Below are 57,671 nucleotides of genomic sequence, written 5' to 3'. Positions count from 1 at the left end.
GTGGGCGATGCGCGCCTTGCAGAAGGCCCGCAGTTCCTCCTCGTCGACGCCGTGGCCGGGGTGGAACTTGACCCAGGCCACCAGCTCCTCGCCGTACTTGTCGTCGGGGATGCCGATCACCTGGGCGTCGGCCACGGCGTGGTGGGTGTAGAGGAATTCCTCGATCTCGCGCGGGTAGATGTTCTCGCCGCCGCGGATGATCATGTCCTTGCTGCGCCCGACGATGCGCACGTTGCCCGCCTCGTCCATCACCGCCAGGTCGCCGGTGAGCATCCAGCGCGCCGGGCTGATGGCCTCGGCCGTGGCCTGGGGGTTGTTCCAGTAGCCGAGCATCACGCTGTAGCCGCGGGTGCACAGCTCGCCGATGGTGCCGCGCGGGACGATGCGGCCGTCGCCGTCGATGATCTTGCTCTCCAGCTGCGGCTGGGTGCGGCCAACGGTGGTCACGCGGATTTCCAGCTCGTCGTCCGGGCCGGTCTGCAGCGACACCGGGCTGGTCTCGGTCATGCCGTAGGCGATCTGCACCTCGGCCATGTGCATTTCATTGATGACCCGGCGCATCACCTCGATCGGGCAGGTGGCGCCGGCCATGATCCCGGTGCGCAGGCTGGACAGGTCGAATTCGGCGCGGCGCGGGTGGTCCAGCTCGGCGATGAACATGGTGGGCACGCCGTACAGCGCGGTGGCGCGTTCCTCGGCCACGGCAGCGAGGGTCGCTTCCGGCTCGAAGCTGGGCGCCGGGTAGATCATGGTGGCGCCGTGGGTCATGCAGCCGAGGTTGCCCATCACCATGCCGAAGCAGTGGTACAGCGGCACCGGGATCACCAGGCGGTCGTGCTCGGTGAGGCCGATGCTCTCTCCGACCATGTAGCCGTTGTTGAGGATGTTGTAGTGGCTGAGGGTGGCGCCCTTGGGGAAGCCGGTGGTGCCGGAGGTGTACTGGATGTTGATCGGCTCGTCGAACTGCAGCAGCGCCTGGCGCTGCGCCAGCTCCTCGGCGGATACCGAGGCGCCTATGCCTTCCAGCTGGTCCCAGCGGAGGAACCCGGCCGGGGCCTGGGCGGCCAGGCTGACCACCCCGCTCAGCTCCGGCAGGCGCGCGCTGTTCAGCTCGCCCGGGCGGCAGTCGCGCAGCTCCGGCAGCAGTTCGGCGAGCATGCCGTGGTAGTCGGAGGTCTTGAAGGCGTCGGCGCACACCAGCCAGCGGCAGCCGGACTGCTTCAGCGCGTACTCCAGCTCGTTGGCGCGGTAGGCCGGGTTGATGTTGACCAGCACGGCGCCGATCTTGGCGCTGGCGAACTGGGTGATGCACCACTGCGCGCAGTTCGGCGCCCAGATGCCCAGGCGGTCGCCCTGGCGCAGGCCCAGGGCGAGGAAGGCGCGGGCCGTGGCGTTCACCGCCTCGGCCAGCTGGGCCCAGGTGTAGCGCAGGTTCTGATGCCGCACCACCAGCGCCTCGCGGTCGGCGAAGCGGCTGGCGGTGTCGTCGAAGGCAGCGCCTATGGTCATGGCCAGCAGCGGCTTGTCCTGGCGGCCACGGGTATAGCTCGGGTGGTTCATGGCGTTCCCTTGTTGTGCTTGTTCTGGGACTGGGCTCACGACCGGGCCCACAGGCATGGGCATGACCGGCCGGTCGGCGGCTCGCGGAGCATCTTTACGTTAACGTAAAGGTAAACGCAAGCCCGCGATCCGCTTCGTTCTCTACAGCTTAGCCAGTCAAGCTTCATGCCACAGAAGTACAACACCTTGAGAATCAGACACTTGGAATAATCCGACAGCCGACACCCGGGCGCGGGATTCGCATTTCGCAACACTTGGCGAGACACTTTCTCATTCCCGCCGCTGCGCTTTCAAAGTGATACACGCACTTGTGCCTGCAAGCCTTTGAAATTCTTTCCCCTGGCCCGCTGCCAGGCTGATGCACGCTCACCGGTCATGGATTAGAATTCTGGGAAATTGCCTACATGGATGTAGCCCCTCCCACTTGTGCGAATCACATCCATGAACACTCGTCGTTCGATCCTGGGCCTTTTCTTCACCTGTACCTTTGCCCTCGCCCTGCCCTCCCTCGCCGCCAGCAAGGCGGAAGTCACTCCCAGCCAGCTGGTCCTGGCCTCCGGCAGCGCCCTGGTGGTGGACCTGAACTCCGACAAGGTCGTGTATTCCAGCAACCCCGACGTGGTCCGCCCGATCGCCTCGGTGACCAAGCTGATGACCGCCATGGTGGTGCTCGACGCCAAGCTGCCGCTGGACGAGCAGATCGACGTGGACATCTCCGAGACCGCCGAGATGAAGGGCGTGTTCTCCCGCGTGCACCTGGGCAGCCGCATCGACCGCCGGCAGATGCTGCTGCTGGCGCTGATGTCCTCGGAAAACCGCGCCGCCGCCAGCCTGGCCCACCACTACCCGGGCGGCAGCGTGGCCTTCGTCAAGGCGATGAACGCCAAGGCGAAATCCCTGGGCATGCTGCACACCCACTACGTGGAGCCCACCGGCCTGTCGATCGACAACACTTCCACCGCCCATGACCTGATCCGCCTGGTCAAGGCCGCCTACCAGTACCCGCTGATCCGCGAACTGAGCACCACCGCGACCAAGGATGCGCGCTTCAGCCACCCCAGCTACGCGCTGAGCTTCTTCAACACCAACCCGCTGGTGCGTGCCGGCAAGTGGGACATCCGCCTGACCAAGACCGGCTTCACCAACCAGGCCGGGCATTGCCTGGTGATGGTCACGGTGATGAACGGCCGCCCGGTGGCCCTGGCCCTGCTCGACGCCTTCGGCAAGCGCACCCACGTGGCCGACGCCGCGCGCATCCGCCGCTGGGTGGAAACCGGCAAGGCCTCGCCGGTGCCGGCGGTGGCGCTGCGTTACAAGCAGGCGAAGCAGACGCAGGGGATGCAGGCGGCGGAGTGATGGTGTTTACCGGGGGCTTGGGTGTTCGGGGTTGAGAGCGCCCTCTCCCTAACCCTCTCCCTGAAGGGAGAGGGGACCGTTCGGTGTGCTTGGATGCTCATGAGTCAGTCGGCAATCACTGAAGAGTGCAGGCACGGACTGGCTTGGCGTAGGAGCGAGCTTGCTCGCGAACGGGGTTTCCCGGCACTTCGGTGTCAAGACTGAGAGCGCCCTCTCCCTAACCCTCTCCCTGAAGGGAGAGGGGACCGTTCGGTGTGCTCGGGTATTTCGGAGTTCGCCGGCAACGCCGGAGGTTTCTGGCTGAAACCATTCCTTCTCTCGGTACGGACTAGCCCCCTCTCCCTTCAGGGAGAGGGCTGGGGAGAGGGTTACGGGCTCCCTCGCCACACCAGAGCCCAACCCATACTCCGCCCTTCCCTACTGACCCACCTCCCACATCCCGGTACAGTGCCCGCTCAAAGCCCCCCAAGCACCAGGCCGCCCATGCACGACAACTCCCCCCTCACGGACTACCAGAGCGTCCGCCAGTTGGCGATCCGCTCGCTGTTCGAGATCTTCGAGCAGTTCAGCGAGGGCACCGTGATCGTCGACCGCGACGCCAACATCGTCTGGATCAACCAGCGCTACGCCCAGCGCTTCGGCCTGGACGAGGCCGAGCAGGCCGTCGGCCGGCCGGTGGAGAGCGTGATACCCGGTAGCCTGATGCGCGAAGTGGTGCGCAGCGGCCGGCCGATGCTGCTGGACATCCTCGACATGCCGCGCGACCCGCTGGTGGTGATGCGCATGCCGATCCGCGACGACGCCGGGCAGGTCATCGGCGCCATCGGCTTTGCCCTGTTCGACGAGCTGCGCTCGCTGTCGCCGCTGCTCAGCCGCTACCAGCGCATGCGCCAGGAGCTGGCCTCCACCCGCTCGCTGCTGCAGGCGCGCCAGGCCAAATACAGCCTGGCGCACTTCATCGGCAACGGCGGCGCCAGCCTGGAGGTCAAGCGCCGCGCCCGCCGCGCCGCCACCAGCGAGGCGCCGGTGCTGCTGCTGGGCGAGACCGGCACCGGCAAGGAGTTGCTCGCCCACGCCATCCACAGCGCCTCGGCGCGGGCCGGCAAGGCCTTCGTCAGCATCAACGCCGCGGCCATTCCGGAAACCCTGCTGGAGGCGGAATTCTTCGGCACCGCGCCGGGCGCCTTCACCGGCGCCGACCGCAAGGGCCGCCCGGGCAAGCTGCAGATCGCCCAGGGCGGCACCCTGTTCCTCGACGAGATCGGCGACATGCCCCTGCCGCTGCAGAGCAAGCTGCTGCGCGTGCTGCAGGAGAAGGAATTCGAGCCGGTAGGCTCCAACGAAGTGCTGCGCAGCGACGTGCGGCTGATCGCGGCCACCTCCATCGACCTGGACAAGGCCGTGCGCGAGGGCCGCTTCCGCGCCGACCTGTACTACCGCATCAACGTGGTGCCCATCGGGATACCGCCGCTGCGCGAGCGCCTGGAGGACCTGCCGGCGCTGTGCGAGGCCATCCTCGACGACCTGCGCGAGGACAACCACGCCCTCTACGAGCTGGACGCCGACGCCCTCGCCCTGCTGCGCCGCCACGCCTGGCCGGGCAACGTGCGCGAACTGCGCAACCTGCTGGAGCGCACCGTGCTGCTCAACGACCGGGCGCAACTGGACGCCCAGGCCCTGCGCGCCGCCCTCGGCCCGCTGCAGGCGCCGCCGGCGCAGGCGGACGGCAACCGCGCCAGCCTGGCCGAGGGGCAGGACTTCTACGCCGCGCGCGAGGCCTTCGAACGCGAGCTGATCGGCAACGTGCTGGCCGAACAGGCCGGCAACGTCGAGGCGGCCGCGCGGCGCCTGGGGCTGGGCCGCTCGACGCTGTACAAGAAGATGGCCGCCCTGGGCCTTTCGTCCTGAAACAGAGACTTTTCTATATTCAGAGACAACCCGGATTCCACGCGCCTTCAGGTACATGGCAACCGTCTTTGTCCACGAATGGAGACAAAGCCCGGCGCACGCTTTCCGTAAACCAAAATAAATCCCTTTAAAATCAACTAGTTAAACATCTGGCACGGTTCTCGCTATCCGGCCCGAGCGGCCATCCGCCGCACGCCGACATAACAACAACCAACGCCGTCCGCGCACGAACGTTACCCACGGGGCCCACGGCCCGCCCCGGTTCGCCGCCGCGCCGCGCCAGGAGTACTAGCAAACATGAGCAGAACCCCGCTCAACCATGCCGTCGCCCTCGCCACCCTGGGCTCCACCCTCGGCATCGCGCTCCCCGTCCAGGCCGATTTCCTCGCCGACAGCAAGGCCAGCCTCGAACTGCGCAACTTCTACTTCAACCGTGATTTCCGCCAGGACGCCGCGCCCCAGTCGAAACAGGAGGAATGGGCGCAGGGCTTCCTGCTGCGCTACGAATCCGGCTTCACCGAGGGGACCATAGGCGTGGGCGTCGACGCCATCGGCCTGCTGGGCGTGAAGCTCGACTCCAGCCCCGACCGCGCCGGCTCCGGCCTGCTGCCGCGCGATCGCGAGAAGGTCCACGGCGCCCAGGACGACTACAGCGAGCTGGGCCTGACCGCCAAGCTGCGCGCCTCCCACAGCGTGCTCAAGGTCGGCACCCTGCTGCCCAAGCTGCCCAGCGTGCTGGCCAACGACTCGCGCCTGCTGCCGCAGACCTTCCAGGGCGCGCACCTGAATTCCGCCGAATTCGCCGGCCTGACCTTCGACGCCGGCCGCCTGCGCCAGGTCAGCCAGCGCGATTCCTCCGACAGCGAGGACATGACGCTCACCACCGGCAACGCCCGCGGCATCGTCGCCAGCGCCGACAGCGACCGCTTCGACTTCGCCGGCCTGAGCTACAAATGGACGCCGCAGCTGACCACCGGCTACAACTACGCCAGGCTCGACGGCCTGTACGACCAGCACATCGTCAACCTGCTGCACGTGCTGCCCATCGCCGAAGGCCAATCGCTGAAGACCGACCTGCGCTTCGCCCGCTCCAAGGACGACGGCCACAGCAACGTCGACAACCGCGCCTTCGGCGCCATGCTCACCTACAGCCTCGGCGGCCATGCCTTCGGCGCCGGCTACCAGGTCATGAACGGCGACACCGGCTTCGCCTACATCGGCGGCACCGACGCCTTCCTGGTCAACTTCGTGCAGATCGGCGACTTCGCCAACCGCGACGAGAAGTCCTGGCAGCTACGCTACGACTACGACTTCGCCGCTCTGGGCGTGCCCGGCCTGACCTTCATGACGCGCTACCTGTCCGGCGACGACATCGAGCTGGGCGCCGGCAAGCCGGAGGGCAAGGAGTGGGAGCGCAACACGGACATCGGCTACGTGGTGCAGAGCGGCCCGCTGAAGAACTTCGGCGTCAAATGGCGCAACGCTAGCGTGCGCTCCAGCCACTTCGGCAACGACCTGGACGAGAACCGGCTGATCCTCAGCTACGTGCTGCCGCTCTGGTAATCGCCGGCATTCGCGCCACCATCACAATAATCATGCGCGGCCACGGCGCCGCGCGGCTCCAGGAGAACTGCCCATGAGCGTGGTCATCGCCCTCGCCGCCCTCGTCCTGCTGATGCTGGCCGCCTACCGCGGCTACAGCGTCATCCTCTTCGCCCCCATCGCGGCGCTGCTCGCCGTGCTCCTCACCGACCCGTCGGCGGTGGCGCCGGCCTTCACCGGCGTGTTCATGGAGAAGATGGTCGGCTTCGTCAAACTGTACTTCCCGGTGTTCCTGCTCGGCGCCGTGTTCGGCAAGCTCATCGAGCTGTCGGGCTTCTCGCGCTCAATAGTCGCGGCGGCCATCCGCCTGCTCGGCACCCGCCAGGCCATGCTGGTGATAGTGCTGGTGTGCGCCCTGCTCACCTACGGCGGCGTGTCGCTGTTCGTGGTGGTGTTCGCGGTGTACCCCTTCGCCGCCGAGATGTTCCGCCAGAGCGACATCCCCAAGCGGCTGATCCCGGCGACCATCGCCCTGGGCGCCTTCAGCTTCACCATGGACGCCCTGCCCGGCACCCCGCAGATCCAGAACATCATCCCCACCGCCTTCTTCGGCACCAACGGCTGGGCCGCGCCCTGGCTGGGGCTGATCGGCAGCCTGTTCGTATTCTTCGTCGGCATGCTGTTCCTGCGCCGCCAGGCCAAACGTGCCCACGCCGCCGGCGAAGGCTATGGCCACGAGCTGCGCAACGAGCCGGAAACCGCCAGCGACATCGCCCTGCCCCACCCACTGCTGGCGCTGTCGCCGCTGGTGCTGGTGGGCGTGGCCAACCTGCTGTTCACCCACTGGATCCCGCAGCTCTACGGCAAGACCCACAGCCTGCAGCTGGCCGGCATGGCCGCGCCGGTGGCCAGCGACGTGAGCAAGCTCACTGGCATCTGGGCAGTGCAGGCGGCGCTGCTGCTGGGCATCCTGCTGGTGCTGGCCAGCAGCTACCGGGCGATCCGCAGCCGCCTCGCCGAGGGCAGCAAGACCGCGGTGTCCGGCGCCCTGCTGGCGGCCATGAACACCGCCTCGGAATACGGTTTCGGCGCGGTCATCGCCTCGCTGCCGGGCTTCCTGGTGCTGGCCGATGCGCTCAAGAGCATCCCCAACCCGCTGGTCAACGAGGCCATCACCGTCACCACCCTGGCCGGCATCACCGGCTCGGCCTCCGGCGGCATGAGCATCGCCCTGGCGGCCATGTCCGAGCAGTTCATCGCCGCCGCCCACGCCGCCAACATTCCCCTGGAGGTGCTGCACCGCGTCGCCGCCATGGCCAGCGGCGGAATGGACACGCTGCCGCACAACGGCGCGGTGATCACCCTGCTGGCGGTCACCGGCCTGACCCACCGCGAGGCCTACAAGGACATCTTCGCCATCACCCTGATCAAGACCCTGGCGGTCTTCGTGGTGATCGCTACCTTCTACGCAACCGGCATCGTTTGATGCCGAGTACCACCCGGCGGCCCGCTGAGGGCCGCCACAGGCAGGAGAAACGACCATGAACCTCAAAGGCAAGATCGCGCTGGTCACCGGCGCCACCAGCGGCATCGGCCTGGGCATCGCCCACAGCCTGGCCGCGGCCGGCGCCCAGGTGGTGATCAACGGCTTCGGCGATGTCGAGGGCGCCCTGACCGAGTTGGGCCGCCACGGCACGCGGATCGGCCACCACCCGGCGGACATGGCCGAGCCGGCGCAGATCGCCGAGATGATCGCCTACGTCGAGCGCGAGTTCGGCGCGCTGGACATCCTGGTCAACAACGCCGGCATCCAGCACGTGGACGCCGTGGAAGACTTCCCGGTGGAGCGCTGGAACGCGATCATCGCCATCAACCTCTCCGCGGTGTTCCACAGCACGCGCCTGGCGCTGCCGGGCATGCGCCGGCGCAACTGGGGGCGCATCGTCAACGTCGCCTCCACCCACGGCCTGGTGGCCTCCGCCGGCAAGAGCGCCTACGTCGCCGCCAAGCACGGGGTGATCGGCCTGACCAAGAGTGTCGCCCTGGAAACCGCCACCACGCCCATCACCTGCAACGCCATCTGCCCCGGCTGGGTGCTGACGCCGCTGGTGCAGAAGCAGATAGACGCGCGCATAGCCGAGGGCGCCAGCCCCGAGCAGGCGCGCCACGACCTGCTGGCGGAAAAGCAGCCGTCCCTGGAGTTCGTCACCCCCGAACAACTGGGCGAGCTGGCGCTGTTCCTCTGCAGCGAGGCCGCCGCCCAGGTGCGCGGCGCCGCCTGGAACATGGACGGCGGCTGGGTCGCCCAGTGAGCGTCCGCCCCCGCCGCCAGCCGGCGGGGGCCAGCGCCGGATCGTCGCTGGGCGGAAGACGTCGCAATCCCGTGCCACACTGACAGGACAAGCAGTGGATGGACGGACGCCCCTATGAAGCCCTTGTGGACCCCTTCCGCCGAACGCATCGCCGCCAGCCGGATGGACGCCTTTCGCCGGCAGGTCAACCAGCGCCATGGCCTGGCGCTAGCCGACTACCCCGCCCTGCACGCCTGGAGCATCGAGCACCGCGAGGCCTTCTGGCAGGCCATCGTCGACAGCTTCGACGTACGCTTCCACAACCCGCCGCGCACGGTGCTGGAGGAAGGCCCGCGGATGCCCGACGCGCGCTGGTTCCCCGGCGCCACCCTGAACTTCGCCGAACACCTGCTGCGCCGCCGCGACGAGGCCACGGCAGTGGTGGCCATAGGCGAAGACGGCAGCCGCGAAAGCCTCAGCCATGCCGAGCTGGCCGCCCAGGTCGCCGGCCTGCAACGCAGCCTGCGCGCTGCCGGGGTGGGCGTGGGCGACCGCGTGGCGGCCTTCATGCCCAATACCTGGCAGACCCTGGTGGGCATGCTCGCCGCCACCAGCCTGGGCGCCACCTGGTCGAGCTGCTCGCCGGACTTCGGCACCCAGGGGGTGATCGACCGCTTCGGCCAGATCGAGCCCAAGGTGCTGATCGCCTGCGCCGGCTACCGCTACGCCGGCAAGGTGCTGGACCTGACCGGCAAGCTCAACGAGATACTGGAAAAGCTGCCATCGCTGCAGCAACTGGTGGTGGTGCCCTACGCGCGGCCAGAGGCTCGCCCAACTGATTACAAGTCAGTTGCTCTAACTACCCTGTGGAACGACTTCTACCAGAGCGGCGGCGAACCCGAATTCACCCCGGTGCCCTTCGCCCATCCGCTGTACATCCTCTATTCCAGCGGCACCACCGGCGTGCCCAAGTGCATCGTCCACTCCACCGGCGGCGTGCTGCTGCAGCACCTCAAGGAGCACGCGCTGCACACCGACCTGCACTCCGGCGACGTGCTGTTCTACTACACCACCTGCGGCTGGATGATGTGGAACTGGCTGGTCTCGGGCCTGGCGGTGGGCGCCAGCCTGGTGCTCTACGACGGCTCGCCCTTCCACCCCGGCCCGGAACGGCTGATGGACCTGGTCGACGCCGAGGCCATCAAGGTCTTCGGCACCAGCGCCAAGTACATCGCCGCGCTGGAGAAGGCCGGCGTGCGCCCGGCGCAGACGCATAGCCTGGACAGCCTGCAGACGCTGCTCTCCACCGGCTCGCCGCTGGCCCACGAGAGCTTCGACTACGTCTACCGCGACATCAAGGCCGACCTGTGCCTGTCGTCCATCTCCGGCGGCACCGACATCGTCTCCTGCTTCGCCCTGGGCAACCCCACGGCGCCGGTGTGGCGCGGCGAGCTGCAATGCAAGGGCCTGGGCATGGCGGTGGAAGTCTGGGACGACGACGGCAGGCGCCTGCGCAGCGGCAAGGGCGAGCTGGTCTGCACCCGGCATTTCCCGTCGATCCCGGTGGGTTTCTGGAACGATCCGCAGGGCGAGAAATTCCACGACGCCTACTTCGCCACCTTCCCCGGCATCTGGGCCCACGGCGACTACGCCGAGGAAACCGCCCACGGCGGCCTGGTGATCCACGGCCGCTCCGACGCCGTGCTCAACCCCGGCGGCGTGCGCATCGGCACGGCGGAAATCTACCGCCAGGTGGAAAAGGTCGACGAGGTGCTGGAATCCATCGCCATCGGCCAGGACTGGCAAGGCGACGTGCGCGTGGTGCTGTTCGTGCGCCTGCGCGAAGGCGTGCAGCTGGACGAGTCGCTAGAGGAGAAAATCCGCCAGACCATCCGCGCCAACACCACCCCGCGCCACGTGCCGGCGAAGATCATCGCGGTGGCCGACATCCCCCGCACCCTCAGCGGCAAGATAGTCGAGCTGGCGGTACGCAACGTGGTGCACGGCAGGCCGGTGAAGAACACCGACGCCCTGGCCAACCCGCAGGCGCTGGAGTTGTATCGGGAGCTGGAGGAGTTGAAGTCCTGATGCGGGCAATCGACGGTGTTGGCCGGTAGCCGCTGGGGTTCGGGGTGATTCCGTTCCCTCACCCCAGCCCTCTCCCAGAGGGAGAGGGAGCCGTTCGGCGTGAACCTGTAGGAGCGGGCCCTGCCCGCGATTCGCGCGCAGGGCGCGCTCCTACATAGAACCACCGCGGTTGGCACCCCGTAGGATGGGTTGAGCGAAGCGATACCCATCACCATGGCAGCATGGGTTTCGCAAGCTCAACCCATCCTACGAAAGCACCTCGGTGCAGTCGGCAAGACAGGCGCATCAAGCGCGAAGGAAGGCCAGCACCTTGTCGCTGAAGGCCTCGCCGGCCTGGACGTTGGACAGGTGCGCGGCGTGGAATTCCACCAGCTCGGCGCCCTGGATGCGTTCCTGCATGAAGCGGCCGTGCTCGATGGTGGTCACCGGATCGCCGCTGCCGCAGACGACCAGGGTCGGCGCGCGGATGGCGCCCAGCTGTTCGCGGAAGTCGGCGTCGCGCACCGCGGCGCAGTTGGCTGCGTAGCCTTCCGGCGAGGTCTGCGCCAGCATGGCCACGATGGGCTCGACCTTGCCCGGCTGGGCCTCGGCGAAGTCGGCGGTGAACCAGCGCGAGATGGAGGCGTCGCGCAGGTCGCGCATGGCCTGGGCGCCACCGGAAAGCACGGTGTCGATGCGCGGGTTCCAGACTTCCGGGGTGCCGATCTTCGCGGCAGTGTTGCACAGCACCAGGCGCTCGATGCGCTCGGGGGCGTTGATCGCCAGCCACTGACCGATCAGGCCGCCCATGGACAGGCCGCAGAAGCTGGCCTTGGCGATGTTCAGCGCGTCCAGCAGGGCCAGCACGTCGCCACCGAGCTGTTCGATGCTGTAGGGGCCCTCGCTGACCAGCGAGGCGCCGTGGCCGCGGGTGTCGTAGCGCAGCACCTGGAAGTGCCGGGTGAAGGCCGGGATCTGCGCGTCCCACATGTGCAGGTCGGTGCCCAGGGAGTTGGACAGCACCAGCACCGGCGCGCCGGCCGGGCCTTCGAGGAGGTAGTTCAGTTCGCCGTCGGCGAGCTTGACGGTAGGCATCGGGGACTCCGTTGAATCAGGAACGACGCCCGCTCGGGGCGGGCGTCGGGGATTTTGCCAGGAAGATGGGTATCGCTGCGCTCCACCCATCCTACCGGGAGTGACGACCGTTCAGACGCGCTCGACAGCCAGCGCAACGCCCTGCCCCACGCCCACGCACATGGTGCACAGGCCGCGCTTGCCGCCGCTCTTCTCCAACTGGTGCACGGCGGTCAGGACCAGGCGGGCGCCGCTGGCGCCCAGCGGGTGGCCGAGGGCGATGGCGCCGCCGTTGGGGTTGACCCGCGCGTCGTCGTCGGCGATGCCTAGCTCGCGGGTGACCGCCAGGCCCTGGGCGGCGAAGGCTTCGTTCAGTTCGATGACGTCGAAGTCGCTCACCGCCAGGTTCAGACGCTCCAGCAGCTTGCGCACCGCCGGCACCGGGCCGATGCCCATCACCCGCGGGGCGACGCCGGCGCTGGCCATGCCCAGCACCTTGGCGCGGGGTTTCAGGCCATGTTTCTTCACCGCCTCGGCGGAAGCCAGGATCAGCGCCACCGAGCCGTCATTGACGCCCGAGGCGTTGCCGGCGGTGACGGTCTTGTCCGGGCCGTTGACCGGCTTGAGCTTGGCCAGGGCTTCGAGAGTGGTGTCCGGGCGCGGGTGCTCGTCGGTGTCGACGACGGTCTCGCCCTTGCGGCCCTTGATCACCACCGGGACGATTTCCTCGGCGAAGTAGCCGGCGGCCTGGGCGCGCCCGGCCAGTTGCTGGCTGCGCAGGGCGAAGGCGTCCTGGTCGGCGCGGCTGACCTTGTAGTCGTCGGCGACGTTGTCGGCAGTCTGCGGCATCGCATCGACGCCGTACTGGGCCTTCATCAGCGGGTTGATGAAGCGCCAGCCGATGGTGGTGTCCTCGATCTTCTGGCCGCGGCCGAAGGCGCTGTCCGCCTTGCCCATCACGTAGGGCGCGCGAGACATGGACTCCACGCCGCCGGCGATGGCCAGCTCGATCTCGCCGCTGGCGATGGCGCGGAAGGCTGTGCCCACCGCGTCCATGCCCGAGGCGCAGAGGCGGTTCAGGGTCACGCCGGGGATGCTCTCCGGCAGGCCGGCCAGCAGCAGAGCCATGCGCGCGACGTTGCGGTTGTCCTCGCCGGCCTGGTTGGCGCAGCCGAGGTAGACCTCGTCCAGCTGCGCCCAGTCGACCTGCGGGTTGCGCTCGACCAGGGCCTTGATCGGGGTGGCCGCCAGGTCGTCGGCGCGCACCACCGAGAGCGAGCCGCCGAAGCGGCCGATGGGCGTGCGCACGGCGTCGCAGATGTAGACCTCGCGGCTCATTCCTCACCCCCTTGCTGGCCGTGGGCGGCCGCGGTGCGGGCTTCCAGGGCGCGCAGGGCTTGCAGCTCGACCTCGGTGGGCGCCACGGTCTCGGCGACCTGCTCGGCGAAGCGGATGGCCCAGCCGGTGTTCTCGATCACCTGCTCGCGGCTCACGCCCGGGTGCAGCGAGGTGACGATGAATTCGTTGCTGCCGGCTTCCGGCTCCATGATGCACAGGTCGGTGATGATCGCCACCGGGCCCTTGCCGGGCAGGCCGAGCTGCTGGCGGTGGTCGCCGCCCTCGCCAAAGCCGACCGAGGTGATGAAGGCCAGCTTGTCGACGAAGGTGCGGTGCGACTGCTTGAGGATGATCAGCACTTCCTTGGCGGAACCGGCGATCTCCGGGGCGCCGCCGGCGCCGGGCAGGCGTACTTTCGGCTTGTTGTAGTCGCCGATGACGGTGGTGTTGATGTTGCCGAAGCGGTCGACCTGGGCCGCGCCGAGGAAGCCGACGTCGATGCGCCCGCCCTGCAGCCAGTAGCGGAAGATTTCGCCGGTGGGCACCACGGTGTCGGCGGTTTCGGCCAGTTCGCCGTCGCCGATGGACAGCGGCAGCACGCTGGGCTTGGCGCCGATGGGGCCGGATTCGTAGATCAGGACCACGTCCGGCGAGGAGGTCAGGCGCGCCAGGTTGGCGGCCTTGGACGGCAGGCCGATGCCGACGAAGCAGACCGCGCCGTTCTTCAGGCGGCGGGCGGCGGCCACGGTCATCATTTCATTGGTGCTGTAGGCGCTCATCATTTGCCCTCCGCGATTTTCTTCTGGAACTCGGCGAAATCCTTGGTGCCGCGGATGTAGGTGTCGATCCAGGCGGTGAAGGTCTCGCGGTCGCGGGCGATCGGGTCCCAGGCCTGGTAGAAGCGGTTGTCGCGCTCGTAGTAGCCGTGGGCGTAGGACGGGTGCGCGCCGCCGGGCACGTGGCAGACGGCGGACAGCGCCCAGGTCGGCAGCACGCAGGCGTTCATCGGCGCGTTGAGGTCGTCGACGATCTCTTCCACGGTGACGATGCAGCGCTTGGCGGCCAGGGCGGCTTCCTTCTGCACGCCGAGGATGCCCCACAACAGCACGTTGCCCTTGCGGTCGGCCTTCTGCGCGTGGATCACGGTGACGTCCGGGCGCACCGAGGGCACGGCGGCCAGCTGCTCGCCGGTGAACGGGCAGTTGATGAACTTGATGTTCGGGTTGACCTTCGGCAGGTCGGAGCCGGCGTAGGCGCGCAGCACGGCGAACGGCAGGCCCGAGGCGCCGGCGACGTAGGAGTTGGCCAGGTCGGCGTGGCTGTGCTCGTCGATTTCCAGCGGCTGCGGCCAGCCCTTCTCCACCGCGTCGCGCAGGCGGTGCAGCGAGCCCACGCCGGGGTTGCCGCCCCAGGAGAAGGTCAGCTTGCGGGCGCAGCCGGCGCCGATCAGCAGGTCGTAGACCAGGTCGGGAGTCATGCGCACCAGGTGCAGGTCTTTCTTGCCCTGGCGGATGAGTTCGTGGGAAGCGGCGGTGGGGATCAGGTGGGTGAAGCCTTCGAGGGCGACGGTATCGCCGTCGTTCACGAAACGCTCGACCGCTTCGCGCAGGGTCAGGAGTTCAGCCATTGTCGGTCTCGTCTTGGGGTCCAGGGCATCCGCGGATGCCGATGGGCAAGACAGTAGCGCCGGGGCCGGGGGCCAAACAATGCGATTATCGACTATCGGTGCGGTTATCGAACAATTCCAACCTACAGGCCCCTACCGCCCAAACCACGAAAATGACCAGGGACCCGCAGGAGAAACTGTCTTGCAGGCCGCGCCGAGGCGCTCTTCGTAGGATGGTGTTGAGCGAAGCGATACCCATCAGCGCAACCGCATGGGTTTCGCAAGCTCAACCCATCCTACGAAAAGCCATGATCGTTCGTGCGCTAGCGGGCCATGCCCGCGATCGCGCATGGCGCGCTCCTACGGTGGAGGCATATGCCTATCAGCGGTCCTGCTCGCAGTTGATCATCCAGGGCACCCCGAAGCGGTCGGTGAACATGGCGAAGGCGGCGGCCCAGAAGGTCTGCTGCAGTTCCATGGTGACCTGGCCGCCTTCGCTCAGGGCCTCGTAGATGCGCCGGGCTTCGGCCTTGCTGTCCACCTGCAGGGAGACGGACACGCCCTTGGTGCCCTCGTAGGGCATCGGCGGGCAGTTGTCCGAGCCCATCAGCACCTGGTCGCCCACCTCCAGGCGCACGTGCATCACGCGGTCGGCGGCGTCGGGTGGAATCTGCCCCATGTCCGGGGCGTCCTTGAAGCGCATGAGCATCGGCAGCTTGCCGCCGAGCACCTCGGCGTAGCGGGTGAAGGCTTGCTCGCAGTTGCCGTCGAAGATCAGGTAGGCCTGGATTTTCATCTGGAGTCTCCTGCCGGCTCAGTCCTTGCCGGCGATGCGGGCGCGCAGGCGTTCTTCCTGCTCGCGCAGTTCCTCGGTGAATTCGGCGCCGAAGTCCTCGGCCTCGAAGACCTGGCGGATCTCGATCTCCGACGGGCCGTCGAAGGGGCTGGGGCAGCGCTTGATCCAGTCGATGCATTCCTGCAGCGAATCGCACTGCAGCAGCCAGAAGCCGGCGATCAGCTCGCGGGTCTCGGCGAAGGGGCCGTCGACGACCGTGCGCGAGGCGCCGTCGAAACGCACCCGGGCGCCCTTCGAGCTGGGCTGCAGACCTTCGCCGGCGAGCATCACCCCGGCGGCGACCAGCTCCTCGTTGAACTTGCCCATGGCCGTCAGCAGCTCTTCCGAGGGCATGACGCCGGCCTCCGAATCCGCGGTGGCCTTGACTATCGCCATGAAGCGCATGGTGGTTCTCCTCTTCTCGTGAAGTCGAGTGGGCCCACTGCCCCGCTCTGCCTGGTAGTCGATGCGCGCGGGGCGCGATCGACAACAGCGCAGACCGTTCGTCGGCACCGCCCGGGCGGCGATGGCGGCAAACAGGAAGAACGATAGACAGGCCCGGCGACCGGGCAAGCCGGCGCGACGAACGCACCCGCCAGGCTGGACGCCCGCCGCCCGAGGCCCTAGATTGGCCGGTTCCCGAGAACCCCCGAGCAAGGAGCCCCAGCATGAGCCTGGAATCGGTCCGCGCCTTCTTCGCCGAGAAGGCCCCCGACATCGCCATCATCGAACTGGACACCAGCACCGCCACCGTCGCCCTGGCCGCCGAGGCCCACGGCGTGGAGCCGGGGCGCATCGCCAAGACGCTGTCGCTGCGGGTGGGCGAGCGCACCGTGCTGGTGGTCGCCCGCGGCGACGCCCGCCTGGACAACCGCAAGCTCAAGGAAGCCCTGGGCGGCAAGGCGAAGATGCTCGGCGCCGAGGAAGTGGTGGAACTCACCGGCCACCCGGTGGGCGGCGTCTGCCCCTTCGGCCTGGCCAGCCCGCTGCCGGTGTACTGCGACGTGTCGCTGCGTGCCTTCGACGAAGTGCTGCCGGCGGCCGGCGCCCTGCACAGCGCCGTGCGCATCGCCCCGGAACGCCTGGCGAGCCTGGTCGAGGCCGACTGGGTGGATGTTTGCCAGGAGCCGGTCTGAGCTCATGTGGGGGTTGAGGGGCGGGAGCATTCGAAGAGCACGAAGAGCGCCCTCTCCCGAGCCCTCGGCTGCGCGCCCCGCCCTGAAGGGAGAGGGGACCGTTGGGCAGACGCTGATGTTCTGGAGTCAGCCGGCTGGCACCGTAATTGCCGGCTGAAACCAGGCCTCCTCTCGGCACGGACCAGCCCCCTCTCCCTTCAGGGAGAGGGTTGGGGAGAGGGTACGGAGTCCACCGAAAGCACCGCAGCCGCCGGGAAACACAGTTCGCGAGCAAGCTCGCTCCTACGAAAATGCCGGCGTCGTCAGCGGTTACGCCTCAACGCTCCCGCAACGCTTCGGCGCGAGCCCGCAGGATGGGCTTGAGCAGGTAGCTGAGGATGCTCTTCTTACCGGTCATGATGTCCACGCTGGCGACCATCCCGGGGATGATCAGCAGCGGTTTCTCGTCGCTGCCCAGGTGGCTTTTGCGGGTGCGCAGCTTGATCAGGTAGAAGCTGTTGCCGTCCTCGTCGGTGACGGTGTCGGCGCCTATCTGTTCCAGTTCCGCCGGCAGGCCGCCGTAGATGGTGTAGTCGTAGGCGGTGAACTTGACCATGGCCTTCTGCCCGGGGTGCAGGAAGGCGATGTCCTGCGGGCGGATGCGCGCTTCCACCAGCAGGGTGTCGTCCAGCGGGACGATTTCCACCAGATCGCTGCCCGGCTGGATCACCCCGCCAATGGTGTTCACCAGCAACTGCTTGACGATGCCGCGCACCGGCGAGGTGACCAGGGTGCGATTGACGCGATCCTCCAGGGCCTTGCCGGTGGCTTCGGCCTTGCTCAGGTCGGTGCGCGCCTCGTTGAGTTCCTTGAGCGCGTCGCTGCGGAAGCGCGCGCGGGTCTCGGCGACCTTGCGCTCGACTTCCTTGATCGCCGCCTCGGCGCGGGGGATGGCCAGGCTGGTGGCGTCCAGCTGGCCGCGGTTCTCCACCTCGGCGCGCTTGAGGCGCAGCAGCTCCACCTGGGACATGGCGCCCTGCCCCACCAGCGGCGCGGACATGGCGATCTCCTGGCGCAGCAGCTCCAGGCTGTTGCGGTACTGCGCCTGCTTGGAGGCGAACTCGCGCAGCTCCTGCTGCTTCTGCACCAGCTGTTGCTCCAGGCCGGCGACCTCGTCCTTGAGCTGCTGCTGGCGGCTCTGGAACAGCGCCTCCTCGCTGCCGGTCTGGCCCGGGACCTTGGCGCGGACGTCGTCGGGGATGCGCAGCTCGCGGTCCTCCACCTCGGCGGAAAGGCGCTCCACGCGCAGGAACATGGCCAGGCGGTCGGCCTCGGTCTCGCCGACGTTGGACTGGAAGCGCGTCGGGTCCAGGCGCATCAGCGATTCGCCGGCCTGCACCACCTGGCCTTCGTGGACGAAGATCTGCGAAACGATGCCGCCCTCCAGGTTCTGGATCTTCTGCACCTTGGACGAGGGAATCGCCTTGCCTTCGCCGCGGGTCACCTCGTCGATCTCGGCGAAGTGCGCCCACAGGCCGAGGAACAGGGCGAAGCCGACCAGCGCCCAGATGGTCAGGCGCACCACCCGCGGGGCGTCCTCCACCAGGGCCTTGCTGACTTCCGGCAGCGGCTGCCCGGAAAGGTCTTCGCTGCCGCGGAAATAGCCGCGGATGGACTGGCCGAAGAGGCCGAACGGATTAAGCGACACTGATCTGCCCCTTCTTCAATGCGTCCAGCACCACGTCCTTCGGCCCGTCGGCGATGATCCGCCCGCGGTCGACGATCACCAGGCGCTCCACCAGGCTGAGCATGGAGGCGCGGTGGGTGACCAGCAGCAGCGTCTTGTCGGCGATGAGCGGCTGCAGGCGCTGCTTCAGGAGTTCTTCGCCGGCGTTGTCCATGGAGCTGGTCGGCTCGTCCAGCAGCAGGATCGGCGGGTCCAGCAGCAGCGCGCGGGCCAGGGCGACGTTCTGCCGCTGGCCGCCGGAGAGGTTCAGGCCGCGCTCGCCCACCTGCAGTTCGTAGCCCTGCGGGTGCAGCCGGGCGAACTCGTGCACCCCGGCCAGTTCGGCGGCGCGCAGCGCTGTCTCGTCGTCGACGTAGCGCGCGCCGGCCACCAGGTTGTCGCGCAGGCTGCCGCTGAACAGGTTGATGTCCTGGGGCAGGTAGCCGATGTTGTGGCGCAGGTCGCTGACGTCCAGCTGCCGCGTGTCGACGCCGTCCACCAAGAGGCTGCCGCTGTCGGCGCGGTGCAGGCCGACGATCAGCTTGGCCAGGGAGCTCTTGCCCGAGCCGCTGCGGCCGATGATGCCGACCTTCTCGCCAGGGCGGATCACCAGGTTGATGTCGTGCAGCGCCTCGACCTGCTGGTTGGGGTAGGCGAAGTTCAGCTGGCGCAGCTCGATGCCGCCGCGCAGTTGCTGGCGGCTCAGCGGGCGCTCGCTGCTGTTGCGCTCCTGTTCCAGGGCCATCATCTGGTCGGTGCTGTGCATGGTCAGGCGCGCCTGCTGGTAGCGCTGGATCAGCCCGGAAAGCTGGGTCAGCGGGCCGAGGGCGCGGCCGTTGAGCATGTAGCAGGCGATCAGGCCGCCCATGCTGAGATCGCCGGCGATGATCAGGTAGACGCCGCCGATGATCATCACCACCCCGGCCAGGGCCTGGATCAGCAGCGTCAGGTTCATCGCCAGGCTGGACAGCAGCTTGACGCGCAGCTCCAGGCGGCCGAGGGTGCCGATGGTCTGCTCCCACAGGTACTGGCGCTCGCTCTCGGCGTTGTTGACCTTGACCGCGTCGAGCCCGGCGAGGGTCTCGATCAGGCTCGACTGGCGCTCGGCGGCCAGGGCCATGGTGCGGTTCATGGTTTCCACCAGCGGCTTCTGCAGCAGCCAGCCGATGCCGGCGGCCAGCGGGAAAGCCAGCAGCGGAACGAACACCAGCGGCCCGCCGATGATGCCGATCACCAGCAGGATCAGCAGGGTGAACGGCAGGTCGATCAGGCTGGTCAGCGTCAGCGAGGCGAGGAAGTCGCGCAGCGTCTGGAACTCGTGGATGTTCTGGGCGAAGCTGCCGACCCGCGCCGGGCGCTGCTTCAGGTCCATGCCGACGATGCGCTCGAAGAGGGTCGCGCTGATGATCAGGTCGGTCTTCTTGCCGGCCAGGTCCAGGCACAGGCCACGCAGGGTCTTGAGCAGCAGGTCGAACAGGTAGGCGCCGCTGATGCCGACGGCCAGCACCCACAGGGTGGCGGCGGCCTGGTTGGGCACCACGCGGTCGTAGACGTTCATCACGAACAGCGGCGCGGCCAGGGCGATGAGGTTGATCAGCAGGCTGGCCGCCACCGCGTCGACATACAGCCAGCGCGAGCGCATGAGAGTGTCGCGGAACCAGCGCCGCGCGCGGGGGATCATCTCGCCGTGCTGCAGGTCATGCTGGTGCTGCGGCTGGGCGAAGAAGGCCTGGCCGGCGTAGTCCTCGGCCAGCAGCTCGCGGGCCACCCGCACTTCGCCGCCGTCGCTCTCGCTGAGCAGCAGGCGCGCCTCGCCGCCGGCCTCCCAGCCCAGCAGCACGGCGCAGCGGCCGTCGCGCAGCAGCAACATGGCCGGCAGCGCGATGGCCGGGATGCGCTCCAGCGGCCGCCGCAGCAGGCGCCCCTGGAGGCCGGCGCGGGCTGCCGCGCGCGGCAGCAGCTCGGCGGACAGACGCTGCCCGGGCAGCGGCAGGCCGCTGGTGAGCATGGCCCGGCTGGCCGGCTTGCGGTGCAGCGCGCAGAGGCTCAGCAGGCTGTCCAGCAGCGGGTCGTCCAGCAGGACGCGCGGATCACGACTCAAGGGGACTCGGCTGGTTTCCTGATCCACGCGGGGCTACTCCGGGAGGGTTGGGCGCACGGCCGGCTCAGTTGAGGCCGGGCAGCTGCACCTGGGGTTTGACGTCTTCGCTGGCGACGCTGGCCAGGGGCGCGACCACGCCCTGGCTCTTGAGCAGTTCGCCCAGGGTGGCCTTCACCCGGTACTGGGTGAACAGCTCGGTGTAGCGCAGGTCGACCAGGCGGCGCGAGGCGTTGAACAGTTCGTTCTCGCTGTCCAGCAGGTCCAGCAGGGTGCGTTCGCCGATGCTGAACTGCTTCTGGTAGGCCTCGCGCACGCGGCTGCTGTAGTCCACGTACTGGCGGGCGATGGGCAGCTGATCGCGGGCGTTGGCCAGGGCGTTCCAAGCCAGGCCGAGTTCCTCGTTGAGCTGGCGCAGGGCGTTGTTGCGCACGTCCAGGGCCTGGTTGGCCAGGTACGACTTGGACTGCAGCTCGGCCTTGTTGCTGCCGCCGGCGAACAGGTTGTAGCGCATGCGCAGCATGGCCTGCCAATCGTTGTTGTGGCCCGGGTCGCCGGAAAGGTTGTTGTCGGCATTGCGCGACAGCTCGGCGTCGAAGCGCGGGTAGAACGGCGCCTTGGCCGCTTCGTACTGCTTCTCGGCGGCGGCCACGTCGGACTCGGCCGAACGCAGGATCGGGCTGTTCTCCAGCAGCTGCCGGCGCGCGTCCTGCAGGTCTTGCGGCAGCAGGCCCGGCAGGCCGGCCGGCTCGCTCAGCTCCAGCGGCTCGGCGCCGACCACGCTCAGGTAGTTGGTGCGCGCATCGGCCAGGTTGGTCTGCTCGGTGAGCAGGTTGTTGCGCGCCTGGGCCAGGCGCGCCTCGGCCTGGTCCTGGTCGGCCAGGCGGCCGACGCCGCGGGCGCTGCGCAGGCTGATCTGGTCGTAGATGCGCTGGTGGCTCTTCAGGTTCTCCTCGGCCAGGCGGACCATCTCCTGGCGACGCAGCACGTCGGTATAGACCTGCGCCACTTCCAGCCCGGTGCGCTCGGCGGTGCCCAGCAGCGCATAGGCGCGGGAATTCACCGTGGCCTTCTGGCGGCCCACCTCGCTGGAGGTGGCGAAGCCGTCGAACACCATCTGCCGCAGGCTCAGCGCCGACTCGCCGCGGTTCATGGTCCGCCAGTGGTCGCCCTCGCCGCGGGTGGTGGGGTTGTCGGCGCCCTCGCGGCCATAGCCGGCGGTGAGGTCGACCGAAGGCAGGTAGCCGCCCTGGGCGGCGCGCAGCTGCTGGTCGGCGGCCAGGCGGCTGTTCACCCCGGCCTGGATCTCCGGGTGCACGTCCATGGCGCGCTGCATGGCTTCGTTCAGGGTGGTGGCATGGGCCGGGGCCGCGCAATAGAACGCGAGAGGCAACAGAGGCACGAAACGCAAACGCATGGTTTGAACATCCTTATCGCAGGGATATGGACAGCGATTCGTGTACCCAGGGGTGGCATCGGAGGACCGGCGAATGCGCTGCACGTGAGGAGGTCACTGGCGCCCGGAACCCCGTTGGAAATTTTTTCGCGGGGCTCTTTGACATCACAGTGACATCGTTTTGCCAATTGTTTAGGATGCCTCGAAAATGGTCAATAGATTGGCATAAACCTAATCGCGAAAACTCATTAAGCCAATTAGTTGACGCCAGTTTTACAGCTCCAATCGACAAGGGAATGCCACCTGGCGCGCCGCAATCACGGCCGCGACCCGGCCGGCACGCCAGCATCCGCCTCAGGGGAGAAGTGCAATGAGCAGCGTCGTCGCAGTGGTGAAAAGCGTCATCGGGCAAGTGCTGGCGGTATCCGCCGAGGGGCAGCGCAGGGTGCTGGTCGAGGGCGACCGCCTGTTCCTGGGCGACCTGGTGCAGACCGGCGACGCCGGCGCGGTGGCCCTGCAATTGCCTGACGGCCGCGTGCTCGACCTGGGCCGCGACAGCCAGCTGAGCGCCAGCGAACTGGCACCCCATGCGCCGGCCCAGCCCACCGTCACGGCCAGCGCCGAGGAACTGCAGAAAGCCATCGCCGCCGGCGCCGACCCGACCCAGACCCTCGCCCCCACCGCGGCCGGCCCGAGCGCCAGCGCCGGTGGCAGCGGCCCGGCCGGCGGCGGCCACAGCTTCGTGCTGCTGGAGGAAACCGGCGGCCACGTCGACCCGAGCATCGGCTACACCACCAGCGGCCCGGGCGCTGCCGGCCAGGGCGACGGCGAACGCCAGCAGGAGCAGGCGCCGAACCTCGCGCCCAGCTTCGTCGACGACCAGGGCAACGCCCTCGCCGGCTTGCAGCTGAGCACCGCCGAGGACACCCTGCTGCAAGGCGCCTTCCAGGCCCGCGACCCGAACGGCGACAGCCTCACCTACTCCCTCGCCCGGGGCCCGGCCAACGGCAGCCTGATCGTCAATGCCGACGGCACCTGGCAGTACCTGCCCAACCCCGACTACAACGGCGCTGACAGCTTCGTGGTGACGGTCACCGACAACCGCGGCGCGTCCAGCAGCCTGACCGTCGACATCGGTGTGAGCGCAGTCAACGACGCCCCGGTGGCCCGCGGCAGCTACGGCGCCACCCTGGTCGACACCGCGGCCAACGACAGCTTCGCCGACATCAAGGGCCAGCTGCAGGCCAGCGACGTCGACGGCGACCAGCTGACCTGGAGCGGCAGCGCCAAGGGCGCCTTCGGCCAGCTCACGGTCAACCCCGACGGCAGCTACATCTACGTGGTCGACGCCGCCGCGGTGAACGCCCTGCCGGCCGGCCAGCACCCGCAGGACAGCTTCACCGTCACCGTCCGCGATCCGTCCGGGGCCAGCGACACCCGGGTGATCGAGATCGACATCCAGGGCGCCAACGACACGCCGCAGGCCAGCAACGCCCAGGCCCAGGCCACCGAGGACGGGCAGCTCACCGGCCAGATCGCCGCCAGCGACCCCGACACCGGCAGCAGCCTGACCTTCAGCGTCGACGGCAAGGCCCCCGCCGGCTTCACCCTGCAGCCCGACGGCAGCTGGAGCTTCGACGGCAAGGACCCGGCCTATCAGCACCTGGGCGAAGGCCAGACCCAGGTGATCGTCGTCCCGGTGGTGGTGACCGACGACCAGGGCGCCAGCAGCACCAGCACCCTGACCATTACCGTCACCGGCACCAATGACGCGCCGGTCGCCCAGGCGGGCAGCGCGACTACCGCCGAGAACGATGTGCTGAATGGCCAGGTTCCGGCTGCTAGCGATGTCGACGGCAGCATCGTCGGCTACCAGCTGACCAACGATGTCGGCGCTGGTAACGGCACACTCACCTTCAACCCCGATGGCAGCTATCGCTTCGATCCGGGCCAGGACTTCGACAGCCTGCCGGCTGGTGTCAGCCGTGACGTCACCTTCACTTACCAGGCCAAGGATGACAGCGGTGCGCTGAGCGCTCCGCAGACCATCACCATTACCGTCACCGGCAGCAACGATGCACCAGCGGCCCAGGCTGCCACTGCCGCCGTCAACGAAGACAGTCAGATCAACGGCCAACTGCAGGCCAGCGACGCCGACCAGGGAGCGCAGCTGCAGTTCGGCTCCGACAGCCCCCTCCCCGCCGGCTTCACGCTGGATCAGGACGGCAAGTGGAGCTTCGACGCCAGCGATGCCGCCTATCAGCACCTGGCTGCCGGTCAGACGCAGATCATCAGCGTTCCGGTGGTCGTCACCGATGATCAGGGGGCTACCAGTGGCAGCACCCTGACCATCACGGTTACCGGTACCAACGATGCGCCGATAGCACAGGCATCCAGCGCCGCAGCCGACGAAGATCAGGTGAGCACCGGCCAACTGAGGGCCACCGACGCCGATGACGGCGCGGTCCTGACCTTCAGCGTCGACGGCAACGCACCGGCCGGCTTCACCCTGAAAGCCGACGGCAGCTGGACGTTCGATGGCAAGGACCCGGCGTACCAGCATCTGGCCAATGGCGAAACCCAGGTCATCAGCATTCCGGTAATCGTCACTGACGACCAGGGAGCCAATGCCACCAGCACTCTGACTCTGACCATCACTGGTACCAACGACGCACCGGTAGCCCAGGCGGACAGTGCCGCCGTCAACGAAGACAGCCAGATCAATGGCCAGTTGCAGGCCTCCGACGCAGACCAAGGGGCGCAGCTGCAGTTCGGCTCCGACAGCCCCCTCCCCGCCGGCTTCACGCTGGATCAGGACGGCAAGTGGACCTTCGACGCCAGCGATGCCGCCTATCAGCACCTGGCTGCGGGACAAACCCAGGTCATCAGCATCCCGGTGGTCGTCACCGATGACCAGGGGGCTACCAGTGGCAGCACCCTGACCATCACCGTCACCGGAACCAACGATGTCCCCGTCGCCCAAGCTGCCAGCGCAGCAGCCGACGAAGACCAGGTGAGTACAGGCCAACTGGTAGCCACTGACGCCGATGATGGCACCGTCCTGACCTTCAGCATCAACGGCAATACACCCGCCGGCCTCACCCTGAAAACCGATGGCAGCTGGACCTTCGATGGCAAGGACCCGGCCTATCAACATCTGGCGGATGGTGAGACGCAAGTAATCAACATCCCGGTCATCGTCACCGATGACCATGGAGCTACCAGCTCCAGCACCCTGACCATTACCGTCACCGGGACCAATGATGCGCCGATAGCGCAGGCATCCAGCGCAGCGGCCGACGAAGATCAGGTCAGCACCGGCCAACTGACGGCCAGCGACGCCGACGACGGCGCGGTCCTGACCTTCAGCATCGACGGCAATGCGCCCGCCGGCTTCACCCTGCAATCCAATGGCAGCTGGACCTTCGACGGCAAGGACCCGGCCTACCAACATCTGGCGGATGGCGAGACGCAAGTAATCAACATCCCGGTCATCGTCACTGATGACCATGGAGCTATCAGCTCCAGCACCCTGACCATTACCGTCACCGGGACCAATGACGCACCGGTCGCCCAGGCTGGCAGCGCCACGACCGAAGAAAACACCATCCTCAATGGCCAAGTCCCGGCCGCCAGCGACGTCGACGGCATCATTGCCGGTTACCAGTTGGCCAGTGGTGTCGGCACCGGCAACGGCACGCTGACCTTCGATCCCAATGGCGGCTATAGCTTCGATCCGGGCCACGACTTCGACAGCCTGCCGGCTGGTGTCAGTCGTGACATCACCTTTACCTACCAGGCCAAGGATGACAGCGGCGCACTGAGCGATCCGCAGACCATCACTATTACCGTGACCGGCACCAACGATGCGCCGGTGGCCCAGGCCGCCAATGCCGCCGTCAACGAAGACAGCCAGATCAATGGCCAGTTGCAGGCCACCGACGCAGACCAAGGCGCCCAACTGCAGTTCAGCTCGGACAGCCCCTTGCCCGCAGGCTTCACGCTGGATCAGGACGGCAAATGGACCTTCGACGCCAGCAACGCTGCCTACCAGCACCTGGCCGAGGGCGAAACCCAGATCATCAGCATTCCGGTGGTCGTCACCGATGACCAGGGCGCTACCAGTGGCAGCACTCTGACTATTACCGTCACTGGCACCAATGACGCGCCGGTCGCCCAGGCGGACAGCGCAACTACTGGCGAGAACGGCGTCCTGAATGGCCAGGTGCCGGCGGCCAGCGATGTCGACGGAAGCATCGTCGGCTACCAGCTGACCAACGATGTCGGCACTGGTAATGGCACGCTGACCTTCAACCCCAATGGCAGCTACACCTTCGATCCGGGCCACGACTTCGATAGCTTGCCGGCCGGTGTCAGCCGCGACGTCACCTTCACCTACCAGGCCAAGGACGACAGCGGCGCGCTGAGCGCCCCGCAGGCCATCACCATTACCGTCACCGGCACCAATGACGCGCCGGTAGCTCAGGCGGCCACTGCGGCGGTCAACGAGGACAGCCAGATCAATGGCCAGTTGCAGGCCACTGATGCCGACCAGGGGGCCCAACTGCAGTTCGGCTCGGATAGCCCCCTACCCGCCGGCTTCACCCTGGGCCAGGATGGCAAGTGGAGCTTCGATGCCAGCGATGCCGCCTACCAGCATCTGGCTGCCGGTCAGACGCAGGTCATCAGCATTCCGGTGGTCGTCACCGATGACCAGGGCGCTACCAGTGGCAGCACCCTGACCATCACCGTCACTGGCACCAATGACATCCCCGTCGCTCAGGCTGCCAGCGTGGCGGCCGACGAAGACCAGGTAAGCACCGGCCAGTTGGTGGCCACAGACGCCGATGACGGCGCGGTCCTGACCTTCAGCATCGACGGCAATGCACCGGCCGGTTTCACCCTGAAGACCGATGGCAGTTGGACCTTCGACGGCAAGGACTTGGCCTACCAGCATCTAGCGGATGGCGAGACGCAGGTCATCAGCATTCCGGTGATCGTCACTGACGACCAGGGCGCCACCAACACCAGCACTCTGACTATTACCCTCACCGGCACCAACGACGCGCCGGTCGCCCAAGCCGCCAGTGCCGCCGTCAACGAAGATAACCAGATCAGCGGCCAGTTGCAGGCCACTGATGCCGACCAGGGGGCCCAACTGCAGTTTGGCTCGGACAGCCCCCTACCCGCCGGCTTCACCCTGGGCCAGGATGGCAAGTGGAGCTTCGATGCCAGCGATGCCGCCTACCAGCACCTGGCGGCCGGTCAGACGCAGATCATCAGCGTTCCGGTGATCGTCACCGATGACCAAGGGGCTACCAGTGGGAGCACCCTGACTATCACCGTCACTGGCACCAATGACGTACCAGTGGCCCAGGCTGCGAGCGCTGCAGTCGATGAAGACCAGGTGAGCACCGGCCAGTTGGTGGCCACAGACACCGATGACGGCGCGGTCCTGACCTTCAGCATCGACGGCAATGCACCGGCCGGTTTCACCCTGAAGACCGATGGCAGTTGGACCTTCGACGGCAAGGACTCGGCCTACCAGCATCTGGCGGATGGCGAGACGCAGGTCATCAGCATTCCGGTGATCGTCACTGACGACCAGGGCGCCACCAACACCAGCACTCTGACTATTACCCTCACCGGCACCAACGACGCGCCGATCGCCCAGGCTGGCAGTGCTACGACCGAAGAGAACACCGTTCTCAATGGACAAGTCCCGGCCGCCAGCGATGTAGACGGCACCATCGCCGGCTACCAGCTGACCACCGATGTCGGCACCGGCAACGGCACGCTGACCTTCAACCCCAATGGCAGCTACACCTTCGATCCGGGTCACGACTTCGACAGCCTGCCGGCCGGTGTCAGTCGCGATGTCACCTTCACCTACCAGGCCAAGGACGACAGCGATGCGCTGAGCACCCCGCAAACCATCACCATCACGGTCACCGGTACCAATGACGCGCCGGTCGCTCAGGCTGGCAGCGCGACGACCGAAGAGAACACCACCCTCAATGGCCAGGTCCCAGCCGCGAGCGATGTCGACGGCACCATCGCCGACTACCAACTGACAACCGATGTCGGTATCGGCAACGGCACGCTGACCTTCAACCCCAATGGCAGCTACACCTTCGATCCGGGCCAGGATTTCGACAGCCTGCCGGCCGGTGTCAGCCGCGACGTCACCTTCACCTACCAGGCCAAGGATGACAGCGGCGCGCTGAGCGCCCCGCAGACCATCACCATCACCGTTACCGGCACCAACGACGCACCGGTCGCTCAGGCCGGCAGTGCGACTACCGGTGAAAACACCGTGCTCAACGGTCAGGTCCCGGTCGCCAGCGACGTCGACGGCACAATCACGGGCTACCAATTGGCCAGTGATGTCGGTACCGGCAACGGCACGCTCACCTTCCACGCAGATGGCAGCTATACCTTCGATCCGGGCCAGGACTTCGACAGCCTGCCGGCCGGTGTCAGCCGCGACGTCACCTTCACCTACCAGGCCAAGGATGACAGCGGCGCGCTGAGCGATCCGCAAACCATCACCATCACAGTTACCGGCACCAACGACGCCGCCGCCATCACCGGCGCCCAGGTGAGCATCAACGAGACCAACGCCCCGATCAGCACCGGCGGCCAACTCACCATCACCGACGTCGACAGCCCAGCCACCTTCGTCGAGCAGACCAACGTCGCCGGCCAGTACGGCCACTTCAGCCTGGCTGCCGACGGCACCTGGAGCTACACTGCCGATTCGGCCTACAACGAGCTGAGCGTCGGCCAGTCGCTGACCGACACCTTCACCGTTACCAGCGCCGATGGCACCACCTCCAGCGTCAGCGTGACCATCGACGGCACCAACGACGCCGCCGTCATCACCGGCGCCCAGGTGAGCATCAACGAGACCAACGCCCCGATCAGCACCGGCGGCCAACTGACCGTCACCGACGTCGACAGCCCGGCCACCTTCGTCGAGCAGACCAACGTCGCCGGCCAGTACGGCCACTTCAGCCTGGCTGCCGACGGCACCTGGAGCTACACCGCCGACTCGGCCTACAACGAGCTCAAGCTGAACGAAACCCTGACCGACACCTTCAATGTCCAGAGCGCGGACGGCACCCAGTCCAGCGTCACCGTCAACATCGTCGGCAGCAACGATGCACCGCTGGCCCAGGCCGCCAGCGCCAGCGCCGTGGAGGGCGGCAGCCTGCAGCCGGGCGTCGTCGCCGGCGCCACCGATGGTTCGGCGCTGACGCTGACCATCACCACCACCCAGCCGGGCGAAGCCATCAGCTTCAACTGGACCTTCACCACCCAGGACTACGCGCCCTACAACGACTTCGCCTTCGTGCAGGTCAACGGCCAGGTCGTCACCCTGCTGAGCAGCGTCGCCGCCGTGGGCAACTACGGCACCTCTGGCCCGCAGACCTTCAGCCACACCTTCGACCAGCCGGGCACCTACACCCTGGTGATCGGCGTGGCGGACAGCGGCGACAGCTCCGTCGACTCCACCCTGGTACTGAGCAACCTGCCGCCGCAAGCCAGCGTCGTCGGCTCGGTCGGCCAGGCGGTACAAGACGGCGCGGGTTGGACCCTCACCAGCAACGGCGCGAACAATCAGGCCCTGGTCGACCAGCTCAAGCCGGTCAGCGAGATCACCGGCCAGCTGCAGGCCAGCGACGTCGACCATGGCGCCCAGCTGAGCTACTCCGTCGACGGCGCCGCGCCGGCCGGCTTCACCCTGCACAGCGACGGCAGCTGGGTCTTCGATGCCAAGGACGCGGCCTACGACAGCCTGGCCGCGAACCAGGTGAAAGTGCTGCAGATCGGCTTCACGGTGACCGATGAACACGGCGCCACCGGCAGCAGCACCCTGACCCTGACCATCACCGGCACCAACGATGCGCCGGTGGCCAACGCCGACCAGGCGCTGACGCCGATCAACGTGGCGCTGCCGAGCATCGACGTGCTCGGCAACGACAGCGACGTCGACGGCGATGCGCTCAGCGTCACCAAGGCCGTGCTCGCCGACCCCAGCCAGGGCAGCGTCAGCATCAACCCCGACGGCACCCTGAACTTCGTGCCCGCCGAGAACGTCAGCGGCAGCGTGGTGATCCACTACGAGATCAGCGACAGCCACGGCGCCAGCGCCAGCAGCAGCCTGACCGTGCAGGTGGGCGGCAACACCCCGCCGCAGGGCGCCGATGGCAGCGCCAGCCTGGACGAGGACAGCAGCCACAGCTTCAGCGCCGCCGACTTCGCCTTCAACGACACCGATGCCGGCCAGCACCTGCAGGCCGTGCGCATCGACAGCCTGCCGGGCGCCGGCAGCCTGACCTTCGACGGCGTCGCCGTCGTCCCGGGCCAGGTGATCGCCGCCGCCGACCTCGGCAAGCTGACATTCACCCCCGCCGCCAACGACAATGGCGCTCCCTACGCCAGCTTCGGCTTCAGCGTGCAGGACAGCGCCGGCGCCTTCGACAGCGCTTCGCACACCTTCACCCTGGACGTCACCCCGGTGGACGATCCCTCGGTGCTGCTCCCGAACGTCGCGAGCATGGACGAGGACGACGGCAGCGCGACCGGCAACGTGCTGGACAACGACAGCGACGTGGACAACACGCTGAGCGTAAGCAGCTACAGCGTCGCCGGCTTCAGCGGCAACATCGCCGCCGGCACCGGCACCACCATCGTCGGCGTCGGCAGCATAGTGATCGATGCGAACGGCCACTACAGCTTCACCCCGGACGCCAACTACCACGGCGCCGTGCCGCAGATCACCTACACCACCAACACCGGCGCCAGCTCGACCCTGGACATCACCGTGAACTCGGCGAACGACCTGCCGGTGGCCGAGAACGCCAACAAGACCACCCTGGAAGACACGCCGGTTTCCGGCCAGGTCGTCGCCAGCGACGTCGATGGCGATGCCCTCACCTACACCCTGAAGCCAAGTAGCGGACCGGTGAACGGCACCCTGGTACTCGACTCCAGCAACGGCAAATACACCTACACCCCGGACCACGACTACAACGGCAACGACAGCTTCACCGTGGTGGTCGGCGATGGCCAGGGCGGCACCGTCGAGTCCGTCGTCAACATCACCGTCACGGCGGTGAACGATGAGCCGGTGACCGCCGACAACAGCAACACCACTGCCGAGGACACCGCCGTCTCCGGTCAGGTCGTCGCCAGCGACGTCGACAAGGACCCCCTCACCTACACCCTGAAACCGGGTAGCGAGCCACAGCACGGCACCCTGGTACTCGACTCCAGCAACGGCAAGTACACCTACACCCCGGACCACGACTACAACGGCAACGACAGCTTCACCGTGGTGGTCAGCGATGGCCAGGGCGGCACCGTCGAGTCCGTCGTCAGCATCACCGTCACGGCGGTGAACGATGCCCCCATCGCACACGATGACAGCGCCACGATCGATGAAGACCACAGCGTCACCATCGACGTGCTGGCCAACGACACCGACATCGACAGCAGCAGCCTGAGCGTCACCGGCGCCAGTGCCAGCCATGGCAGCGTGACCATCAACCAGGACGGCACCCTGACCTACACCCCGGACGCCAACTACGGCGGCAGCGACACCATCGTCTATACGATCAGCGACGGCGATGGCGGCACCAGCAGCGCCAGCGTGACCGTCGGCATCACCCCGGTGGCCGACGCACCGCTGCTCAGCCTCGACGCCTCCAGCGGTCATCCGGCGTCCACCGGCCTCACCGTGCAGACCTGGACCGGCCTGGCCCTGGGCAGCAACGGCAACGGCATAAACCCGGACACCCTGCAGAGCGTCATCGACGCCGCCGGCGCGCCGGCCAGCACGTCCTCCACCAACAGCGTGAGCAACGGCAGCGTCAGTGCAGGCACCGCCACCAAGGTCAGCGGCCTGATCTTCCTCGAGGCCGGCCACAGCTATACCTTCGCCGGCGTCGGCGACGACAGCATCCGCCTGGTGGTCGGCGGCACCAAGGTCGCCGAAGCCACCTGGAGCGGCTCCAGCGGCAAGTTCAGCGGCACCTTCACCCCCAGCGAGAGCGGCTACTACACCCTGGCGCTCTACCAGCACAACCAGAGCGGTCCGGGCAACTACAGCCTGACGCTTTCCGACAACGGCAGCCCGGCGCAGACCCTCGGCACTGGCAGCGCCCTGCTCTACCACGACGGCAGCGAGCTCACCGCCGCCGGCGAGCGCCTGGCGGACCTGGCCGGCAGCAACGGCCAGGGCTACTACCAGGTCTACGGGCTGAACGAAGGCCGCGAGGACAGCAGCATTCCGCTGTCGAAGGTCAACGCCGCGCTGGTCGATACCGACGGCTCGGAAACCCTCAAGGTCAGCATCGGTTCGATCCCGCTCGGCGCGGTCCTCAGCGACGGCACCCACAGCTTCACCGCCGGGGCCGGCAAGACCAGCGTCGACGTCACCGGCTGGGACCTGGGCAAACTCACCATCACCCCGCCGCAGGACTTCAACGGCAGCTTCCAGTTGCAGGTCAGAGCCACCGCCAGCGAAACGGCCAACGGCGACCAGGCCACCAGCAGCCAGACGCTGACGGTGCAGGTCCATCCGGTCAACGACGCCCCGGTATTCACCAGCGCCGCCAGCCAGAGCACCGTGGAAGACAGCGTGCTGCACGGCCAGCTCGGCGCCAGCGACATCGACGGCGACAACCTGACCTACGCCCTGAAGAACGGCGGCAACCCAGCCCATGGCAGCGTGGTGGTCAACGGCGACGGCAGCTATAGCTACACCCCGGCGGCCGACTACAACGGCCCGGACAGCTTCGTCGTCACAGTCAGCGACGGCCACGGCGGCGTGGCCGAGCAAGTGGTGTCGATCACCGTCACCCCGGACAACGACGTGCCGGTATTCACCAGCCCGGCCAGCCAGAGCATCGCGGAAGACGACGTGCTCCACGGCCAGCTCGCGGCCAGCGACGTCGACGGCGACGCCCTGACCTACGCCCTGAAGAACGGCAGCGCTCCGGCCCATGGCAGCGTGGTGGTCAACGGCGACGGCAGCTACAGCTACACCCCGCTGGCCAACTATAACGGCACCGACAGCTTCACCGTCACAGTCAGCGACGGCCAGGGTGGCCTGGCCGAGCAACTGGTGACGGTCACCGTCACCCCGGTCAACGATGCCCCCGTGGCCGCCAGCGACAGCAAGACCACCGGCGAGAACAGCGTGCTCAGCGACCAGGTGCCGGCTGCCAGCGACATCGACAGCCCGGTCAACCCCAATGGCTACGCCCTGGTCAGCGGCCCGGGCACCGGCAACGGTAACCTGACCTTCAACGCCAACGGCAGCTACGTATTCAACCCAGGCAGCGACTTCGACAGCCTGGCCCCGGGCGAAAGCCGCCAGGTCAGCTTCACCTACACCGCCAAGGACAGCGCCGGCGCCACCAGTGCCCCGGCCACCGTGACCATCACCGTGACCGGCGCCAACGACGCGCCCACCGGCAGCGACGGCACCATCACGCTGAATGAAGACAGCAGCCGCAACTTCAGCGCCCTCGACTTCGGCTTCAACGACGTCGACCACAACGACGCCCTCGGCGCGGTGCGCATCGACAGCCTGCCGGGCGCCGGCAGCCTGACCTTCAACGGCGTCGCCGTCACCCAGGGCCAGGTGATCGCCGCGGCCGACTTGGGCAAGCTGGCCTTCACCCCGGCGGCCAACGCCAACGGCAACAACTACGCCAGCTTCACCTTCTCGGTGAAGGACAGCAATGGTGCCTTCGACAGCACGCCGAACAAGCTCACCGTCAACGTCACCCCGGTCAACGACGACCCCGTGGCGGTCAACGACCACTACCTGGTCGGCGGCCTGCAGGGCAACTACTGGGGCTATCGGGAAAACACTGATGGCAACAACCTGACCAACCTGAGCATGGTCAGCGCGTTCATCGCCAAGACCGCGCCCGGCGCCACCTTCACCGCCACTGCGCTCAACTACGGCAACGGCGTGAGCACCGACCTGGGCGGCGACAAGCAGCTGCAGAAGTTCCTCGGCAGCGACGCCGCCTCGCTCAGCACCGACCCGGCCAACACCAGCGACGCCATCGTCCAGCTCACCGGGCTGGTCAACCTCGCCGCCGGCAACTACACGTTCAGGGTGACGGCGGACGACGGCTTCAGCATCCGCATCGACGGCGTGGAGGTGTTCAAGTACGACGCCAACCAGAGCCCTACGGCCCGCGTCTCGGACAGCTTCAACATCGCCCAGGGCGGCAACCACCAGATCGAGATCCTCTACTGGGACCAGGGCGGCAACGCCCAGCTGAAGGTCGAGCTGGCCCCCGCCGGCGGCAGCTACAGCGTGCTCGGCGGCAGCAGCCTCAGCCACCCCCTGGCCGAACTGGTGACCAACGAAGACACCGCCCTGACCATCGCCGCCAATACCCTGCTGGGCAACGACAGCGACATCGACGGCGACAGCCTGTCCATCCTCAGCGTGCAGGGCGCGGTCAACGGCACGGTGAAACTGGAGAACGGCAACGTCGTCTTCACCCCGGCCAAGGACGTCAACGGCACCGGCAGCTTCACCTACACCGTCAGCGACGGCCACGGCGGCACCTCCACCGCCACCGTGACCGTCGGCATCAATGCGGTGAACGATGCGCCGGTGGCCAAGCCCGACATCGCCTCGACCCAGGAAGACAAGCCCGTCACCCTCAACGTGTTGGCCAACGACAGCGACGTCGACGGCGACAGCCTGAGCGTCACCAGCGCCTCCGCCAGCAACGGCAGCGTGACGGTCAATGCCGACGGCACTCTGACCTACACGCCCAAGGCCAACTTCAGCGGCAGCGACAGCATCACCTACACCATCAGCGATGGCCACGGCGGCACCGCCAGCTCCACGGTGGCGCTCAGCGTCACGCCGGTGGCCGACGTGCCGCTGCTCAACAGCGGCAGCATCTTCGCGCTCAACCCCGGCGCCACCAGCATCACCACCAACCAAGCCATCACCCAGGCCAACCTGGAAACCGAGACCGGCCTGAGTTCCGGGGCGCTGGACGGCATCAATCCACCGGCCGGTACCACGACCAGCGACCAGGGCAACGTCGACGTCATCGACGGCTCGCTGACCAGTTCGGACTACACGCTCAAGGCCGGCACCCAGGTCAACTTCGCCTGGACCTTCACCAACGGCGAAAACTCCACCAGCGAGATCAACAACGGCTTCAACGACATAGTCGCGCTGGTGGTCACCGGCCCCGACGGCGTCCGCCAGCTGATCCAGGTAACCTCCTCCGAGCAGCGTGGCGCCAGCGTCAACGGTAGTGGCGTACAGAGCTACACCGCCAGCAGCAGCGGCAACTATCACTTCGACTGGCTGGTGCTCAACGGCGGCGACGCCAACAAGGACTCCAGCCTGAACCTCGACGCCCCCACCTTCACCCTGGGCGGCAAGACCTACGGTGCGCCGATAAACGTCGGCATCAACGCGGCCCTGAGCGATACCGACGGCTCGGAAAGCCTCTCGGTGAAGATCACCGGCATGCCCAACGACGCCACCTTCACCAGCGGCACCCACAACGCCGACGGCAGCTGGAGCTTCACCCAGGCGCAGCTGCACGACCTGCAACTGCTGCCGGCCAGCGGCTACAACGGCACCCTGACCCTTGGCGTCACCGCCATCGCCACCGAGTCCGACGGCAGCACGGCCAGCGCTACGCAAACGCTGAGCATCACGGTGGCCTCGACCAACAGCAGCGGCAACGACCTGCTGCACGGCTACGGCACCAACAGCAGCAATAGCACCACCGACACCCTCAATGGCGGCGACGGCCACGACATCCTCTACGGTGGCGCGGGCAACAGCATCCTCAATGGCGGTACCGGCAACGACAGCCTGTATGGCGGCCTGGGCAACGACACCCTCGACGGAGGCAAAGACAACGACCTGCTGGTCGGCGGCAAGGGCGACGACACCCTGACCGGCGGCGACGGCGCCGACACCTTCATCTGGCGCGCAGGCGACACCGGCAAGGACACCATCACCGACTTCAAGCCCACCGACGGCGACCGCATCGACCTGGTGGACCTGCTGCCGGATGCCGCGCACAACGACATCCTCAGCTACCTGAAGGTGGACACCGCGACCTCGACCCTGCAGATCAGCACCACCGGCCAGGTGAACAGCTCGCCCGACGTGACCATCAAGCTCACCGGCGTCGACCTCAAGACCTACGGCGCGACCTCGGCGGACATCGTCAAGTCGCTGGTGGCCGGCGCCGACCCGCTGGTGAAGACCGAGCACCACTGAGCCCGCCTGGCGGCGCCCCACCGGGCGCCGCCAGGTACCCCGAACACCTGATGGAGACGAGGCGATGCCTTACATCCAGCGTGACGCCGAAGGCCGGCTGATACGCGTCGAAAGCGCCACCTTCGCCGGCATGAGCGGCAGCCTGGCCGACGACGACGAGGAAGTGCACGCCTGGCGCGAGGCCGAATACAGCCTGCGCCAGCTGCAACGCAGCGACCTGGAGATGATCCGGGTGCTGGAGGACCTGATCTCGGTGCTGATGGCCAAGGGCGTGATCCGTATTACCGACCTGCCCGAGGCGGCGCGCTCCAAGCTGCTCAGCCGTACCCAGGCGCGTGAGGCGCTGGGAGGCCTGCATCGGTTGATCGACGAGGAGGAGGATGGGGGGTTGATCTGACATCGCGAACAGCGCTTGCGCCGGCCCGAAGGGGAATGACCCAGTGACCTTCATGTCGCCTGGTCTCCTGAGCGGGTTTCGCTCGGTCTTCTGAAGAAACGTTCCGATGCGTGCGGATATTTCTGCGTAGGTTCCAGGAAGCACGGCTTTTCGTAGGATGGCGTTGAGCGAAGCGATACCCATCAGCGCAACCGGGTTTCGCAAGCTCAACCCATCCTACGAAGAGCACCTCGGCACAAGACAGTTGCTCCTACGGCTCCAGGAAGCGCGGGCGTAGGAGCGCGCCCTGCGCGCGAATCGCGGACAGAGTCCGCTCCTACGGGGGGACGGAACAGCCGTCGCTAACCCCGCCCCCACGGCCGCGGCGCGCCGAACAGTTGCCCCTGCGCCCCCTCGATGCCCATCCCGCGCAGCACGCGGAATTCCGCTTCGGTCTCGACGCGTTCGGCGATCAGCGGCAGGTCGATGCTGTGCGCCGCGTGCTGCATGGCCTCGATGAACAGGCGCTTGTCGTTCTCCACGTCGATGGCGCGGATGTGGCTGCCGTCGATCTTCAGGTAGGCCAGGCCCAGGCGCGCCAGGTTGCCGATCATGCTGAAGCGCCCGCCGAAGTGCTGCAGCGCCAGGCCGTAGCCCAGCTCGCGCAGGCGGCGGGTGAGTGCCTCCAGCGCCGCCTGGTCGGGCAACTGGTCTTCTTCCAGCTCCAGCACCAGGCGGCCGCCGTACTGCGGGTGCTGGCGCAGGCGCTCGAAGGCGCGGGCCAGAGCGCGTTCGTCGCGCAGCAGCGCGCCCGAGAGGTTCAGCGCCAGCAGCTGGTCGTGGCCGGCCAGGTGTGCCAGGGTCAGGTCGAGCATCAGCAGGTCCAGCTGCGCCGACCAGCCGAAGCGCTCCAGCCAGGGCAGGAAGCGGCCCGCCGCGAGGCTGCCGCCCTGCCCGTCCGGCAGGCGCGAGAGCACCTTGTGGTGCAGCACCAGCTCGGTGTCCTCGCAGGCCACCACCGGCTGGAAGTACAGCTCGAAGCGCTTCTCGCGCAGCGCCCGCTCCAGCAGTTGGTGCCAGCTGTGGCGCGCGTCGGCCACCGGCGCCGCTTCGCTGTCCAGCCGTGCCCAGGCACTGTGCTGCTGGCACTCGGCCTGGGCCAGGGCCTGGTCGGCGCGCAGCATCAGGCTGGCCGGCGCCTCGCCGGGGTGAAACGGCACCAGGCCGAAGGCCGCCACCCGCGGCTGGTCGCTGGCGCCGGTGCTGGCCAGGCTGGCGAGCATGCCCTCCAGGCGCGTGGCCAGTTGCTCGGCTTCTTCCTCCAGCAGCCCGGGGGCCAGCAGGGCGAACTCGCCGCCCCGGGTGCGCGCCAGAGTGCTCCCGGCGCCCAGGCCCTGGCTGGCGCGCTGCAGTTGCTCGGCTACCGCCTTGAGCAAGGCGTCGGTGTGCTGGGCGCCCAGGCGCAGGTTGAGGCCGGCGAGGTCGAGCACCCGCAGCAACAGCAGGTAGCCGCTGCTGACCTGGTCCTCGGCGCTCAGCCGCGCCTGCAGCTGCAGGTCGAAGAAGCGCCGGTTGCCCAGGCCGGTCAGGCTGTCCTGGTAGGCCTCGTCGCGCAGCCGCTCGCTGCGTTCGGCCTGTTCCTGGAACAGCGCCTTGAGCTTCTCCACCATCTGGTTCATCGCCTGCACCACGCGGCGCAGTTCCGGGGTGCGCGGCAGCTCCGGCAGGCTGAGGAATTCGCGGCGGGCGATAGCGTGGGATTGCGCCACCATGTAGTCCAGCGGGCGCAGCTGGCGGCACAGCAGCCAGGCGCCGAGCAGCGCGCTGACCACCCCGCACAGCAGCAGCCAGCCGAGGCTGCCCAGGGCGCTCTGCCAGAGCCTGGCGATGGCGAACATCGGGTGGCTCACCACCTCCACCCGCGCCGCCTGGGTCCAGCCGCGGCTGACCACGGCGTCGCCGCCGGCGGACGGCAGGCCGATCAGCGAGACGAACCACTGCGGCGCGCCCGAGGCCACCGCGTCCGGCACGCCCTGGCGCTCCACCAGCACCTTGCCGGTGGCCAGGTCGACTACGCGGATGCGCTCGAAATAGCCGCTGTCGAAGATCGAGCTGACCATCAGCTCGACCATCGCCGGGTCGTCGATGTGCGGGGTGAGCGACAGGCCCAGCGCCGTCGCGGCGTCCTGGGCGTGGGAGCGCAACTGGTTGACGTACTGCTCGCGGGAGCTTTCCAGGCCGACCATGAAGCTGCCGCCGAAGGCCACCACCAGGAACAGGCAGATGGCGATCAGGAGTTGTTTGAACAGGGACATCTCGACTCCGCTACTCGCGCGAGGGGAACCCCTCGGCCTCCATTTTCCGCAACAGGTCCTGCCAGCGCGACAGCCGCTTGCTGTCGCCCACCTGCTTGCCTCCGCCGCCGTCGGCCAGCCACAGCCCCTCGCCGTTGAAGGCGTACACCGGCTGCAGGTCGTCGCGCTGCGAGGCCGGCAGGATGCTGCCGATCAGGTTGTCCAGCACCAGCGGCACCGCTTCGGGCCGCGGGTAGTAGGTCAGCACCATGTGCGCCTGGTTCAGGCGCAGCGCCTTGACGTAGGTGATGCGCAGTTTCTGCGCCGGCACCCCGAGGTGGCGCAGGCTGACGTACTTGGCGATGGCGAAGTCCTCGCAATCGCCGGCCCCCTTGAGCAGGGCCTCCACCGGCGTGGCCCAGTAGTCCACCTGGTGCCACAGGCCGAGGTCGTCGGTGAAACGCAGCTGGCGATTGAAGAAATCGTTGACCGCCCGCAGCTGCTCCTGCTCGTCGGCGCCCGCCTCGTCGGCCAGCACCCGCTGCCAGGCCTCGATGCGCGCGCGCCCTGCCCCCAGCGGGCCATACAGCGCCTCGGCGCGGCGGGCGATCAGGGTGAAATCCCAGTCCGCCTCCAGCCACCCGGGGAACCATGCAAAGGTAGCGGTCACGACCACGGTGGCCAGCCACGGCAACCTCCGCCGCGGGCCACCCATTCGCCCGTTCGACAACATCGTCACTTCCTGCCAGCGGACCATCCGGCGCCCCACGGGGGCCGGCGCCGCATGGTGCGGGCTGGCGCGGGAAAAGGCAATGGCAATATGAAATCATCGAAACAGTGCTGCAGGCTCCCCCGCCTGCCCGCAGCCGCGTGTCACAAAAGGAATACATCCGGGCCACGGCGGTTTCCCGAGGCGCAGTTGTGCAGTGGAAGAAGCGATCCAGAGCGCTTGGCGAATCATGACCATCAGGTCATGAAATACTTACCTGCGGCTTCATTCATCAAGTGCATATACCTCAGAAACTTCCTTAAGAAATTGATGTAACAAAACTGAGCAAATCCACGATTCCTGACTAGGCTAATGGCCAGGGAAAAGCTCGCGTTAGAAGTCCGGGCGTTGTTTTTCGATCGCTGATTTCTGATGTGGGAATTCGTATGGACATGTCGAAACCAAGCCGTCCGATCGCTGCGTTCCGGCCCCGTAGCCAGGCCCTGGCCCTGGAACCCAGGATTCTCTTCGACGGCGCCGCCGCTTCCGCGGCCGACCAGCAGCACCACGCCAGCGACCACGCCGACCAGACCGACGCCAGCCACACCCCCAGCACCCCGGACGCCGCCGCGGCCAAGGCCCCGGGCCAGCCGCGCACCCTGGTGGTGCTGGACAGCCGCGTGGAGAACCGCGAGCAACTGACCGCCAACCTCGCGGCCAACGTCACCACCCTGGTGGTGGATGCCGGCCAGGACGCCCTGGCGGCGATCAGCGCGGCGCTGGCGCAGCTGGGCAAGGTCGACTCGATCCAGATCTTCTCCCACGGCGCCTCCGGCCAGTTCACCCTGGGCAACCAGACCTTCACCGCGGCCAACCTCGACCAGTTCGGCAGCACCCTGAACAGCTGGCGCGGCGAACTCGATGCCGGCGCCGACATCCAGCTCTACGGTTGCGCCGTGGGCGCCGGCAGCGCCGGCCAGGCCCTGGTCGACCGCCTGGCGCAATGGACCGGTGCCGACGTCGGCGCCTCCAGCAACGCCACGGGCGCCAACGCTGCCGGTGGCGACTGGAACCTGGAAGTGCGCCACGGCGACATCGACAAGAGCATCGCCCTGTCCGCCAGCACCCTCGACCATTTCCAGGGCCTGCTGGCCGACGCCGCCCCGACGGTGAGCATCAGCATGCCCGACAGCGACGTGCTGATCGGCGGCCAGTTCACCTTCACCGTCGACCTGAGCAACACCTCCAGCCAGGTCGGCTACGCCCCCTACGTCGACCTGTTCCTGCCGGCCACCGGCAAGGACGGCGACGACGGCATCAGCTTCGTCAGCGCCACCTACCTGGGCCAGACGGTGAAGAGCTACATCATCACCTTCGACGCCAACGGCAACGCCACCCACCCGCTGGCCAAGGGCTCGGACGGCAACCCGCTGGTGATCACCGCCGCCAGCGTCGGCATGCGCCCGGGCGACCAGATGGTGGTGCTGCTGGTGCCCTACGCCAGCGTGTCCCAGGACCAGCCGACCATCTCCCTGCAGATCACCGCGAGCCTGAGCAACCTGGCCGACACCAGCCTCACCGGCGGCAACCCGGACCTGACCATCAGCGCCCGCGGCGGCTTCGAGTACGGCAACGACTCGCTGAACAACCCCACGGTCGACCCCAGCCTGGTGGAAGCCACGCTGCACCCGCTGCTGATCCACCCGACCCTGGTCGACCTCACCCAGAACCTCGACATGACCGAGGGCGAGACCGCCACCGGCCCCAACTTCACCCACAACCAGACGGTCACCGTCACCCCGGCCAGCGGCCAGACCCTGCACAACGTGGTGGTCACCCAGAACGTGCCGGGCGAAGTCCAGGTCACTGCCATCACCCCCGGCGCCGGCGGCACCCTGACCTCCATCACCCTGCGCAACGGCAGCGTGCTGACCGACCCGACGGCGATCGCCGCGGCCATCGCCAGCGACACCATCTTCATCACTTCCTATAGCATCACCTACGCGACCCTGAGCGCGCCGGCCACCTCCACCGTGACCTTCTACGTGCCCGAGGTAGGCGCCGACGGCACCGCTGTGCTCGACCCCACCACCGGCAACCCGGTCAACATCGACTTCGGCGCCCCCAGCGCCACCGGCCAGTGGACGCCGCTGGACCCGCGCGACCTGACGCCACCGGAAACCGACGTGGACTTCAGCGCCACCGGCGACGGCACAGGCGGCGAGTTCGTCGCCAAGTCCATCACCCTGCAGAAGCAGGCGGTGCTGCAGACCGACGTCGGCACCACCGGCCTGAGCCCGGGCGACACCCTGCGCTACGTGCTCAACGTGGCCCTGTCGGACTACTTCGCCTTCGGCGAGAACATCCTCCAGGAAGGCCAGTTCACCATTACCGACACCCTCGCCGACGGCCAGACGCTGACCGGCCCGCTGACCATGGCCCTCAGCCAGAACGGCAGCAGCGGCACCATCAACCTGCTCTATACCGCCACCGCCAACGCCGACGGCACCACCACCATCGTCATCGACATCGGCGAGTCGCTGCGCCAGGCCTCGGAGCTGCTCGGCGCGCTGTTCGGCGACCTGGCCTTCGACAACATCCAGACCGCCGCCACCACCGCGGTGATCAGCTACAACGCGTTCATCAACCAGGCCTACACCTCGACCTACCCGCAGAGCGAGATCAACGAAGGCGACAGCTTCGGCAACGACGCCACCGTCAACGCCACCGTGCTCGAGGATGTGGTCAACATCGGCGGCCTCCAGAGCGACGGCTCCAGCACCAGCAGCACCATCGCCACCAGCCAGGTGGACATCGACATCATCCAGGTCAACGGCGGCACCCCGCCGGCTTCCGGCGAACTGCGCCCGGGCGACCTGGTGACCTTCCAGCTGTCCTACGACCTGCTCACCGGCGACTACGAGAACTTCAAGCTCACCGCCTACCTGCCGCTGCCGCTGCTGGACGTCAGCGCCCTGGGCAACCTGGTCCAGGGCAACAGCGTCAACCAGTGGAACTTCGGCGCCGGCGACAGCGACCCGACGCGGGCGGTCACGGTGTCCGTCGGCCCCGGCAACTCCATCGTGTTCGACTTCGGCGACTACGAGATCAGCCAGACCGCCGGCGGGCGCATCGTCGTCACCTTCACCCTGCGCGTGGGCGACCAGCCCTTCGCCGACCAGCGCTCCCTGGACGTGCTGGCGCAATCCAGCCAGACCACCACCATCGACCAGACGCCGCTGATCTCCTCGGACGTCGAGGAAGTGGTGTCCATCGCCGAGCCGGTGCTGGACATCAGGCACGGCGTGGTCTCCAGCAGCAACGGCACGGTCACCGGCACCAGCGGCACCTGGACCGCGCCGGGCACCGGCGGCAAGCCCTTCAGCGGCAACGTCACCGACCTTGCGGCGATCAACGGCGACGTCAGCGGCATCGACGCCGGCGACACCCTGCGCCTGGCCACCGCCATCGAGAACAGCGGCGGCGGCGGCGCCTTCGACGTGGTCACCAGCATCACCCTGCCGCCGGACCTGGCCTTCGTCGGCGGCAGCCTGGCCGCGGCCAACCTGCAGATCTACCGCGGCGACGGCACCCTGCTGCAGCTGAACGTGGACTACAGCGTCTCCGGCAACACCATCACCTTCCTCGACGCCGGCGCCGTGGCCTCGCTGCTGCCGGGGCGCTCCGGCACCGCCGCCGACAACAGCGGGCAGAACATCGTCGTCATCACCTACGACGTCACCGTCAATACCGCGGTGGCCGCCAGCCGCACGCTGCAGAGCACGGCGAGCCTGTCCCACTACGCCAGCGTCGAGGGCGGCAGCGACTTCCTCCCCGGCGCCGACCTCACCGAGCTGGCCAACCAGCAGGTCGCCGCGCCGGTGATCAGCAAGGTCTTCGCCGGCGGCAGCCTGGACGACGGCGACTCCAGCGCCAGCCACACCACCGGCAGCAACCTGGTGGTCGGCGAGAGCATGCTCTACGACATAGTCGTGCGCCTGCCCGAAGGCAGCACCGGCAACCTCAGCATCGACGACCTGATCCCGCCGGGCATGCGCCTGGACACCAGCTTCAACGGCGGCCAGGGCTACCAGCTGATCCTCACCGCCGCGGGCAGCGGCGGCAGCCTGGCCCAGGACTTCGCCGGCAACGTGGTGATCAGCGGCATCGCCGGCGTCGGCGGCACCCTGGGCGCCGACGGCGTCGACGCGCGCTTCGGCTTCAGCGCCTTCGCCACCAGCGCGGACAACAACACCGGCAACAACACCTTCGTCATCCGCGTGCAACTGGTGGTCAGCAACGTCATCGGCAACCAGGCCAACAAGTCGCTGCAGAACAGCGCCAACCTGCACTACCAGGACCCCGACGGCGACACGGCCAACGGCGCCACGCCGCTGGAGCGCCAGGTCAACCTCAGCGGCGGCGCGCCCACCATCACGGTGCGCGAGCCCACCCTGCAGATCAGCCAGACGGTCGACACCGTCCCGGACTTCGTCGGCTTCGAGGAAGGCGACGTGGTGGACTTCACCATCACCATCCGCAACGGGAACGGCGCCAACGACTACGCGGCCTTCGACATCAGCCTGCTGGACACCCTGCCCAGCGAGCTGGACGACGTGGCCCTCACCGGCGTCATCTACTCTGGCGCCACCAACAACGGCGGCGTCGACTTCGTCATCCAGGGCGGCCAGCTGGTCACCGCCAGCGGCGCCAACATCGACATCGCCAAGGGCGGCAGCATCGTCCTGCACCTGCGCGGCACGGTGAACGCCAGCGCCGCCGGCCAGGCGGTGTTCAACAACGTCGCCCAGGTGCAGTGGACCAGCCTCGACGGCGCCAACGCCGGCGAACGCAGCGGCGCCGACGGCGTGCTCAACGGCGGCAGCCTGAACGACTACCGGCTCGACTCCATCCTGCCCTTCCCGGTCAGCAACGGCATCCGCATCTCCCGCGTTGGCGGCGTGCAGGACACCCCACCGGCCACCAACGACAGCGGCGCCACGGACACCTCCGGGCTCAGCGAGAACGTCGTGGTGGGCGAAGTGATCCGCTACCGCGTGGTGGTGCTGGTGCCCGCCGGCGACAACCCCAACTACCAGGTCCGCATCGAGCTGGCCGCCGGGCTGGAGCTGCTTCCCGCCGACCTGAACAACATCCTCATCGCCCTGGTGTCGAGCAACCTCAACGGCCTGTCCAGCGACCGCACCCTGGTCAGCAGCGGCAGCGTCTGGATGCAGGGCAACCAGGACAGCGCCGTGGCCCAGGCGATCAACGCCGACCTCAGCGGCGTCGTGCCCAGCGGCGTGTTCGACGGCAACGCCAGCAACCTGAGCATCGTCACCAACCCCGACGGCACCCAGACGGTGACCTTCAACCTGGGCAACCTGACCAACACCGAAACCAACGACAGCGACATCGAAGGCGTGGTGCTGGAATTCAACGTGCGCGTCACCAACGTGACCAGCAACCAGAGCAGCGCCACCCTCGGCGTGCAGGCCATCGAGCACGTGGGCCAGCCGGGCCAGGACGTCGACCGCGGCAAGAGCGATATCCTCTTCGAGCGCGTGGTGGAGCCCGGCTTCACCGGCCTGGACAAACAGGTCATCGACATCCAGCCGGGCGTCGGCACCACGACCACCACGGTGTCGGTGAGCTTCACCCAGAACGGCGAGATACCGGCCTACAACGTGCACCTGCAGGACCAGTTCCCCAACGGCAGCAACTACCAGGTGCAGAGCATCCTGATCAACGGCGCGGCGCTGAACCTGGCGAACCTGCCGGCCGGCATCAGCGTCAGCGCCAACGGCGCCATCTCCGTCGACTTCGACCGCCTGGCAGTAGGCGACAAGGTGCAGGTGATCTACACCGTCACCGTGCCCAACACCGTGGTCGCGGACGATGCGTCCAGCGCGGCGGTACTGACCTGGACCAGCCTGCCGACCAGCTTCGAGACCGGCGGCTGGGGCGGCTCGCTGCCCGGCGCCGCCGGCAGCAGCGACGGCGAGCGCACCGGCCAGGACGGCACGGCCGGGCTGAACAACTACGTGCTCAGCGAAGGCGCCGGCCTGGGCCTGGTGCAAGGCACCCTGTGGGACGACACCCAGTCGGCGGACAACAGCACCACGCCCGACGGCACCGGCTTCGCCGGGCTGACCGTGCAACTGACCTGGGCCGGCGCCGACGGCATCTTCGGCAATGGCGACGACCGTGTGTTCAGCACCCTCACCGACGCCAACGGCCATTACGAGTTCGCCCTGCTGCCGGCCGGCAACTACCTGATCGTGGTGCCGCAGAGCGTGCAGCTCAGCGCCAGCAACCGCTTCCACGTGCGCATCGACACCGACACCGGCACCAGCGCCAGCGGCCTGGGCAACGTCAGCATCGCCCTGGGCGAAGGCGCCAGCGGCAGCGCCGACGCCGGCTACGTGCACCTCAACGAAGCGCCGGTCAACACCATCGCCGGCCAGCACGGCCAGGAAGACACGGTGCTGCACCTGACCGGGCTGGCCGTGGCCGACTCCGACGCCGGCAGCGGCATCCTCAGCATCACCCTCAGCGTGCAGCACGGCGTGCTCTGGCAGAGCGCCACGGCGCCGGGGCCGAACGACACGCCGCCCGGCGGCGCCAGCAACACCCTGGTGCTCACCGGCACCCTGCAGCAGCTGAACGTCCTGCTGTCGCAGGTCTATTACAAGAGCAACCAGGACTTCAATACCTTCCGCGACCGCGAAACCCTGACCATGCTCACCAACGACCAGGGCAACTTCGGCGACGCGAACAACGACGGCATCCCCGGGCAGAACCCGCAGGACGCCCTGAGCGACACCGACCAGGTGCAGATCGTCATCGACCCGGTCAACGACGCGCCCATCGCCAACCCCGACACGGCCAGCGCCGTCGAGGCCGGCGGCACCAACAACGGCACCCCCGGCACCGACCCCAGTGGCAACGTGCTGAGCAACGACACCGACGTCGACATCGCCACCAACAACGATGTCCTGCGGGTGATCAGCGCCGGGGTGCAGGGCGACACCGAAACCGGGGTGCCGGAGAACAGCTTCCGCATCGTCGAGGGGGCCTATGGCGGGCTGGTCATTTCCAGCACCGGCGGCTTCATCTATATCGTCAGCAACGACAACCCGACCGTGCAGGCCCTGCGGCTCAACGGCAACACCCTGACGGAAGTCTTCACCTACACCATCACCGACCTGACCGGCGCCACCAGCACCTCGACCATCACCATCACCATCCACGGCGCCAACGACACCCCCGTGGGCGTCAACGACGGAGCCACCGCGGTGGAAGCCGGCGGGGTGAACAACGGCACCCCGGGCGTGAACCCCACCGGCAACTTGCTGGACAACGACACCGACGTCGACCAGAACGGCGAGACCATGGCCGTCACCGGCGTCCGCAACCTGCGCGAGTCGGCCTCCGGCGGCATCACCGACGTCGTCGACGGCACCCCGACGGTCATCACCGGCACCTACGGCACCCTGACCATCAGCGCCGACGGCAGCTACACCTACGTGGTGAACAACGACAACACCGCGGTGCAGCGCCTGGTGGTCGGCGACCAGTTGTTCGAGTACTTCACCTACCGCGTCACCGACGCCGGCGGCCTGAGCGACCTGGCCGAGCTGCGCATCACCATCAACGGCGCCTACGACAACCCGGTGGCCAGCGATGACCAGGCCTCGGCCCAGGCCGCCGCCACCAACGACCCCACGCTGGAAAGCAACCCCAGCGGCAACGTCATCCTCTTCCCCAGCCGCCCGGGGCCGGCCACCCAGCCCGGCGGCAACGGCGTGGACAGCGACGTCGACCGCATCGACCGGCCCAGCAGCAACCTGCACGTGACCGGCATCAGCTCGGCCACCGAGCTGTCCAACCCGGGCATGACCGGGGTGACCGCCGGCAGCACCTCCGGCAGCAACGGCACCGTGATCCAGGCCACCTATGCCGAGCAGAACGGTTCGCAGATCACCGACCCGGACTCCTTCGGCGCCCTGACCATCGGCGCCGACGGCTCCTTCACCTTCGACGTCAACAGCGACAACGCGAGCATCCAGGGCCTGGCCGCCGGGCAGACCATCCAGGTCATCTACACCTACGAGATCACCGACACCGAAGGCCTCACCGACCGCGCCCAGTTGGTCATCACCATCCGCGGGGTGAACGACCCGCCGGTGGCTCAGATAGTGGTGGCCACCGCCGTGGAAAAAGGCGGGGTGAACAACACAAGCCCGGGCAGCGACCCCAACGGCGACATCACCACCCTGGCCTTCGATCCGGACGGCGACCCCATCAGCGTCGCCACGGTGAACGGCACGCCCCTGGCCAGCAACGGCCCCACCGTCATCGTCGGCACCTACGGCACCCTGACCATCAACCTCGACGGCACCTACAGCTATGCGCTGGACAATACCAACCCGGACGTCGAGGCGCTGCGGCTGGACACCGACAGTCTGTTCGAGGGCTTCAACTACACCCTGACCGACGGAAAGGGCGGTTTCTCCGACCCGTCCTTCCTGCTGATCGTCATCCATGGCCAGAACGACAACCCGGTGGCGCGGGATGACAGCGCCGCCGCGGTGGAAGCCGGCGGCATCAACAACAACCAGCCGGGCGTCGACCCCATCGGCAACGTGCTGGTCAACGACACCGACGTCGACTCCCCCGGCAACGGCGAGACCACCACCGTCAGCGCCGTGCGCTCCGGCGCCGAGAGCGGCAGCGGCAGCTCCGGCAGCCTGGGCGTGGAACTGCGCGGCCAGTACGGCTGGCTGACGCTCAACGCCGACGGCAGCTACCGCTACCGCCTGGACAACAGCGACCCGCGGGTGCAGGCCCTGCGCAGCAGCGCCGACCAACTGGTCGACACCTTCACCTACACGGTGATCGACACTGCCCTGGCCACCGACCAGGCCACCCTCACCATCACCATCAGCGGCGCCAACGACACCCCGCTGGCGCAGAACGACAGCGCCACCGCCATCGAGGCCGGCGGCCTGAACAACGGCACGCCCGGCAGCAACCCCACCGGCAACGTACTCGGCAACGACAGCGACGTGGACGCCGGCGACGTGCTCAGCGTGGCCGGCTTCCGCCAGGGCCTCAACGCCGGCACCGTGGGCAGCGCCTTCATCGCCACCTACGGCACCCTGACGCTGAATGCCGACGGCAGCTTCAGCTACGTCCTGGACAACGCCAACCCGCTGGTACAGGCCCTGCGCACCGCCGGCGACACCCTGCAGGAAACCTTCACCTACACCCTGCGCGACCTGGCCGGCGCCACCACCACCGCCACCCTGACCATCACCATCCAGGGCCGCAACGACAACCCGCTGGCGGTCAACGACGGCGCCGAGGCCGTCGAGGCCGGCGGGGTGAACAACGGCACCCCGGGCGTGAACCCCAGCGGCAACGTGCTGACCAACGATACCGACGTGGACGCCGGCGACAGCAAGACGGTCGACGGCATCCGCACTGGCACCGAGGCCGCCGGCGGCAGCTTCACCACGGTCAGCGGCAGCCAGGTGATCACCGGCCAGTACGGCACCCTGACCATCGGCGCCAACGGCGCCTTCAGCTACGTGCTGAACAACCAGGACGCCCGGGTGCAGGCGCTGAAGACCGGCGAGACGCTGGTCGAGACCTTCAGCTACCGCATGCACGACACCGCCGGCGCCAGCGACATCGCCCAGCTCACCCTGACCATCCGCGGCGCCTACGACGCCCCGGTGGCCAACGACGACCTGGACCTGGCCCTGGCCGCCAAGCCGGACATCAGTGACGGCTTCGACCCCAGCGGCAACGTGCTGACCAACGACACCGACGTGGACGCCGGCGACAGCAAGAACGTCAGCGGCATCCGCAGCGGCCAGGAAAGCGCCGGCGGCACCCTGGTGGCGGTGAGCCCGGGCACCAGCAATGCCAACGGCACCATCATCGACGGCCTCTACGGGCAACTGATCATCGGCGCCGACGGCACCTACACCTACCACGTCGACAACGGCAACCCGATCGTCCAGCAACTGGGCCTGCTGGAAACCCTCAGCGACTACTTCACCTACGAAGTCCGCGACGGCGGCGGCCTGGTGGACCTGGCCCAGCTGCACATCGTGATATTCGGCCTCAACTCGCCGCCCGTGGCCAACCCCGACGGCGCCGACGCCACCGAGGCCGGCGGCCTGAACAACAACGTGCCGGGCGTCGACCCCGGCGGCAACGTGCTGGGCAACGACACCGACCTGGAAAACGACCCGCTGACCGTCACCGAGGTACGCACCGGTACCGACACCAGCACCCCGCCCAACGGCGTGGTCGGCACGCCGCTGCAGGGCCGTTACGGCACCCTGACGCTCAACGCCGACGGCAGCTGGAACTACCGGGTGGACAACGCCAACCCCGAGGTGCAGGCCCTGCGCACCGCGGGCCAGACGCTGTCCGACGTTTTCACCTACACCATCGCGGACACCTGGCTCTCCACCAGCAGCACCCAGCTGGTCATCGTCATCCACGGCGCCAACGACACGCCCATCGCCCACGACGACGCCGCCATCGCCGTGGAGGCCGGCGGGGTGAACAACGCCACTCCGGGCGTGAACCCCACCGGCAACGTGCTGGACAACGATACCGACGTCGACGGCGTGGCCAACGGCGAGACGCGCCAGGTGCTCACGGTGAGCAGCGAGACCGGCGCCGTGGCCAATGCCGGCAGCGTGCTGCAAGGCCGCTACGGCACCCTGATGCTCAACGCCGACGGCAGCTACCGCTACGAGGTGAACAACGCGGACCCGGTCGTGCAGGCCCTGCGCACCGCCGGCGAGACCCTGCGCGAAGTCTTCACCTACCGCATGCGCGACACCGCCGGCGCCACCTCCGATGCGCGCCTGACCGTGACCATCCAGGGCGCCGACGACAACCCGGTGGCGCGCAACGACAGCAACACCGCCAGCGACCAGGTGGTCGCGCCCCAGGCCAGCGGCAACGTGCTGCCCAACGACAGCGACGTCGACGGCGGCGACCGCCTGAGCGTGGTCGGCGTGCGCGTCGGCGCGGAAAACGCCAGCGGCGCGGCCGGCAGCGTCGGCCAGGTGCTGGCCGGGCGCTACGGCTTCCTCACCCTCAATGCCGACGGCAGCTACACCTACAGCATCGACCAGACCAACCCCGAGGTGCTCGCCGCCGCCGGCCTGGGCCGGGTGCTGCAGGACGTCTTCACCTACACCGTCGCCGACCTCGCCGGCGCCACCGACCAGGCCGAGCTGACCATCACCCTGGAGATCGCCTCGCCCTACATCCAGCCGCCGGCCGGCCCCTACTTCGGCCAGCGCCCCGGCGACGGCCAGCGCAATGCCCCCGGCCTGGGCCTGGAGCCGGCGATCTTCGTGCTGCCGGAAGTCGAGAGCATCGAGCAGCGCCTCATGCAATCCATGTGGCACGTCGACGGCAACCGCGCCGACCTGTTCCTCACCCCCGAGGTCGAGGCGGACTCGATCGGCGCGGGCCTGGGCCTGGTGCCCGGCCAGTACGTGGCCCAGGCGGTGGCCGAGAGCCGCGAAGCCAGCGAACGGGAAAGGGCCTGGATCGATGGCCGCCACGGCCGCGCCAACCTCAGCGCCGACGGCCTGCTCAGCGAGCCCTCGCTCTGGGCGCCGCGCGCCAGCGACCTGGTGCCGGCCGCCGAGAAGCCCGCGCAGACCGCCCGCGGCTTCCGCCAACAGCTGCGCGAAGCCGCGCAACGCAGGGGGAGCGCGAATTGAATCGGGATCGACAGAAAAAAACACGCATTGAACAAGGAATGCTTATGCCGGGACAACGCCTCAAGGCCTTGAGTGCCATCATCGCCGTCAGCACCGTGCTTGGCGCCTGCTCCTCGCTGATGGAGTCCAAACCCTACGACGAACAGCAGATGCGCCAGCGCGTCATCGACGACCAGGCGCGCATGTACCGCGAGCAGGAGCCGGTGAACGCGCCCATCACCTTCTACGAGGCCGCGGCGCGAGCCCTGAAATACAACCTCGACTACCGCCTGAAGCTGCTGGAAAGCGCCCTGGCCGCCGACCTGCGCGACGTCACCGCCCACGAGATGCTGCCGCGCCTGGTGGCCTCGGCCGGCTACGCCGGGCGCAACAACGACTCCGGCGGCACTTCCATCGGTATCCAGGACCGCCAGGTGTCCCTGCGCCCGTCCACCTCCGAGGAGCGCTACCGCGACATCGACAGCCTGGGCCTGTCCTGGAGCCTGCTGGACTTCGGCGTGGCCTACTACCGCACCCAGCAGAAGGCCGACCAGATCCACATGGCCGAGGAACGCCGCGAGCGCGTGGCGCAGAACGTCATGCAGGACGTGCGCAACGCCTACTGGCGGGCCCTGGGCGCCCAGCGCCTGCTGCCGGAGGTGGACAACCTGTTGATGCGCACCCACCGCGCCCTCACCGCCGCCCGCGAGGCCGAGAACCAGGGCCTGCTGCCGCGCCAGGACATCCTCGCCTACCAGCGCGCCCTGCTCGACTCGGTGTACATGCTCACCGTGCGCCGCCAGGACCTGGAGTTCGCCCGCGCCGAACTGGCCGCGCTGATGTCGCTGCCGCCGAACTCGAAGATGCTCCTGGCCGACACCAGCGAGCCGCCGCTGCCGCTGGTCACCAGCAACGTCGAGAGACTGGAGCAGCTGTCGCTGCAGCACCGCCCGGAAATCATGGAGGAGTGGTACCGCAAGCGCGTCGACGAGAACGACCTGAAGATCGCCAAGGCCCAGCTGTGGCCCAACGTCAGCGTCAACTACGGCTACCAGTACGACTCCAACAAGTACCTGTACAACAACCACTGGAACGAGACCGGCGTGCAGGTCTCCATCAACCTGCTGCGCCTGCTGCAGTACCCGGCGCTGAACACCGCCCAGCAGACCCAGGCCAAGACCGACGACATGCGCCGCACCGCGCTGTCCATGGCCATCCTCACCCAGGTCCGCGTCGGCCTGCTGCGCTACCAGCTGGCGCGCCAGGAAGTGGAGTTCGCCGACGACAGCCTGCGCGTCGACAAGAGCCTGCTGGACTACGCGCAGAAGGCCCGCAGCGCCGCCCTGGGCACCGAGCTGGAGCTGATCCGCGCCGAAGGCCGCTACCTGCTCTCGCGCTACCAGCGCGAGGCCGCCTACTCCGACGCCCAGGCCGCCTGGGGCCGGCTGTACAACTCGGTGGGTTTCGCCGTGCTGCCGGACAAGGTGGAAAACCACGACGTGAAGACCCTGGCCCGGGAAATCCAGCGCACCCTGGAACAGGAGAGCGGCAGCAACCTGCTGACCGCCAGCAGCGCGGGCGCCCCCAGCAGCAATCTTTCCGGCAACAACCTCTCCAGCAGCAACGAAGGAAGCGCCAATGCCGCACAGCCGTAAGTCCTGCCTGTCGTGCCTGCCGTTCCTGTTCCTCGCCCTGCTGCCGTCGGCCTTCGCCGCCGACGGCGACCCCACCCTCCCGCCGCCGGCCGCCGGCGACGAACCCAACGCCATCCGCGTGCTGCTGGTATCGGACCTGGAGACCACCCTGTCCAGCCAGATGAACGGCACCCTCGGCGAACTCAAGGCCAGCCTCGGCCAGAAGGTCGCCAAGGACGCCCCGCTGGCCCAGCTCCAGTGCGTCGAGGTGCAGGCCCGCGCCAAGGTCGCCGCCGCCGAGCTGGGCATGGCCCGGCAGAACCTGGCGGCCAAGCGCAACCTGCAGAAGCTCGACGCCGCCGGCGAACTGGAAGTGGCCATGGCCACCACCGAGGTGAGCAAGGCCGAGGGCGCCCTCACCCTGGCCCGCGCCCAGGCCGGCTACTGCCAGGTGCAGGCGCCCTTCGCCGGGCGCGTGGCCAAGGTCTACGTCAAGCCGTACCAGACCGTGCAGGCCGGCGCGCCGCTGTTCGACCTGGTCAGCGACGGCGCCCTCAAGGTGCGCCTGAACGTGCCCTCCACCCTGCTGCCGCAGCTCAAGCCCGGCATGCCGGTGGAAGTGGAAATCCACGAGACCGGCAAGCGCTACCCGGCCAAGGTCAGCGCCATCAACGCGCGGGTCGACGCCGTAGCCCAGACCGTCGAGCTGGAGGCCCGCCTGGATGCGGCCTATCCTGAACTGATCGCGGGCATGAGCGGTACCGCGCGCTTCCCCGACGCGCAAGAGTGAGCAGCCATGAGCGAGATGTTTCCGCCACCCCAGCTGCTGCTGAGCCTGGCCAACCTGCGCGACCGCGCCCTGGCCGCGGAGTCGCTGAACGCCCTGGCCTTCTCCATGGCCAACGACCTCTACGCCCTGCTGCGCTTCCACCAGGCGCTGGTGCTGGCCCAGCACGGCCAGCAGCTGGAGCTGCTGTGCATCTCCGGCCTTGCGCGCCCCACCGAGGACTCGCCCTACCTGGTCTGGCTGCGCCGCGCCGGGCGCTGGCTGAGCGGCCAGGTGGCGGACGCCGCGCCGCGCTGGCTGCCCCGCGAAACCCTGGAAGTGCCCGAGGACATCGCCGAAGGCTGGGCCGAATGGTGGCCCAGCGGGCTCTGGGTCATCCCCCTGCATGACCGCCACGGCCAGCGCCTGGGGCTGCTGGTGTTCCTCCTCGACGAAGCCCCGGCGCCCTCGGTGGAGCACCTGCTGCAGGGCGTGTTCCAGACCTGGGCGCACTGCTGGGCGGCCTTCGGCAAGCCGCGCTCGCTGCGCTTCTGGCGCCCCAGCCGGCGCCAATTGTTGCTGGGCGTGGCGGTGCTGGCGGTGATGCTGCTGGTGCCGGTGCGGCAGACCGCGCTGGCCCCGGCCGAGGTGGTGTCGCGCAACGCCCAGGTGATCAGCTCGCCGATCGACGGGGTGATCGCCCGCATGCTGGTGCGGCCGAACCAGAGCGTCGAGGTCGGCACGCCACTATTCGCCCTCGACGAAACCACCCTGCGCAGCCGCGCCGAAGTGCTGGCCAAGGAAGTCGCGGTGGCCGACGCCGAGCTGCTGGCCGCCAGCCAGCGCGCCTTCGACAACCCGCAGAGCAAGGGCGAGCTGGCGGTGCTCAACGGCACCGCGCGGCAACGCCGCGCCGAACTGGCCGCGGTGCAGGCGCAGCTGGCGCGCACCACGGTGCTCTCGCCGCGCGCCGGGGTGGCGGTGTACAGCGACCCCAACGACTGGCTGGGCAAACCGGTGGTCACCGGCGAGCGCATCCTCCAGGTCGCCGATCCCCGCCAGCCGGGCATGCGCATCCAGTTGCCGGTGGCCGATGCCATCGCCCTGGACAGCGGCGCGCCGGTCACCCTGTTCCTCACCGCCTACCCGCTCTCGCCGCTGCACGGGGAAATCCTCGAAACCAGCTACGAAGCGCGCCCGGGCGACGACGGCGTGGCCTCCTACCGCCTGCTGGCCAGCGTCGAGGGCGCCCCGGCCCACGCCCGCCTGGGCCTGCACGGCACCGCCAAACTCTACGGCGAGCGCGTGCCGCTGGGCTACTACCTGCTGCGCCGCCCCCTGGCCGCCGCCCGCGCCTGGACCGGCTGGTGATGGACGCCGCCGCCGAAGACCTGCCCACGCCGCCGCTGCGCGACGACCTCGACATCGCCGAGGCCGGCAGCAATGCCGACGGCGAGCCGGCCTGGGTGATCCACGACAACGTCACCAACCGCTTCTTCCGCATCGGCTGGCTGGAATTCGAATGCCTGCTGCGCTGGGAGCAGACGCCGCGGCGCATCGCCGAAGACATCGCCGAGCAGACCGCGCTCAAGCCCGACGTCGAGCAGGTGCTGGGCTTTCGCGCCTTCCTCGAACGCCACCAGCTGGTGCGCCCCGGCGCCCAGGCCCTGGAGCGCCTGCGCGAGGCCAGCGAGGGCAACCAGTTCCTGACCTGGAAATGGTGGCTGCACCACTACCTGTTCTTCCGCATCCCGCTGCTGCACCCGCAACGCCACCTGCGGCGCCTGGCCGGCGCCCTGGGCTGGCTGTTCCACCCCTTCATGGGCGTGCTGGTGGTGGGCCTGGGGCTGCTCGGCATCGTCCTGGTGGCGCACCAGTGGGACACCTTCCGCCACGACGTGGTGGAATCCTTCTCCACCGAGGGCCTGCTCAGCTTCGCCCTGGCCCTGGTGGTGGCCAAGACCCTCCACGAACTGGGCCACGCCCTGGTGGCCACGCGCCTGGGGCTGAAGGTGGCGCACATGGGCATCGCCTTCGTGGTGATGTGGCCGATGCTCTACACCGACACCGGCGAGAGCTGGAAGCTGCGCAGTTCGAAACAACGCCTGGCCATCGCCAGCGCCGGCATCCTCACCGAGCTGGGTCTGGCCGGGCTGGCCACCCTGGGCTGGGCGCTGAGCGACCCGGGCCCGCTGCGCAACGCCCTGCTGTACCTGGCCACCACCAGCTGGGCGCTGTCCCTGGCGCTGAACGCCAGCCCCTTCATGCGCTTCGACGGCTACTTCATTCTCTCCGACCTGCTCGACTTCCCCAACCTGCACGAGCGCGCCACGGCCCTGGCCAAGGTCACCCTGCGGCGCAACCTGCTGGGGCTCGACGAAGCCTGGCCGGAAGCCTTCCCGGCACGCCAGCGGCGCCTGCTGGTGGCCTTCGCCATGGTCACCTGGGTGTACCGCCTGGTGCTGTTCCTGGGCATCGCGGTGACCGTCTACCTGTTCTTCTTCAAACTGCTCGGGATCTTTCTCTTCGCCGTGGAAATCTCCTGGTTCATCGTGCAGCCGATCTGGCGCGAACTGAAACACTGGTGGCAGCACCGCGGCGAAGTGCGCCGCGGCCGCCGCCATCTCTTCCTCCTCCTGCTGGCGGCCGCCCTGCTGCTGGTCGCGGTGCCCTGGCGCAGCCAGATCCACGCCGTGGGCCTGGCCCGCGCCGAGCACCAGGTGCGCCTCTACGCGCCCTTCCCGGCGCTGTTGCAGCAAGTGCGCAAGGCCGGCCCGGTGCAGGCCGGGCAGACCCTGGTGGTGCTCGACCAGCCGGACATCACCATCCGCCTGGCCGGCAACGAAGCCAGCATGCAAGGCTACCGCGCCCGCCTGGCCGGCCTGCTGGCCGACCCCGGCGGCCTGGCCGAGGAAGCCGCCACCCGCCAGCGCTACGGCGTGCAATTCCAGGAAGCCCGCGCCGCCCGCTCGGAAATCGCCCGGCTGAACCTGCAGGCGCCCTTCGCCGGCCAGTGGCTGGACCTGAACCCGGACTGGCGCGGCGGCCAGTGGATAGGCACCCGCGAACCCCTGGGCGTGCTGATCGACCCACGCAGCTGGCAGGTGGACGCCTACGTCGGCCCCGACGAAATCCAGCGCCTGGGCGAAGGCAGCGCGGTGCGCTTCTACCCCGAGGGCGTGCCCCGGGCGATCACCGGCAAGGTCCTGCAGATAGGCACCACGCGCATCGGCCAACTGGGCCAACCGGCCCTCGCCTCCCGCCACGGCGGCCCCCTGGCGGTGCAACCCCACGGCGACCAACTGGTGCCCAGCAGCCCGCTGTTCCACGTGCTGGTGCAACTGGACGAAGCCCCACCGAACCTCCACGAAACCCGCGGCCACCTGCAGATCGAAGGCCAGCGCCGCAGCCTGCTGGCGGATGGGTTGATGCACCTGGCGGCGGTGTTCATGCGCGAGAGTGGGTTCTAGCGCTCCCGCGATTTCGCGCGCAGGGCGCGCTCCTGCATGGGAGCTGCGCCGAGGCGCTCTTCGTAGGATGGGTTGAGCCTTGGCGAAACCCATGCGGTCGTGATGATGGGTATCGCTTCGCTCAACACCATCCTACGAAAAGCCGTGCTTCCTGGAACGTAAGCGGGCCCTACCCGCGACTTCGCGCGCAGGGCGCGCTCCTACATTGGAATGGCGAGGGTTGGGCGGCGTAGGCGCAACTGTCCTGCCCCGCGCCGAGATGCGGCGGATAACCGCGAACGGTTATGCGCCCTACGAACTTGCCGGTTGACGCTGAACTATCCGACCGCTCCGAACGGCTCCCTCTCCCGCTTGCGGGAGAGGGCTGGGGAGAGGGCGCTCTCACCCCCCCACAACAAATTGCAACGCCTTCCCCCCCATAACACCCACCCCCTTCGGTTACCCTCCCCGGCTCCCACGAAAAA

Annotated in this window: 26 protein-coding genes (1 of these 26 running past the window's edge); 14 read left to right on the top strand and 12 right to left on the bottom strand. The window is 68.2% G+C overall.

The genetic code is table 11. The features are described 5' to 3' along the window. On the bottom strand, window positions 1-1,560 hold the 5' portion of the coding sequence (locus RN02_RS17610) for an AMP-binding protein (RefSeq protein ID WP_009622229.1). The gene continues 111 nt to the left of window position 1, outside the view; 1,560 of the gene's 1,671 nt are visible here — the first part of the coding sequence; it begins with the start codon at window positions 1,558-1,560; the stop codon falls past the left edge of the window. A gap of 441 nt (window positions 1,561-2,001) precedes the next feature. On the opposite strand from RN02_RS17610, the gene pbpG reads away from it, so the two are divergent. The 6 genes from pbpG (at window position 2,002) to RN02_RS17580 (ending at window position 10,745) form a co-directional block, all read left to right on the top strand. Continuing rightward, on the top strand, window positions 2,002-2,916 hold the full coding sequence (gene pbpG, locus RN02_RS17605; RefSeq protein ID WP_052267760.1) for a D-alanyl-D-alanine endopeptidase: 915 nt from the start codon (window positions 2,002-2,004) through the stop codon (window positions 2,914-2,916). Window positions 2,917-3,399: 483 nt separating this feature from the next. Continuing rightward, entirely contained in the window at window positions 3,400-4,824 is a 1,425-nt protein-coding gene (locus RN02_RS17600) for a sigma-54 interaction domain-containing protein (RefSeq protein ID WP_043315519.1), read from the top strand. Between the two features lie 297 nt (window positions 4,825-5,121). After that, on the top strand, window positions 5,122-6,387 hold the full coding sequence (locus RN02_RS17595; RefSeq protein ID WP_043315518.1) for an OprD family porin: 1,266 nt from the start codon (window positions 5,122-5,124) through the stop codon (window positions 6,385-6,387). Window positions 6,388-6,460: 73 nt separating this feature from the next. After that, window positions 6,461-7,852, top strand: coding sequence for a GntP family permease (locus RN02_RS17590; protein ID WP_043315516.1), 1,392 nt, complete (start codon window positions 6,461-6,463; stop codon window positions 7,850-7,852). Between the two features lie 55 nt (window positions 7,853-7,907). Further along, window positions 7,908-8,678 carry a 3-hydroxybutyrate dehydrogenase gene (locus tag RN02_RS17585; protein WP_009622234.1) on the top strand — a complete coding sequence of 257 codons (771 nt, stop codon included), beginning with the start codon at window positions 7,908-7,910 and terminating at the stop codon, window positions 8,676-8,678. Window positions 8,679-8,792: 114 nt separating this feature from the next. Beyond that, a complete protein-coding gene (locus tag RN02_RS17580) occupies window positions 8,793-10,745 on the top strand; it encodes an acetoacetate--CoA ligase (protein WP_043272648.1) in 1,953 nt (650 codons plus the stop codon). Window positions 10,746-11,030: 285 nt separating this feature from the next. Here the strand turns inward: RN02_RS17580 and pcaD are convergent, their stop codons facing one another. The 6 genes from pcaD to RN02_RS17550 all read right to left on the bottom strand — a co-directional run bounded on the left by pcaD (window position 11,031) and on the right by RN02_RS17550 (window position 15,982). Next, window positions 11,031-11,819, bottom strand: coding sequence for a 3-oxoadipate enol-lactonase (gene pcaD, locus RN02_RS17575; RefSeq protein ID WP_043315513.1), 789 nt, complete (start codon window positions 11,817-11,819; stop codon window positions 11,031-11,033). Window positions 11,820-11,930: 111 nt separating this feature from the next. Next, window positions 11,931-13,136 carry a 3-oxoadipyl-CoA thiolase gene (pcaF, locus tag RN02_RS17570; protein WP_043315511.1) on the bottom strand — a complete coding sequence of 402 codons (1,206 nt, stop codon included), beginning with the start codon at window positions 13,134-13,136 and terminating at the stop codon, window positions 11,931-11,933. Beyond that, window positions 13,133-13,915, bottom strand: coding sequence for a CoA-transferase subunit beta (locus RN02_RS17565; RefSeq protein WP_043315509.1), 783 nt, complete (start codon window positions 13,913-13,915; stop codon window positions 13,133-13,135). The genes pcaF and RN02_RS17565 overlap by 4 nt, the downstream gene beginning before the upstream one ends. Further along, window positions 13,915-14,763, bottom strand: a complete 849-nt coding sequence (locus RN02_RS17560) for a CoA transferase subunit A (RefSeq protein WP_009622241.1) — start codon at window positions 14,761-14,763, stop codon at window positions 13,915-13,917. The genes RN02_RS17565 and RN02_RS17560 overlap by 1 nt, the downstream gene beginning before the upstream one ends. 361 nt (window positions 14,764-15,124) lie before the next feature. Beyond that, window positions 15,125-15,538, bottom strand: coding sequence for a VOC family protein (locus RN02_RS17555; protein ID WP_043315507.1), 414 nt, complete (start codon window positions 15,536-15,538; stop codon window positions 15,125-15,127). An 18-nt stretch (window positions 15,539-15,556) separates the two neighbouring features. Further along, entirely contained in the window at window positions 15,557-15,982 is a 426-nt protein-coding gene (locus tag RN02_RS17550) for a YciI family protein (RefSeq protein WP_009622245.1), read from the bottom strand. Window positions 15,983-16,245: 263 nt separating this feature from the next. On the opposite strand from RN02_RS17550, the gene RN02_RS17545 reads away from it, so the two are divergent. Then, window positions 16,246-16,713 (top strand): YbaK/EbsC family protein, encoded by a 468-nt coding sequence (locus RN02_RS17545; protein ID WP_009622248.1) that lies wholly within the window; start codon window positions 16,246-16,248, stop codon window positions 16,711-16,713. A gap of 316 nt (window positions 16,714-17,029) precedes the next feature. Here the strand turns inward: RN02_RS17545 and RN02_RS17540 are convergent, their stop codons facing one another. Genes RN02_RS17540 through RN02_RS17530 form a run of 3 tightly spaced genes read right to left on the bottom strand, consistent with a single transcriptional unit; the run spans window position 17,030 to window position 21,933 of the window. Continuing rightward, window positions 17,030-18,400, bottom strand: coding sequence for an HlyD family type I secretion periplasmic adaptor subunit (locus RN02_RS17540; protein ID WP_043315505.1), 1,371 nt, complete (start codon window positions 18,398-18,400; stop codon window positions 17,030-17,032). Next, on the bottom strand, window positions 18,390-20,546 hold the full coding sequence (locus RN02_RS17535; protein ID WP_043315502.1) for a type I secretion system permease/ATPase: 2,157 nt from the start codon (window positions 20,544-20,546) through the stop codon (window positions 18,390-18,392). Before RN02_RS17535 ends, RN02_RS17540 begins: the two co-directional genes overlap by 11 nt. A gap of 37 nt (window positions 20,547-20,583) precedes the next feature. Next, entirely contained in the window at window positions 20,584-21,933 is a 1,350-nt protein-coding gene (locus RN02_RS17530) for a TolC family outer membrane protein (protein WP_043315500.1), read from the bottom strand. Between the two features lie 349 nt (window positions 21,934-22,282). Here RN02_RS17530 and RN02_RS33300 point away from each other — a divergent pair, with 349 nt between their 5' ends. Together RN02_RS33300 and RN02_RS17520 are read left to right on the top strand one after the other, a co-directional pair. Further along, window positions 22,283-36,211 carry a retention module-containing protein gene (locus tag RN02_RS33300; protein WP_043315498.1) on the top strand — a complete coding sequence of 4,643 codons (13,929 nt, stop codon included), beginning with the start codon at window positions 22,283-22,285 and terminating at the stop codon, window positions 36,209-36,211. Between the two features lie 64 nt (window positions 36,212-36,275). After that, the gene (locus RN02_RS17520) at window positions 36,276-36,608 is read left to right on the top strand and encodes a hypothetical protein (protein WP_043315496.1); all 333 of its coding nucleotides are present in this window, start codon (window positions 36,276-36,278) and stop codon (window positions 36,606-36,608) included. A 341-nt stretch (window positions 36,609-36,949) separates the two neighbouring features. On the opposite strand, the gene lapD is transcribed toward RN02_RS17520, so the two are convergent. Further along, window positions 36,950-38,902: a cyclic di-GMP receptor LapD gene (gene lapD / locus RN02_RS17515; RefSeq protein WP_043315495.1), complete on the bottom strand. Its 1,953-nt coding sequence runs from the start codon at window positions 38,900-38,902 to the stop codon at window positions 36,950-36,952. A 10-nt stretch (window positions 38,903-38,912) separates the two neighbouring features. Next, window positions 38,913-39,614, bottom strand: coding sequence for a cysteine protease LapG (gene lapG / locus RN02_RS17510; protein ID WP_009622279.1), 702 nt, complete (start codon window positions 39,612-39,614; stop codon window positions 38,913-38,915). Between the two features lie 422 nt (window positions 39,615-40,036). On the opposite strand from lapG, the gene RN02_RS17505 reads away from it, so the two are divergent. The 5 genes from RN02_RS17505 to RN02_RS17485 are packed head-to-tail and all read left to right on the top strand — an operon-like array spanning window position 40,037 to window position 57,207. After that, window positions 40,037-51,358 carry a VCBS domain-containing protein gene (locus RN02_RS17505; RefSeq protein ID WP_043315491.1) on the top strand — a complete coding sequence of 3,774 codons (11,322 nt, stop codon included), beginning with the start codon at window positions 40,037-40,039 and terminating at the stop codon, window positions 51,356-51,358. Between the two features lie 44 nt (window positions 51,359-51,402). Further along, window positions 51,403-52,992 (top strand): TolC family protein, encoded by a 1,590-nt coding sequence (locus RN02_RS17500; RefSeq protein ID WP_043271616.1) that lies wholly within the window; start codon window positions 51,403-51,405, stop codon window positions 52,990-52,992. Then, a complete protein-coding gene (locus tag RN02_RS17495; RefSeq protein WP_043315488.1) occupies window positions 52,976-53,761 on the top strand; it encodes an efflux RND transporter periplasmic adaptor subunit in 786 nt (261 codons plus the stop codon). Before RN02_RS17500 ends, RN02_RS17495 begins: the two co-directional genes overlap by 17 nt. Before the next feature lie 6 nt (window positions 53,762-53,767). Then, window positions 53,768-55,108, top strand: a complete 1,341-nt coding sequence (locus RN02_RS17490; protein ID WP_043271620.1) for an efflux RND transporter periplasmic adaptor subunit — start codon at window positions 53,768-53,770, stop codon at window positions 55,106-55,108. Further along, window positions 55,108-57,207 carry a site-2 protease family protein gene (locus RN02_RS17485; protein WP_177331065.1) on the top strand — a complete coding sequence of 700 codons (2,100 nt, stop codon included), beginning with the start codon at window positions 55,108-55,110 and terminating at the stop codon, window positions 57,205-57,207. Before RN02_RS17490 ends, RN02_RS17485 begins: the two co-directional genes overlap by 1 nt. The last annotated feature ends 464 nt before the right edge of the window (window positions 57,208-57,671 follow it).

It is taken from the genome of Pseudomonas sp. PI1 (assembly GCF_000812405.1).
In the GTDB taxonomy this organism is placed as follows: domain Bacteria; phylum Pseudomonadota; class Gammaproteobacteria; order Pseudomonadales; family Pseudomonadaceae; genus Pseudomonas; species Pseudomonas citronellolis.
The sequence above is the reverse complement of the archived record's forward strand: the minus strand, read 5'-3'. Positions and strand labels throughout refer to the sequence as shown.

What these genes read in the sequence shown, in the direction of transcription:
- pbpG (WP_052267760.1), top strand. Translation starts at nt 2,002, where the DNA reads ATGAACACTCGTCGTTCGATCCTGGGCCTTTTCTTCACCTGTACCTTT.
- RN02_RS17600 (WP_043315519.1), top strand. Translation starts at nt 3,400, where the DNA reads ATGCACGACAACTCCCCCCTCACGGACTACCAGAGCGTCCGCCAGTTG.
- RN02_RS17595 (WP_043315518.1), top strand. Translation starts at nt 5,122, where the DNA reads ATGAGCAGAACCCCGCTCAACCATGCCGTCGCCCTCGCCACCCTGGGC.
- RN02_RS17590 (WP_043315516.1), top strand. Translation starts at nt 6,461, where the DNA reads ATGAGCGTGGTCATCGCCCTCGCCGCCCTCGTCCTGCTGATGCTGGCC.
- RN02_RS17585 (WP_009622234.1), top strand. Translation starts at nt 7,908, where the DNA reads ATGAACCTCAAAGGCAAGATCGCGCTGGTCACCGGCGCCACCAGCGGC.
- RN02_RS17580 (WP_043272648.1), top strand. Translation starts at nt 8,793, where the DNA reads ATGAAGCCCTTGTGGACCCCTTCCGCCGAACGCATCGCCGCCAGCCGG.
- pcaD (WP_043315513.1), bottom strand. Translation starts at nt 11,819, where the DNA reads ATGCCTACCGTCAAGCTCGCCGACGGCGAACTGAACTACCTCCTCGAA.
- pcaF (WP_043315511.1), bottom strand. Translation starts at nt 13,136, where the DNA reads ATGAGCCGCGAGGTCTACATCTGCGACGCCGTGCGCACGCCCATCGGC.
- RN02_RS17565 (WP_043315509.1), bottom strand. Translation starts at nt 13,915, where the DNA reads ATGAGCGCCTACAGCACCAATGAAATGATGACCGTGGCCGCCGCCCGC.
- RN02_RS17560 (WP_009622241.1), bottom strand. Translation starts at nt 14,763, where the DNA reads ATGGCTGAACTCCTGACCCTGCGCGAAGCGGTCGAGCGTTTCGTGAAC.
- RN02_RS17555 (WP_043315507.1), bottom strand. Translation starts at nt 15,538, where the DNA reads ATGAAAATCCAGGCCTACCTGATCTTCGACGGCAACTGCGAGCAAGCC.
- RN02_RS17550 (WP_009622245.1), bottom strand. Translation starts at nt 15,982, where the DNA reads ATGCGCTTCATGGCGATAGTCAAGGCCACCGCGGATTCGGAGGCCGGC.
- RN02_RS17545 (WP_009622248.1), top strand. Translation starts at nt 16,246, where the DNA reads ATGAGCCTGGAATCGGTCCGCGCCTTCTTCGCCGAGAAGGCCCCCGAC.
- RN02_RS17530 (WP_043315500.1), bottom strand. Translation starts at nt 21,933, where the DNA reads ATGCGTTTGCGTTTCGTGCCTCTGTTGCCTCTCGCGTTCTATTGCGCG.
- RN02_RS33300 (WP_043315498.1), top strand. Translation starts at nt 22,283, where the DNA reads ATGAGCAGCGTCGTCGCAGTGGTGAAAAGCGTCATCGGGCAAGTGCTG.
- RN02_RS17520 (WP_043315496.1), top strand. Translation starts at nt 36,276, where the DNA reads ATGCCTTACATCCAGCGTGACGCCGAAGGCCGGCTGATACGCGTCGAA.
- lapD (WP_043315495.1), bottom strand. Translation starts at nt 38,902, where the DNA reads ATGTCCCTGTTCAAACAACTCCTGATCGCCATCTGCCTGTTCCTGGTG.
- lapG (WP_009622279.1), bottom strand. Translation starts at nt 39,614, where the DNA reads ATGTTGTCGAACGGGCGAATGGGTGGCCCGCGGCGGAGGTTGCCGTGG.
- RN02_RS17505 (WP_043315491.1), top strand. Translation starts at nt 40,037, where the DNA reads ATGGACATGTCGAAACCAAGCCGTCCGATCGCTGCGTTCCGGCCCCGT.
- RN02_RS17500 (WP_043271616.1), top strand. Translation starts at nt 51,403, where the DNA reads ATGCCGGGACAACGCCTCAAGGCCTTGAGTGCCATCATCGCCGTCAGC.
- RN02_RS17495 (WP_043315488.1), top strand. Translation starts at nt 52,976, where the DNA reads ATGCCGCACAGCCGTAAGTCCTGCCTGTCGTGCCTGCCGTTCCTGTTC.
- RN02_RS17490 (WP_043271620.1), top strand. Translation starts at nt 53,768, where the DNA reads ATGAGCGAGATGTTTCCGCCACCCCAGCTGCTGCTGAGCCTGGCCAAC.
- RN02_RS17485 (WP_177331065.1), top strand. Translation starts at nt 55,108, where the DNA reads ATGGACGCCGCCGCCGAAGACCTGCCCACGCCGCCGCTGCGCGACGAC.